This is a genomic window from Streptomyces sp. NPDC004126, from assembly GCF_050275515.1.
Lineage (GTDB): Bacteria > Actinomycetota > Actinomycetes > Streptomycetales > Streptomycetaceae > Streptomyces.
Genome location: NZ_JBNNPF010000002.1, coordinates 167423 through 223629, shown reverse-complemented (window position 1 = coordinate 223629; position 56207 = coordinate 167423). Strand labels below are relative to the sequence as shown.

Genomic DNA, 56207 nt, shown 5'->3' with positions numbered 1-56207 from the left:
CCTTGCACCAGATGTCCGGCCGGGCCCGCATGAAGTCCAGGAACGCGCCGAATTCCGGGCCGTACGGGTCCCGGGTGACATCGGGCCGGCCCATGTGGTCGACGACCAGCGGAACCGGCATCGACAGGAAGAAGTCGCGCAGGCCCGCCAGGTCGGCCGCTTCGAAGTAGACGACCACGTGCCACCCGTAGGGCGCGATCCGCCGGGCGACGTCCCGCAGCTCCTGCCGCGGAGCCGCGTCGACGAGCCGTTTGACGAAGTTGAACCGCACGCCCCGCACCCCGGCCTCGTGCAGCTCCCGCAGCTCGGCGTCCGAGACGTCCGGCCGCACCGTCGCCACGCCCCGGGCCAGTCCTCCCGAGGACCGCAGGGCATCGACCAGGGCGCTGTTGTCGGCGCCGTGACAGGTCGCCTGGACCACGACGTTGCGGGTGAAGCCCAGATGGTCGCGCAGCCCGAAGAGCTGGTCCTTGGACGCGTCGCACGGGGTGTACTTCCGTTCGGGCGCGAACGGGAACGCGGCTCCCGGGCCGAACACGTGGCAGTGCGCGTCGACGGCCCCCTCGGGCACCCGCCACCGCGGCCGGCTCGGGGCGGCGTACCAGTCCAGCCAGCCGGGGGTCTTCTCGTACCGTGTCGTCGCCATCGTCAGTCCTCGTAGCGCAGGCCGAGCCCGGCCAGCGGGCCGCGCATGCCGTACAGGTCCAGGCCGAGCTCGCCCGCGCGGAACCGTGCCCGCCTGCCCTCCTCGCCGGCCTCGCGCCGGGCCGCGGCCGCGGCGACCTCGGCGGCGCGCTCGCGCGGCACCACGACGACGCCGTCGCGGTCCGCCACGACCACGTCCCCGGGCCTGACCAGGGCGTTGGCGCAGACCACCGGGACGTTGACCGAACCGAGGGTGGCCTTGACGGTGCCCTTGGCGTTGACCGCCCGGGCGAAGACGGGGAAGTCCATCTCCTCCAGTTCGGCCACGTCGCGCACGCCGCCGTCGATGACCAGGCCCCGGCCGCCGCGGGCGCGGAACGAGGTGGCGAGCAGCTCGCCGAAGAACCCGTCCTCGCTCTCCGTCGTGCAGGCCGCGACGACCACGTCGCCCTCCTCGATCTGCTCGGCGGCGACGTGGAGCATCCAGTTGTCGCCGGGCTGCAGCAGCACGGTCACCGCCGTGCCGCAGAGCCGGGCCCGGGTGTAGGCGGGGCGCAGGTACGGGCGCATCAGCCCCACCCGGCCCATCGCCTCGTGGACGGTCGCGACGCCGAACGCCGAGAGCGCGGCGACGTCCTCCGGGTCGGCGCGGGTGATCGCGGTGTGAACGACACCGAGCCGCGTGTGTTCCATGGGTCCTTCTCCTGGGTCAGAGGCCGGAGGCGGTGAGCCGGGCGGCGAGGCGGGGGTAGACGCGCAGGGCGTTGCCGCAGTAGACGGCGGCCCGTTCGTCGTCGGTGAGGTGCGCGGCGGCATCGACGTACCGCCGCGTGTCGTCGAAGTGGTGGCCGGTGCGGGGGTCGACGGCGCGGACGGCGCCGATCATCTCGCTGGCGAAGAGCACGGACCGGCTGGGGACGACCTGCGTGAGCAGGTCGATGCCGGGCTGGTGGTACACGCAGGTGTCGAAGAAGACGTTGTCCAGGAGCGTCTCGGGGTCCGGCCGGCCCAGCGCCGTCGCCAGGCCGCGGAACCTGCCCCAGTGGTAGGGCACCGCGCCCCCGCCGTGGGGGATCACGAACCGCAGCGACGGGAAGTCGGCGAACAGGTCGCCCTGGAGCAGCTGCATGAACGCCGTGGTGTCCGCGTTCAGGTAGTGGGCGCCGGTCGTGTGGAAGGCCGGGTTGCACGAGGTGCTGACGTGGATCATCGCCGGGACGTCGTACTCCGCCATCGCCTCGTAGAGCGGGTACCAGCTCCGGTCCGTCAGCGGCGGCGCGCTCCAGCTGCCGCCCGACGGATCGGGGTTGAGGTTGACCGCGACCGCGCCGAGCTCCTCGACCGCACGGCGCAGTTCGGGCAGGCAGGTGGCGGGGTCGGCGTCCGGGGACTGCGGCAGCATGGCGGCCGTCGCGAAGCGGTCGGGGTAGAGCCCGGCGACGCGGTGCACGAGGTCGTTGCAGATCCGTGCCCAGGTCGCGGACACCCGGAAGTCGCCGATGTGGTGGGCCATGAAGCTGGCCCGGGGGGAGAAGACCGTCAGGTCGCTGCCGCGCTCGTCCATGAGGCGCAGCTGGTTGTCCTCGATCGCCCGGCGGAGGTCGTCGTCGGTGATGACGAGGTCGTCCGGGTCGGGGGCGTCCGCGGGGGATCCGGCGGCGGCGACCTGCCGGTCGCGCCACCGGGCCAGTTGCGGGGGCGCGGTGGTGAAGTGGCCGTGACAGTCGATGATCATGTCGGGATGTCTCCTGGGGTCTCGTCGGGTCAGCCGCGGGAGGCGGCGGGCCAGCCCGTGTACTGCTCGGCGAGATACGCACGGCCGGCGCGCGTGCCCACCACGTTGTCGAGTTCGCCGAGTTGGCGCCGCAGGTCGAACGGCGAGGCGCCGGGCGGGGTGTGCAGCAGCCGGGTCATCCAGTGGGAGAAGTTCTGCGCCCGCCAGATCCGCTGCAGCGCGTGCGGCCCGTACTCCGCCAGGGCGGCCTCGCCCCCGGTGCCGAGGGCCCGCAGGAGGACGCCGGCCAGGACCTTCACGTCGTGCAGTGCGAGGTTGAGCCCGCGGGCGCCGGTCGGCGGCACGGTGTGGGCGGCGTCTCCGGCGAGCAGCATCGAGCCCCAGCCCATCGGCTCCTGCACGAACGACCGGAACCGCAGGACCGTCTTGTCGAGGATCGGGCCCTCCTCGAGGCGGAAGCCGTCCTCCCCCGCCACCCGTGCCTGGAGCGTCTCCCAGACGCGGTCGTCCGGCCAGTCGTCGACGGGCTCGTCCGGGGCGCACTGGAAGTACATCCGCTGCACGGTCTCGGTCCGTTGGCTGATCAGCGCGAAGCCGTGCTCGGAATGGGCGTAGACCAGCTCGGGTGCGCTCGCCGGCGCCTCGGCCATGATGCCGAACCACGCGAACGGGTACTCCTTGCCGTACCGCACCCGCCGGTCCTCGGGGACCAGGCTGCGGCACATGCCGCGCGATCCGTCCGCGCCCACGACGTACCGCGCCCGGATCTCGTGCCGGGCACCGTCGGCCGCGGTGTACCGGACCCGCGGAGCAGCGGTGGTGACGTCGAGGACCTCGGTGTCGCTCACCCCGAAGTGGACCGTGCCGCCGTCGCGGTCGCGCGCGTCGGCCAGGTCGGTGAACACGTCGGTCTGCGGGTAGAGCCACACCGACGCGCCCACCAGCTCCTTGAAGTCGATCCGGTGCGGCCGCCCGCCGAAGCGGAGCTCGGTGCCCTCGTGTTCGTGGCCCTCGCGCAGGATCCGGTCGCCGACACCCGTCTCGATCAGGTCCCGGGCCGCGTCGGCCTCCAGGATGCCGGCGCGCTGCGTCGTCGCGATCTCGTGACGGGTGCGGGTGTCGATCACGATCGTGTCGACTCCGGCCCGCCCGAGCCGGTGAGCGAGCATCAGGCCGGCCGGACCGGCCCCGACGACTGCGACGGGAACCGAGGCAACGGTGTCGACGACGGCGTCTGCCATGGCATCTCCTGGGCAACGGTGGACGTGGGGAACACGTCGAACGTTGGCAGCCGGGACCGCGGCCGGTCTCCGGTCTTTCCGTCAGGCGGAAGCCCGCTCGGATCTCAGGAGGTGGAGCGGGTACGCCGGCCGAGCTCGCCGGAGATCGCGTGCGCGGCCCTCAGCAGCGGCTCACGCAGTCCGCGCGCCCGGCTCGCCCCACGTGCCGTGATCACGATCCCGAGGGCCGCGCCGACGGGCCCGTTCCGTCCGATCCGCACGGGCGCGGAGACCGCGACGGTGCTCTCGGAGAGCTGCCGGTCGCTGACGAAGACGTGTTCGCGGCGGATGCGGTCCAGTTGCGCGCGGAGCGTCTTCGGGTCGGTGACGGTGTGCGGGGTCCAGGCCCGCAGCGGGGATTCGAGGACCTCTGCCTGGATGTCCACCGGTGCGTGCGCGAGCAGGACGCGCCCCATCCCGGTGGAGCCGATGGGGAACCGGGCCCCCACCATCGTCAGCAGCTCCACCGACCGGTGCCCGGCGATCCGCTCGACGAACACGAGCTCCGTGCCCTCGCGCACCGCGAGCTGGACGTTCTCGTGGGTCGCCTCGTAGAGGTCCTGCATGAAGGGCAGCGCCACGTCGCGCAGGATCTGGGTGCGCGGGCATCCCGAGGCGATCTCCCAGAGCCTCAGGCCGATGTGCCAGGACCCGTCCTCCGCGCGCTCCAGAGCACCCCACGCCGCGAGTTCGGCGACGACCCGGTGCGTCGTGCTCAGGGCCAGGCCGGTGCGCTGGGCGATCTCCGACAGCGTCTGCGACGGGTGCTCGCGGTCGAAGGCCGAGAGGACGTCCAGGACCTTTCCAGCCGCCGTGCTCCGGGTTGTGCTCACGCGGCCAGTCTCGCAGACCGCCTGTGAGGCCCCGCACGGAGCGCCGTACGATCTGCCGCACACCAAGGGAGGCGACGTGAACCAAGTGATCTCCGGGCTGTCCTCGATGGCGACGCGGCCCCTGCTGGCCGAACTGTCCGAGCGGATCCGGCTCGTGCACGGGCTCTGCCTGCGCTTCGAGGCCGTCGGCGGGGTCGAGGTCGCACGGCGGGTGCGCGAGGGCGCCGAGGCCGACCTGCTCGTACTCGCCGACGGCGCCATGACCGCGCTGGAGCAGGAGGGCCACCTCGCGGCGGGCACGGTGCGCCCGCTGTGGATCTCCCAGGTCGTCGCCGCCGTGCCGGCGGGATCACCCGTTCCGGAGCTCGCCTCGGAATCCGGCCTGCGGGCCGCCCTGGAAGCGGCGCAGCGCATCGCCTACTCCACCGGTCCCAGCGGAACGGCCCTCGTCGAGCTGATCGGCCGGCTGGGCCTCGCCGGTGCGCTCGCCGACCGGCTCGTCCAGGCACCCCCGGGCGTGCCGGCCGGCAGTCTGCTGTCGTCCGGCCGGGCCGACCTGGCGTTCCAGCAGCACAGCGAGCTGATGGACCTGCCGGGCGTCGTCGTCGCCGGACCGCTGCCGGGCGACACCGCCATCAGCTCGACGTTCAGCGGAGGCGTACTGGCCTCGGCCTCCCGGCCGGGCCCCGCTCTCGAAGTCCTCGACTTCCTCGGCTCCGCCGCGGGGTCCGAGATCGCCCGCACCAGGGGCATGCGGGCGTCGAGGCGGCCGCCGTTCGTCGCGGACGACGGTGGAGTACGGCACGGCGGACGGGGAAGGGGCTTCCTCGGGGGACGCGAGCGTCAGACGGGCTGAGGTGATCGAGCATGGCGGACTCCGCTCCGACCCGCCCGGTGCGACGGCACTGTCAGTGCCAGGGAGACGGTGCACCGGCCCGGGCCCGTGAGGAGGTCCGCCACCTGGTGGACGAGGCGGGTGCCGCAGGGCGCCCGGTTCCCGTGGAGGTGCGGGACGCCGCGCTGCTCGTCGCCAGCGAGCTGGTGACCAACGCGGTGAAGTACGCCTCCGGCCCGTGCGGGTTCGCCCTCGGCTGGTCGGCCGACGGCCTGGACATCGACGTCACCGACTCCAGCCCCGCCCCGCCCCGCAGGCGCCCCGCCGACCCCGCCGGAGCGACCGGCGGGTACGGCTGGCCGCTCGTGCGGAGGCTCAGCTCGCAGGTGGACGTCCGGCCGACGCCGGAGGGCGGCAAAACCGTGCACGCCCGCATCCCCGGCTCGGGCTGAAGCTCAGGGGCGCGGGGGAACGGGTGGCGACCTCGGATTGTGGCGCTCCCACCACGGCGAGATCCTGTGGAGGTGGCCCTCGCCGGCCCGCACGCCGACCCCGTCGGGCCGTCCACCGGGACCTGGCGGACGCCGCCCCGCGCATGATGGAGGTGAACACGGCCGCGGAGGTCCGCGACGCCGCGGACGTGTACCCGTGACCGCGCCCCGCATGGCGGCACGGCCGACGTGCAGGTGCCGGGCACTCGGCAAGGAGGACCCGATGGACGTACTGACCATGGGGGTGGAAGAGGAGTTCCACCTCGTGGACCGCGACAGCAGGGCGCCGGTGAACCGGGCTCCGGAGGTGATCGGAGAGCTCGCGGCGGAGCTGGGCGATCAGGTCCAGGCCGAGTTCTACAACACCCAGGTGGAGGTCTGCACCCGGCCCGCCGGCGAGCGCGAGGACCTGCGCCGGCAGCTGCTGCGGCTGCGGTGCTCCGTCGCGGAGGCCGCCGAGCGGGCCCGCTGCCTCGCGGTGGCCTCGGGGAGCCCCGTCGTCCCGCCGCGGGAGCCGCTGACCATCACCGACAATCCCCGCTACCGGCTGATGGCGAGCCGGTTCGCCGGGCTCGTGGGGCCATCCCGCCTCGTCTGCGGCTGCCACGTGCACGTCGGCCGCCTCGACCGGGGGCGGGCCCTCGCGCTGGCGAACCAGATGCGGCCCTGGCTGCCGGTGCTCCAGTCGATCACCGGGAACTCCCCCTTCGTCTGCGGCCGCGACACCGGCCTCGACAGCTGGCGCACGGTCGCGTACTCCGGCTGGCCGACCGTGGGGCCGCCGCCCCTGGTCGACGAGCGCCAGTACGTCGAGTACGTGGACGGCCTGGTCGCCGCGGGGGTGCTGCTCGACCGCCGCATGCTCTACTGGCACGCCCGTCCCTCCGAGCACGTGCCGACGCTGGAGATCCGCATCGCCGACGTCAACGCCGACGTCGACACCGTCGTCCTGACCGCCGTCCTGGTACGAGGCCTCGCGTCGGTCCTGCTCGACGAGGCGGACGCGGGCGTACCGCCGCCCGAACCTCCCGAGCGGGTGCTGCGCGCCGCCCACCGGCTGGCCGCCCGGCACGGGATCGACGGACCCGGCCTGGACGTGTGGACCGGCGTGCGGGCGCCCGCCCGGCTGCTCGTCGACCGGCTGGTGGAGCGGGCGGCCCCGGGGCTGGAGCGGGCAGGCGACCTGGGTGCCGTGCGGGCCCTGTGGGCCGGGATGTGCCGCCGGGGCACCGGCGCCCACCGCCAGCGGGCCGTCTACGCGGCGACGGGCAGCCTGGCGGCGGTCGTCGACAGCCTGGACGCGGCCACCGGCAGCATGGCCGTCGAGGCCGCCTGAACCGGACCCGCCCCGTCCCGGTCGCGGGTACGCCGAAGGGGGCGTACCGGCCGGGGGAGGGGCCGGCACGCCCCCGTCGGGGGAGTGCGGTCAGCGGTCAGGACCGGGCCGCGGGCTCCAGCGCCTCGTCGGCCTCGCCCGCCGCACGCGCCGCGACCTGCGGGTTGCGCGACTTGAGCACGGCCCAGCCGATGGCCAGGCAGACCGCCCAGCCGGCGCCCACGTACAGGGAGACGCGGCTGTCCGGGTCGATGGCGATCATCACGGTGACCAGCAGCAGGAAGGCCACGGCGATCCAGCTGCAGATGGTGCCGCCCGGCGCCGGGAAGGAGGAGGCGGGCAGCTTGCCCGCGTCCACCGCGCGGCGGTAGCGGATGTGGCTGACCAGGATCATCAGCCAGGTCCAGATGCCGGCCGCCGTCGCCACCGAGGTGACGTAGCCGAAGGCCTTCTCCGGGACGACGTAGTTCAGGACCACGCCGATGCCCATGAGGGCGGTGGAGAGGGTGATGGCCACGGCCGGGGTCTTGGTGGAGCTGAGCTTGCCGAGCAGCTTGGGGGCCTCGGAGTTCGCGGCCAGGTCGCGCAGCATGCGGCCGGTGGAGTACATGCCGGAGTTGCAGGACGACAGGGCCGCGGTCAGCACCACGAAGTTGACGATCGCCGCACCGGCCGGGATGCCGATCTTGGCGAAGGCCGCCACGAATGGGCTGACGCCGGGCTGGAACTCGGTCCACTTGACGACCATCAGGATCACGCTGAGCGCACCGACGTAGAAGACGATGATGCGCCAGGGCAGGGTGTTGATCGCCTTGGGGAGGGTCTTCTCCGGGTTCTCGGACTCGCCCGCCGTGACGCCGACGAGCTCGACGGCCAGGTAGGCGAACATGACGCCCTGCAGGGTCATCAGGCTGGAGCCGACGCCCTTGGGGAAGATGCCGTCGAAGGCCCAGAGGTTGGACACGGCGGCGGTGTCACCGGCCTGGCTGAAGCCGAAGGTGACCACGCCGATGCCGATCACGATCATGCCGATCAGGGCCGTGACCTTGACCATCGAGAACCAGAACTCGATCTCGCCGAAGATCTTCACCGAGATGAGGTTGGCGACGTACAGGACCACCAGGAAGACGAGGGCGGTCACCCACTGGGGGACGTCCGGGAACCAGAAGTGCACGTAGATGGCCGCGGCGGTCAGCTCGGCCATGCCGGTGACCACCCACATGAGCCAGTACGTCCAGCCCGTGACGAACCCGAAGAACGGGCTCAGGAACTCGCGGGCGTACTCCGCGAAGGAACCCGAGACGGGGCGGTACAGGAGCAGCTCGCCGAGCGCTCGCATGATGAAGAAGACGATGACGCCGGCGAGGGCGTACATGAGGATGAGGCTGGGTCCGGCCTTGGCGATGTTCGCCCCGGCTCCCAGGAAGAGGCCGACGCCGATGGCGCCGCCGATGGCGATCATCTGGACCTGGCGGCTGCCGAGGCCGCGCTCGTAGCCCTCCTCGGGCGTGGTGCCCGTGGTGGCGTTGTCGTCGCCGTGGTGCTGTTCGACCTGCGTCGAGGTCATGCTCTGGTGCGCCTTTCCGCTCCATGCCGATCCGCCGCCGTGCTCGGCCGCGGATCGGGTTCCGATCCCCCGGATGCTGATGGAGTTGCATGCCGGCGGTCGGCCGACTTCAGCGCCCCTGTCCGGACGTGGGTGGTCCGGCAGGCGGTCGAGAAGATGTACCACGGTGCCCGGCGCCGGGCCGTGGCGAACATCACCGGCAAATCGGCCATTCGCCCGTGACCAGGCCCAAAGACCCTTGCGCAGTGATGTCATCGTTATCCGGATCTGAGCCTCCGCTGAGCGAACGCGGAATGACATCGAGGCAACGCGTGCCACCGCCGTCCCGCCCGGGACCCCGGCGGTCACGCAGCGTGCACGCCGAAGCCCCTCCGCGGGGGCGGAGGGGCAGGAAGCGGCTCTGACGGTCACCCGGCGTCGCGGTCGTACGCCGCCTTCGACCAGCGGTAGCCGAGGACGGTCAGGCCGAGGCACCAGAGCAGCGCGATCCACCAGTTGTTCCCGATCTCCGTGCCGAGGAGCAGCCCGCGCAGGGTCTCGATGGCCGGAGTGAAGGGCTGGTACTCGGCGACCGGCTGGAACCAGCCGGGCATCGCCTGGACGGGGACGAACGCGCTGGAGATCAGCGGCAGGAAGATCAGCGGCAGGGCGTTGTTGCTGGCCGCCTCGGCGTTGGGGCTGACCATGCCCATCCCGACTGCGATCCAGGTGAGCGCCAGGGCGAAGAGCACGAGCAGTCCGAACGCCGCGAGCCACTCCAGCACCGTGGCGTCCGTCGAGCGGAACCCGATGGCCACCCCGACGGCGCCGACGAGCACCACGCTGACGACCGCCTGGAGCACGCTGCCGACGACGTGCCCGACCAGGACGGAGCCCCGGTGGATCGCCATCGTGCGGAAGCGGGCGATGATCCCCTCGCTCATGTCGTTGGAGACGGACACCGCGGTGCCGATCGTGGTGCTGCCGATGGTCATCAGCAGCAGGCCCGGGACCAGGTACGCGATGTAGTCGGCTCGGTCGGCGCCGCCGCCCCCGATGCCCGCGCTCATCACGTCGCCGAAGACGTAGACGAAGAGCAGCAGCAGGACGACCGGGGTGAGCAGCAGGTTCAGGGTGAGGGACGGGTAGCGGCGGGCGTGCAGCAGGTTGCGCCGCAGCATCGTGGACGAGTCGCGCAGGGCGGGGGAGAGGGAGCTCATCGGACGTCCTCCTCGGCGGGGGCGGGCTGGGTTCCGGGGACGCGGCCGCCGGTCAGGGCGAAGAACACGTCGTCCAGGTCGGGCGTGTGCACGGTCAGTTCGTCCGCCTCGACGCCGACGGCGTCCAGCCAGTCGAGTACGGAGCGCAGCTCGCGCTGGCTGCCGTCGCTGGGGATCCGCAGCGACAGCGCCTCGTCGTCCCGCGCCGCCGCGTCCAGGGCGGCGGCCGCCGCGCGGTAGGCCGCCGGGTCGGAGAACCGGAGCCGGACGTGCCCGCCGGGGACCAGCCGCTTCAGCTCCTCGGGGGTGCCCTCGGCGACGATCCTGCCGCCGTTGAGCACGGCGACGCGGTCGGCGAGTTCGTCGGCCTCCTCCAGGTACTGGGTGGTGAGGAGGACGGTGACCCCGTCGGCGACCAGCTCGCGGACGATCTGCCACATGGCGTGGCGCGAGCGCGGGTCCAGGCCGGTGGTGGGCTCGTCGAGGAAGATGATCCGCGGGCCGCCGACCAGGGTCATGGCGATGTCGAGGCGGCGCTTCATGCCGCCGGAGTAGGTGGAGGCGGGCTTCTTCGCCGCCGCGGTCAGGTCGAAGCGCTCCAGCAGTTCCGCGGCCACGCGCCGCCCCTCCGGCCTGGGCAGGTGGTGGAGGTCCGCCATCAGGAGCATGTTCTCCTCGCCCGTGATCAGCCCGTCGACGGCGGAGAACTGACCGGTCACGCCGATCGCGGCACGCACCCGGTCCGGGGCGGAGGCGACGTCGTGGCCCGCGACCTGGGCCTGACCGCCGTCGGCGGTGACGAGGGTGGAGAGGATCTTCACGGCGGTGGTCTTGCCGGCGCCGTTCGGCCCGAGCAGCGCGAACACGCAGCCCGCGGGGATGTGCAGGTCGACCCCGTCGAGGACGGTCTTGTCGCCGTACGACTTGCGCAGGCCCGCGGCGCGGACCGCGGCCTGCTGCTCCCGGGCCGGGGAGGGGATTGATGTGGGCATGACAGAAGAAGGCATGGGGCCCTCCGATCGAAGGCTGGAGCGGCTGGAGCTGTGCGGGAGGGGCGGCCGGGCGGCCCGGACGGGGTCGCCCGGCGGCCGGGTCAGGCCTTGGCGCGCAGGACGTCGATGTTGCCGTGCCGGGTGCGGGCGCGGATCCGGACCGATTCCTCGGAGTCCTCCGGGGCGCCGCCGGCGGTGAGCGTGTTGCGGACCTGGCCGGAGCCGGAGTTGACGTCGAGCCAGGCGGCCGTGCCCTCGCGCACGCCGACCTCGATGGTTCCGTAGCCGGTCTCCAGGTCGACGGTGCCGCGCGCCACTTCGCCGATCCGCAGGGCGCCGTGGGCGGTGGTGGCGGTGACCGAGCCCTCGGCGCGCCGGACGTCGATGTCGCCGTGGGCGCCGCTCACGCGCAGGTCGCCGGTCGCCGCGCCGACGGTCGTGCTGCCGTGCGAGTTCTTGAGCACGCCGGGGCCGTCCACGAGGCCGACGCGCATGCTGCCGGAGCTGGTGGTGATCTCGGCCGGGCCCACCACGCGGTCCACGGTGATCGAGCCGTGCGACGCGGTCAGCCGCAGCGGCCCGGTCGCGTCGAGCCGGACGTCGCCGGTCGAGGTCTTCACCCGGACCTCGCCGAGCCGGCCCTCGCCGAGCACCTGGGCCCAGGCGCCGGTCAGGTCGACGTCCGACCCCGCGGGCAGCTCGACGGTCACGTCGACGATCCCCGGGCGGCGCAGCGAGTTGCGGTGCTTCGGCGTCCTGACGGTCAGGGTGCCGTTGGCGTACGAGACCTCGGTCTGCTCGGCGGCCCGCACGTCCCGGTCCTTCTCCGGGATGCGGGGGAGCACCTCGACGACCGTGTCGCGGCGCTCCCCCGCGGTGAAGCGGATGGAGCCGGCCTCGACGTGCGCCGTGACCGAGATCGGTTCGGGAGTGTCGAAAGAAGGCATGGCTGTCCCGTCCTCTTGGGTCTTGGGGTGGAGTGGTGCCGGTGTGGGGTGGTGCCGGTGCGGGGTGGTGCGTGCGGGCCCGGCTAGCGGACCCAGCCCGTGACGCTCTGGCCGATGGTCTGGATCCGGTCCGTCGGACGCGGCCGGGTGCCGCCCTCGACCGCCGCCGACACCGCCCGCACCAGCCAGGCGTTGACCGACGTCCCCTCGCGGTTGGCCGCCTCCTCGGCGCGGGCCTTGAGGTGGGCCGGCAGGCGCAGGTTGACGCGGGCGGTGCCGCCCTCGTCGCCCTCGGCCGGGGCCGGGGCGCCGAGCGGTTCGGCCGGCGCGCCCGGGAGGGGTGCCGGGGCGGCGCCGGTGGCCGGCAGCGTCACGACGAAGTCGGGGTCCAGCCCGCGCAGCCGTACGTCGACCGAGCCGGGGGCGAGCTCGCGGGTGATCTCGTCCATCGCGGCGGACAGCACGTTGAGCATGGTCAGCCGGGTCGCCGACTCCAGGGGAGCCGTGAGCCTCTCGGCCAGCTCGCGGGCGTCGTCCCCGCCGGCTTCGGCGGCCACCGCCAGTTCGCGGCGGAGGGTGTCGATATACGGCGTGAGGTCCATGACGCCATCATGGCACCACTGTGGCGCCTTGCGCAAGGGTCGATGGCGCCGAATGGTGCCGTGATGGACGTCATCGGGTCTGACCTGCGGAAACGTGCGGCGGGTCGACGGAAAGTCGAGGTCGGGCGGGGTATTGGGAGGGGACGAGTGGCGCGGGATGGCGCCACGTGGTGCCATCCGGTGTCATCGCCGAGCCGCCGGCCGCGCACCGGGCCGCCCGGGGGAAAACCCGCCGGGTTCCCCGAGAGTCCCGAGGAGTGCGGCGGCGCCGCATATAGCGTCGGGCCGGGGGAAGGCGTAGGGGGCAGCGGACGGAAGGTGATGCCGGATGGTCTCCGGAGCGGACGACAAGCGGTTCACCGTCGCGGTGCGGGCGGTGGACGGGGTGGTACTGCTCACCCTCGGCGGTGAGCTGGACCATGACACGGCGGGTCCCTTGAAGGAGGCCCTGGACGCGGCCGCCCACCGCGGCGGCCGGCTGCTGGTCGACATGGCGGGACTGCGGTTCTGCGACTCGACGGGTCTCAACGCCCTGCTCCACGGCCGCCTCGCCGTGCAGGAGGCCGGCGGCAGCCTGGAGCTGGCCGGGCTGACCGGGCCGGTCGCCAGGATGTTCCGCATCACCGGCGCGGACGGGGTCTTCCCGGTCCATGCCGATGTCGCGCAGGCGCTCGGTGCGAACCAGGGCCGATGAGAGGGGGCGGGAGCCGTGGAGCAGCGTGGCCGGGCCGAACGCAACTGGCTGCTGGTCCTCGAAGGGATGGCCGACCCGGTCCTGCACAGCCGTGACTTCACCCGGCGGGCGCTGACCGCGTGGCGGTGGCTGCCGGTGCGGAGTCCGGCGGCGCGCGAGGCGGTGGAGGACGTCCTGCTGCTGGTCTCGGAGGTGGTGGCCAACGCCTGTCTGCACGGCGGCGGCCCCGGGGTCCTGGTCCTGGACTGTACGGACGAGCGGCTGCGGATCGAGGTCACCGACGCGAACCCGGTGCCGCCCGTCCCGTCGGGGGACGGGAAGGACCCCCGGGAGCCGGGCGGGCACGGGCTGGTGATCGTGGACCGGCTGGCCCGGTCCTGGGGCGTGCGGCCCGGTGCGGCCGGCAAGTGCGTGTGGGTGGAGGTGGCGTGCCCCGCTGCCGTCAGCGGAGTGCGTCCAGGGCCGCGATGATCTCGCGGGTGGAGCTGACCCGGCCGATCCGGGGGAAGATCTTGCCGAAGGCGTGGGCGTGCGAGTCGGCGTCCAGGTCGGCGGTCGCGTCCTCCGCGAAGACCAGGCCGTAGCTGTGCTCCCAGGCGGCGCGGGCGGTGGACTCGACGCCGATGCTCGTCGAGATGCCCGCCAGGACGATCTTGTGGATCCCGCGGCGGCGCAGCTGGAGGTCCAGCTCGGTGCCGGTGAAGGCGCCCCAGTGGCGTTTGGTGACCCTCACGTCCCCCAGGGCGGCCAGCTCGGCGGGGATCTCGGAGAAGGCGGCCGGCGGGGCCGCGGCCGGGCCGGGGCGGTCGACGTCGGTGGTGGGCAGGTCGCAGCCGTCGGGCGACCAGGCGACGTTCACCAGGACGACCGGCAGCTTGTGCGCGCGGAAGGCCTCGGCGAGCGCGATGCCGTTGCGCAGGATCTCGTCGCCGGGCCGGGCGGTGGGCAGGGCCAGGATGCCCTGCTGGAGGTCGATGAGCACGAGCGCGGTGCCGGCGTCGAGGGCCGGGGCGGAAGCGGGGGAGTCCATGGGGACGACCGTAGGAAACCGCGGGCGCGGTTGCACGCGTGTCCCGGGGCGGGCCGGCCGTGTCGCCACCCCTAGGATGGGAACATGAGTGCGAATCGCGTGGCGGAGAGCCGGCCCGAACCGACCCCGGAGCTGTCCGGCGCCGAGCTGCTGCGCTGGTACTGGACGCTGGAGGAGCTGACCGGGCTCGCCCGGCGGAAGGGCGTCCCCGCCGGCGGAGGCAAGGCCGCCCTCACGCAGCGGCTCGCCGCCGCGCTGGACGGCCGCGCCCTCCCGGCCCCCGTTCCGGCCGCCCGGCGCGGCGGGCGCCAGCTGAAGGCGCCCGTCGACGGGGCCAGCGTGATCCCCGAGGGGCAGCGGTGCAGCCAGGTGCTCCGGGAGTTCTTCCTCCGGGAGATCGGGCCGGGCTTCCACTTCGACGCCTTCATGCGGGAGTACGTCGCCCAGGGCGCGGGCCGTACGCTCGCCGAGGCCGTCGCCCACTGGCACGCCACCCGGCAGCGGGCCGCCGAACCCCAGGAGGTCGGCGCCCAGTTCGAGTTCAACCGCTTCCTGCGCGACTGGCACGCCCGCCACCCGGACGGCACCCGTGAGCAGGCCCTCGCCGCCTGGCGCGAACACCGGGCCCGCCCCCGTGACTGACGCCCGCCCGGGCGGTGCACCGCCGCGGTCCCGCTCACCCCTGGTACAGACCTGGTTCATCCCGAATCCGGTCAGACTTGACAAGTCCACCAGAAACGATCTTCATGGGGCGGGGGAGGAGACATACTGACGGACGTGACCGACGACACCGTTCTGACCGAGACCGACGGCTGCACGGGGCTGATCACCCTCAACCGCCCCCAGGCCCTCAACGCCCTCACCCATCCCATGGTGCTGCGGATCGGGGAAGCCCTGACGGCCTGGGAGGACGATCCCGCCGTGAGCCAGGTCCTCCTGCGCGGCGCCGGGGAGCGCGGCCTGTGCGCGGGCGGGGACATCCGGGCGATCCACGCCGACGCGAAGGCGGGCACCACCGGCTCCCTCGACTTCTGGCGGGACGAGTACCGGCTCAACGCCCGCATCGCCCGCTACCCCAAGCCGTACGTGGCCCTCATGGACGGGATCGTGATGGGCGGCGGCGTCGGGCTCTCGGCCCACGGCGGCGTCCGCATCGTCACCGAGCGGTCCCGGGTGGCCATGCCCGAGACCGGGATCGGCTTCGTCCCCGACGTCGGCGGCACCTACCTGCTCTCCCGCGCCCCGGGCGAGCTCGGCACCCATCTGGCCCTCACCGGCACGGCGGTCGGCGCGGGCGACGCCCTGCTGTGCGGCCTCGCCGACCACTACCTGCCCTCCGGCTGGCTGGAGGAGTTCACCTGGGAGCTCACCAGGGCGCCCGTCGCCGAGGTGCTGCCCAAGTTCCACGGCACCACCCCCGAGGCCCCGCTCGCCGCCGACCGGGAGTGGATCGACCACTGTTACGCCGCCGACACCGTGGAGGAGATCCACAAGCGGCTGCTGGAGTCGGGCCTGGCGGCCGCGCGGGAGGCCTCCCAGCTCCTGCACGCCAAGTCGCCGACCTCCCTCAAGGTCACCCTCGCCGCGCTGCGCCGCGCCCGCGGACTGGACTCGCTGGAGCGGGTGCTGGAGCAGGAGTACCGGGTCTCCGCCGCCGCGCTGTCGACTCCCGACCTGGTGGAGGGCATCCGGGCCCAGGTGATCGACAAGGACCGCCGCCCGCGCTGGTCCCCGGCCGCCCTCTTCCAGGTCCGCCAGGCCTCGGTGGAGCGGCACTTCGCCCCGCTCGGCGAGGACCGCGAGCTGACCTTCCCGCCGTCCGGGGCCGGCCGCGGCTGATCCGGGTCGCCGGGCGGCCCGGACCGCTCCCCGCGGCCCGGGCCGCCCGGCCTCCCGCGTCAGTCCCGGCCGAGCCGGACCGAGAGGCCGTCGAGGACCCGCTGGAGCCCGTAGTCGAAGTTCTCGTCCCGCAGCCGCGCCGGGTCCTGGTTGTGCCGGGAGTACGCGTGGTCCTTCACCACGGGGTGGTCCTCCAGGGCCGCCTCGGCGGCGGGCAGCAGCGACTCCAGCCACTCCCTCTCGGTCTTCCCGCTGCGCGCGAGGAGCGAGAGGTAGGAGGCCTCGCTGGTGGTGGCGCCGATGACGTAGGAGATGACGGCCTTCACCGCGAGGTCGGCCTCGCCCGCCGGGAACCCCGCCGCCACGGACAGCCCCAGCAGCCGCTCCGACATCCGGATCAGGTTCGGGCCCAGGTGCGCCAGCCCGACCTGGCCCAGGACCGAGGCCACCCAGGGGTGGCGCAGCACCATCGCGCGCAGGCTGTGGCCGCACTGCGCCAGGGCCTCGCGCCACTTCTCCCCCGGGCTGTCGGCCGCGGGGAGTTCCAGCTCGCCGTAGACCTCGTCCACGACCAGCTCGATCAGCTCGTCCTTGTTGGTCACGTGCCGGTAGAGCGAGGTGGCGGCGGTGCCCATCTCCGCGCCGAGCTTGCGCATGCTGAGCGCCTCGATGCCCTCGGCGTCCAGGAGCCGCACCGCGGCCGCGACGATCTGCTCCTGGCTGAGCGCGGGCTGTTCCTTCTGTCGCCGCGGCCTGGTCCACACGGAGGCCACCGGGGCGAGGGTCTGCTGCTCTGAAGAGGACATGCCCCCAGCCTAACCCGATGCGAACAGTGTACGCATCATGCGTACACCCATGCGTACACCCATGCGTGGACCCCGTCGGACTCCGTTGGAACCCGTTCGGAGCCCGTTCGGAACTCGTTCGGAAAGCGGGCCCGGCCCGCCCCGGGACGGCCCCGGGACGGCCCTCGGGGGGCGCTGTGGCGGCCGCGCGCCCCGCCCGTGACGGGCGGGGAGGCCTCCCTCCCCGCAGGCCCGCACGCGTCCGCCCGCACCCCTCTCGCACCGCCTCCGACCTGCGGCGATGTGCCCTGCCGGACTATGATCATCCCCTGACCGAAGGGGAGTTGATGGACCGCACCATACGCTCGACGGAAGATGTACTGGCCCTCCTGGACGGGCTGTTCGCCCAGGACGCCGACCGCTGGACCGACGGCGGCGCCTCCTGGTGGGACGGCTTCTACGCCGACCGCTCCAAGCCCGTTCCCTTCTTCGTGGCGAAGCCGGACGAGAACCTCGTCTCGTACGCGGAGCGGGGCCTGATCCGCCCCGGCCGCGCCCTCGACCTCGGCTGCGGACCCGGACGCAACGCCCTCCACCTCGCCTCCCTCGGCTTCGAGGTCGACGCCGTCGACCTGTCGCCGACGGCCGTCGCCTGGGCCGAGGAGCGCGCCCGCGAAACCGGCGCCACCGGCGTCCGCTTCCACCGGGGCGACGCCTTCCAGCTCACCGCCACCGAACTGACCGGCCCCTACGACCTGGTGTACGACTCCGGCTGCTTCCACCACCTGCCGCCCCACCGGCGCGTCAGCTACCTGGCCCTCCTGGACCGCGTCCTCGCCCCCGGCGGCCACTTCGCCCTCACCTGTTTCGCCTCCGGCGCCATGGGCAGCGAACTCCCCGACGCCGAGCTCTACCGGCAGGGCAGCCTCGGCGGCGGTCTCGCCTACACCCCCGAGTCGCTGCGCCTGATCTTCTCCGGCCTGGAGGAGGTCGAACTGCGCCGGATGCGCGACGAGGGCGCCGCGTCACCGCTCTTCGGCGAACCCTTCCTCTGGACGGCCCTGTTCCGGCGTCCGGAGCAGGCCCGGAGGTAGCGCCCCGGCGCGGTCCGCGGACCGGGAAATGAGGCGGCCGGGCTTGTAGAACACCCCCTTCAGGCCGCACTGTTGGCCGGGATCCGCCCGTCCGGCCAGCCTCAGGAGAGCCCGCTTGTCACCCGACCGCGCCCCCGCGCACCCCCAGGCCCACGTCATCGACCCCGCCGGCGGCTGCCCCCACGCCCTCAACGCCCGGCTGCGCGCCCGCGGCGCGGTGGCCGAGGTGGTCCTCCCGGGAGGCGTACCCGGCGCGGTCGTCCTGGGGCACGAGGAGCTGAAGGAGTTCCTGTCCCACCCCGACGTGGCCAAGGACGCCCGCCACTTCCCCGGCCTGCACGACGGCACGGTCCCCGCCGACTGGCCGCTGCGGGTCTTCGCCAACGCCCAGGGCATGCACACCGCCGACGACGCCGACCACCGCCGCCTGCGCTCCCTCGTCGGCAACGCCTTCACCGCCCGCCAGGTGGAACGGCTGCGCCCGCGCGTCGAGGAGCTCGCCGACGAGCTCCTCGACGGCCTCGCCCGCGCCGCCGGGGACTCCGCCGACGGGACCGCCGACCTGCGCACGCACTTCGCACTGCCGCTGCCGATGAGCGTCATCTGCGAACTGCTCGGCGTCGACCCCGAGCACCGCGGCAGGCTGCACCACCTCTCCAACACCGTGATCATCTCCACCGACGTCCCGCCCGCCGAGGTCATGGCCGCCGTACGGGAACTCGTCGAGCTGATCGCCACCATCGCCGCGGCCCGCCGCGCCGCACCCGGCGAGGACCTGACCAGCGCCCTGATCGCGGCCCGCGACGACGACGGCGACCGGCTCAGCGAGGCCGAACTCATCGGCACCATGCGGCTGATGCTCGTCGCCGGCCACGAGACCACCCTCAACCTGATCAGCAACGCCGTCCGCGCCCTGTGCACCCACCGCGACCAGCTCGCCCTGGTCCAGGGCGGCAAGGCGAGCTGGTCGGACGTGGTCGACGAGACCCTGCGCTGGGACGGGCCGGTCAGCTGGTTCCCCTTCCGCTACCCCACCCGCGACCTGCCCCTCGGCGGCACCGTGATCCCCAAGGGCACGCCCGTCCTGGCCGGCTACACGGCGGCCGGCCGCGACGGCGCCGTCCACGGCCCCGACGCGGACCGGTTCGACGTCACCCGCCCCGGTGCCGGCCGCAACCTCTCCTTCGGGCACGGCGCGCACTACTGCGTCGGCGCCCCGCTCGCCCGGCTGGAGGCCACCATCGCCCTGGAACGGCTCTTCACCCGCTTCCCCGGCCTCGACCTCGCCGTCCCGGAGGCGGAACTCCCGCACCAGCGCAGCTTCATAGGCAACAGCGTCGAGGCCCTGCCGGTCCGCCTGGCCTGATCCGGAAGGCACGCCGTAGGACACGGCCTAAGACAGGGCCTGAGGCGCGGCCGGCGCGGCCAGCTCCGTGCTCAGCCAGCCCAGCGCGTCCGGGTACATCCCGCTCCAGGTCTGGAAGTTGTGGCCCCCGGACGGCCGTACCAGCGTCTTCACCCGGATCCCGGTGCCCCGCGCCGCCCGGGTGAAGTCCGCCAGCTGCCGCGGCGGGCTGTCCTTGTCCTGCGCGGAGGTGGCCAGGAACAGCCCGACGTCCGCCCCCTTCGCGTGCCCGGCCAGCCACATCGGGCTGTTGCGCTCCCGCAGCACCGGATCGGCCAGCACCTCCGGGTCCCCGGTCAGCGGGTCCGGGTCCAGGGCCGCGCCCGCCCGGAACACCCCCGGGTACTGCAGCGGCAGCTTCACCGCGCAGAACGCCCCCGTCGACACGCCCATCAGCCCCCATCCCTCCGGCCGGGGCAGCGTACGGAAGTTCCGCGCGACCAGCTCGGGCACGTCCCGAGCGAGCCAGGTGGCGACCTTGCGCGAGGGGGTGTCGCTGCAGTCGGTGTTCACCCCGCCGGGATAGATCTCCGGCACCACCAGCACGAACGGCCGCACCGCCCCGAGCTGCACCAGCTGATCCAGCGCGTCCGGCATCGAGCCGAGGTCGAACCAGGAGCCCGGCGAGCCCGGATACCCGTGGAGCAGCACCAGCACCGGGAACCGGGTCCGGTCCGCGCCCGGGGCGTCGTACTCCGGCGGGGTCCACACGATCACCTGGCCGGCGAGCTTCGAGCGGCTGCCCCGGAAGTACGTGCTGCGGGTGCCGTTCGCGCCCGGTGTGAACTTCGCCCGGCCCACCGGCGGCCCGGTCATCGAAGAGGCGCCGCGCCCGCCGGTGCCCAGCAGGTCGTCCCAGGAGGCGTACAGCCCGAAGCCCGCGTTGGTCCAGGCGGCCACCACGCAGACCGCCGTCAGCTGGCACAGCCCGAGCAACACCACCCGGACGGCCCAGCGCACCGCGCCCGGGCCCGGCACCCGGTTCCAGGCCAGGAGCGCGAGGAGCATGGCCAGCACGGTGGCCGCGATCAGTGTGACGAGGAACGACGTGCTGGTCAGCTCCACGGCGTCGGCTCCTGGGGTGCGGGACGGGGTACGGGGCGGTACGGGATGCGGGGCGGGGCGCCCCCCTCACCATGCCCGGTCGCGCCACGCTACGCGCGCACGTCCACCGTGACGGAGTGCCAGCCCGTCGCCCCGTCGGGCAGGGTGCCCGTACGCCGCTCCGGCTGGACCTCGCCCCGGCCGTCGGTGGCCCGGACCTCCAGGGTGTGGCGCCCGGGCGCCGCCTCCCACGGCCACACCCACTGCCGCCAGGTGTCCACCCCGTCGGCCGCGCCGAGCCGGGCGTCCCGCCAGGGCCCGCCGTCGGCCCGCACCTCCACCCGGGCGATCCCCCGGTGCTGCGCCCACGCCACCCCCGCCACCGCGACCGGGCCCGCCGGGCGCTGCGAGAAGGGGCGCGGGGTGTCGATCCGCGACTGCGTCTTGACCGGCGCCTCCCGCGCCCACGAGCGCCGCACCCAGTACGCGTCGTACGCGTCGAACGTGGTCAGCCGCAGCTCGCGCAGCCACTTGCAGGCGGAGACGTACCCGTAGAGGCCCGGGACGACCATCCGGACGGGGAAACCGTGCGCGAACGGCAGCGGCGCCCCGTTCATCCCGACCGCCAGCAGCGCCTCCCGGCCGTCCATCACCGCCTCTACGGGGGTGCCGATCGTCATCCCGTCCACCGACCGGGCCACCAGCTGGTCGGCGGGCCCGCCCCGCGACGGCGGCCGCACCCCGGCCTCGCGCAGCAGGTCGGCGAGGCGCACGCCGAGCCAGCGGGCGTTGCCGACGTAGGGGCCGCCGACCTCGTTGGAGACGCAGCACAGGGTGATGTCGTGCTCGACGAGCGGCCGGGCGAGCAGCTCCGGCAGGGTCAGGGTCAGGGGTCGGGCGACGCCCTCCCCGCGGATGTCCAGCCGCCAGGCGTCCGCGTCGACCCGGGGCACCACCAGGGCCGTGTCCACGCGGTAGAAGTCCCGGGCGGGGGTGAGGAACGGCCCCAGGCCCGGTACGCCGAGGTCCGCCCCGGCCGGTACCGCCGGCGCGGGGACGGCGGGCGGCGGCAGGGCCAGGTCCGCCCGGGAGGCGGTGGCCCCGGCCGCGCCGTGGGCGCCGAGGCGCCGGCCCGCGTACCCGGCCGCGGCGGAGCCCGCCACGGTGGCCGCCAGCAGCCGGCCGAAGGCGCGCCGGTCCAGCGGCCAGGTGCCGCCGGAGCGGCCGGGCGCGGCGCGGGGCCGGCGCAGGGCCGAGGCCAGCACGTACAGCACCCCGGCGGCCACCGCGCCCCCCGCCAGCGAGGGCAGCGCGTCCCGCCAGCCCGCCCCCGGCCGGCCCAGGGCCGCGACCGCCCCGAGGATCCCCACCGAGGCGGCGAGCGCGCAGCCCGCGCGGGGGCGGCGCGTGGCGAGGATCCCGGCCGCCGCGGCGAGCACGGCCAGCAGCAGCACCGTTCCCAGGGTCAGGACGGGCTTGTCGGCGGTGCCGAAGGCCCGTACGGCCCACTCCTTGACGGCCGCCGGGGTGCGGTCCACCACGGCCCCGCCGACCGCCGTGAGCGGGGCCGCCTCGGGGCGTACGAACGCAGCCGCGAGCTCCGCGACGGCCAGGCCCGCGAACGCCGCGGCCAGGCCGGCGACGGCGCCCGCCGGGCGCGTCCCCCGGTCCCCCCGCACTCGGGTCATCCGGAGCCACCTCCGCCCTGTCACGGTAGCCCCGGAGCCCTCACCGGCGCGCCGCTCCCGGCGGCTGCGCCCGCACCGCCTCGCAGCCGCAGCCCCCGCCCGCGGCACGTCCCTCGGGGGCGGGACCGGCCGGGCGGCGTTTGCGCAGCTCCACGACGCCGTCGGTGATGCCGGCGCCGGGCGCGGGGGGCTGGGTGCGCTCGTGCGCGGTCTCGGACATGTCGGTGCACTCCTGTCGCCTCGTGGCCCACACCGGGAAGGGGCGGCCGCCGAATCGTTCCGGCGGCCGCCCCTCCGGTCCGGGCCAGTGAACCCGGCACCCGCTCCGGGCGGGGGTCCGCCCGGAGCCGATTCCCCCGGAAGTGTGACGGCGCGGGGCGGCTTCCCGCCGGAGACGGCCTAAACGGGGAGCGACCAGGCCTGGTCCACCTGGTGGTCGCCGCAGGCCGCCAGCCGCAGCCGCTCGGCCGGGGCGTCGGGGGTCGCGGGCGCCGCCGGGGCGGTCAGGCACTGCCCGCCCGTCTCCTCGACCAGGGTCCCGTCGCGCCGGTGGCTCCAGCTCTGGCCCGCCTGCCGGCCCGGGGCGCAGTCCGCCAGCTCCACCAGGCCGCCCGCGCGGGCCGTCAGGCACTCGCCGGCCAGCTTCAGCCGTCCGCCGCCGCCCAGGGTCCAGCGCTGGTCGGCCCCGGCGGTGCAGGTGCCGAGGACCACCGAGCCGGCCCCGCTGGTGCTGGCCCCGTCGGCGCACTTGGCCCCGAGCCCGTTGATCTGCCCGGTGGGCACCGCCTCGGCGCAGCCGCGCGGGGTGAGCCGCCACACGGCCGTGTCGTGGGCGCCGAGCCGGCCGGTCAGCGCGTCCACCACCTCGGTGCGGCGCCCGGTCCACAGGTCCTCGGCGTCCGCCACGCACGCGGGCGGCAGTCCGACGTCGGCCAGCGGCACGGAGACGTCCCGGGCGCTGCCGGAGCGGTTGAGGACGGCCACCGCGCGGTCGCCGTTCGCGAGCGGCCGGGCCAGCACCTCGAAGGTGGCGTTGGAGGAGACCACGGCGCCCTGCCGGCCCAGCGGGTCCTGGTCCAGCCCGATCAGGCGGGTGTTGCCGAGCGCGGCGAGCCCGCCCGGGGTGAGGGCGGACACGTCGGAGGACAGGATGAAGGGGGCCGCCATCATCGCCCACAGCCCGACCTGGCTGCGGCTCTCCGCGTCCGTGAGGCCGGGGGCGCCCGCGATCAGGAAGTCGGGGTCGTTCCAGTTGCCGGGGGCCGCGTACCGGCCGAGCCAGCGGTTGTAGCCGTAGTTGCCGAGCACCGAGCTCCAGCGGGAGGTGGCGGGGGCGTTCGGGGCGTACACCTTGATGTCCCGGCCCTCGCGCCACAACTGGCCCGTCTCGCCGACCCAGTCGAGGACCTTGTGCCAGTCGGAGCCGCCCCATTCGCCCTGCTGGAAGTAGGCGGGCGCGGAGGCGGACAGCACCATCGGGCGGCCGCTGTCGCGCAGCGCCCGGGCGACGGAGTTGTAGGCGTCGCGGTAGGCCTGCTCCTTGGTCTTCCCGGGCGGCACCCACAGGTTGCAGCCGTCCATCTTGACGTAGTCCACCTTCCACGACGCGAACTGCCGCGCGTCGCGGGCGTAGTGGTCCGGGCCGCCGCCGTCGGGGGAGCCGCTGCCCGGGTAGCGCTCGCAGGTGAGGGAGCCGGCGTCCTCGTAGATGCCGAACTTCAGCCCCTTGGCGTGCAGGTACTCGCCGAGCCAGGCCATGCCGTGCGGGAACTTGACGGGGTCGGTGACCAGGTTCCCCTCCGCGTCGCGCTCCTTGAGCATCCAGCAGTCGTCCACGGTCACCGTGTCGTAGCCCTTGGCGGCGAGACCGCCGGCGACCAGGGCGTCGGCGTTGGCGACCACCTTGGCCTCGTCGATGTCGCACATGTAGTGCGCCCAGTTGTTCCACCCCATGGGCGGGGTGAGGGCCAGCGGGGTGTCCCAGGTCGCGGTCGGCTCGGCCGCCGCGGGGGCGGGGACGAGCGCGAGGGCGAGCAGGGCGGCCGCGGTGAGACAGGGGAGCGCGGCGCGCGGGCGAGGCGGCACGGGGCCTCCTTGGCGTGGGGGAGTACCGGCGGACGGTCGTGCCTCAGTGCAGCGGTGTGACTACCCGCTGTCAACGGGAGTCGGTGGTTATGGCTCGATGACCAGCAATTTGGCCGCAGTCGATGTCACACGTCCGTGGCGGACGGGATGAAGATCCGGCGTATGTTACGTCGGCTGATACGCTGTATCTCATGCCGAGGACATCACCCGCCCTGGACCGCGCCACCCCGGAGGCCATCGCACTCACCGCCCTGCGCATCCTCGACGAGGAAGGGCCCGGGGCCCTCAGCTTCCGCGCCCTCGCCGAACGGCTCGGCGTCTCCCACGCCACCGTCCAGCGCCGCTGCACCGACCTCGCCGGCCTGCTGGACCTGTGCACCGACCACCTCGCCGGACAGCTCCCCGAAGTCCCCGCCGGCACCGGCTGGGCCGAAGCCTGCGAACAGCGCTTCGGCGCCCTCTACCGGCTGCTCACCGCCCACCCCGGACTGCTCGTCCTGCGCGGCGGCCGCCCCTGGCTCGGCCGGCAGCTGCTGGCCCGCCTCGTCGAACCCGCACTCGCCGACGGCGTCGCCGCCGGGATGACCCCGGCCGAGGCCATGACCGCCTACCGCCGGATGTACCTGCTCACCCTGGGCAGCGCCGCCTTCGTCGACCACCGCGACCCGGCCGGGGCCACCGCCGCCTCCCGGGCGGCCATCGCCGCGCTCGACCCGGACGAGTTCCCGGTCCTCACCGGCGCACTGGCCGACGTACTGCCCCCGCTGACCGACCACGAGGTCTACCACGGCGCCCTGCGCCAGCTCATCGAGGCGGCCCGGCCCGCCGGCCGGCGCCCCGCGCCCTGACACCGCCGCGCCCTGACACCGCCCGCGTCCTGACACCGAGAAAGGCAGACCGGCCATGGAACAGCAGCTCGACTACACCGCCGTCCGCGCCGCCGCAGCCCGCACCGCCGGCGCCGTCCGGCCCGCCGCGGTCGTACCCGCCTCCGAAGGCGTCTGGTACGCCCTGGAGTACCTCCAGCACACCGGCTCCTTCAAGGCGCGCGGCGCGCACAACTTCCTCGCCGCGCACCGCGAGGCCGGCCGCCTCCCCGCCGCCGGCGTCACCATCGCCTCCGGCGGCAACGCCGGCCTGGCCTGCGCCTGGGCGGCCCGCGCCCACGGCATCCCCGCCACCGTGTTCCTCCCCGGCAACGCCCCGCGCGTCAAGGTCGACCGGCTGCGCGGCTACGGGGCCGACGTACGGCTCGTCGGCGACCGGTACGGCCAGGCCCTCGCCGCCTGCCGGGAGTTCGCCGCCGACAGCGGCGCCCTGAGCAGCCACGCCTACGACCACCCGCTCGTCGCCGCGGGCGCCGGCACCCTGCTCGACGAGGTACGGGCCGCCCTGCCCGGCCTGGACACCGTCGTCGTCGCGGTCGGCGGCGGCGGGCTGTTCGCCGGCGTCGCCACCGCCGCCCGCGAGCACGGCGTCCGCGTGGTCGCCGCCGAGCCCGAGCACTGCCGGGCCCTGAACGCCGCCCTGGAGGCGGGCGAGCCCGTCGACGTCCCGGTGGCCTCCGTCGCCGCGGACTCCCTCGGCGCCCCCCGCGTCTCGGCCGACGCCCTCGCCGCCGCCCGGCAGGCGAACGCCGTGTCGGTGCTCGTCCCCGACGAGGCGATCACCGCCGCCCGCAGGACGCTCTGGGACGAGCACCGGATCGTCGTCGAGAACGGCGCGGCCACCGCACTGGCGGCCCTGCGCACCGCCCCGGACCCGCTGGGCGAGCGGGTCGCCGTCGTCCTGTGCGGGGCCAACACCGACCCCGGAGACCTCTGAACGACGATCGTCGCCCCGGCCCGAGACTTTCGAGTACGGCACCGGCCCCCGCACCCCTGCGAGGCTCCGGCAGGAAGGTGCGGACCGCACCGGAACGTCGAGGGCACGGAGGAACGGGGCCATGGCTCAGCGCAAGGGTTGTCTCATCGGGTGCGGTATCGCGCTGGTGCTGGGGGTGGGGCTCCTCGTGGCGCTGTTCTTCGGGGCGGCCAAGGTCCTCGACATAGCCGACAAGACCCTGCTCGACCCCAAGGTCTACGAGGCGGTGAAGGTCGGCGACGCCGAGGGCGAGGTCCGCGCCAAGCTCCCCTCGGGCGACACCTTCGTCAAGGAAGCCCTCAAGGAGGGCGGCCCCGCCGAGCCCGCCGGCAGCGTCTGCGCCTGGTACCTCTCCGCCGCCGACGGGCAGACCGAGGACGTGCTCCGCTTCTGCTTCAAGGACGGCAAGCTCGCGGACAAGGCCCAGTACCGCATGAAGTAGCGGCGGGACCGGGCCCCACCCCGCCCCGGGACCTACCCCCGGCCGTCCAGCCGGGCCGCGGAGCGCGACAGCCCGTCCGCGGCCGTGGCGCACCGCCGGGCCAGCTCCTCGACCCGGGCCCGGAAGGCATCGGCCTGCGGGCCCCGCCAGTCCAGGCCGTCACAGGCCCCGCGCAGCCGGTCCGCCCGCTCGCGCAGGGCGGCGGCGTGGCCGCGCAGTCCGTCGGCGGGGTGCCCGCTCATGACCGCTCCTTCCAGGGCGCGAAGGCGTTGCTCACGCCGGCCAGCGCCGGGGCCAGTTCGGGGTGGTGCCGCAGCAGCACCGTCACCATCGAGTTCCGGTCGATCCAGCGCAGCCCCTCGGCCGTGTACACCTCAGGCCGGTAGTCGGTGGTGAAGAACCGGTCGCTCTTGATGCGGCGGGTGGCCATCAGCGCGAACACCCGGAAGAGGGTGTCGCTGAACCCGAAGCCCGCCGGACGGGGCTCGGCCAGGTTCCCGACCAGGGTGTCGACCCGGTCGAGCCGGCCGTCGTACAGCTCCCGCAGCAGCGGGGTGTCCCCCGGATGCCCGCCGGTCAGCTCCTCGAAGGAGGTGACGGGCCGCTTGCGCAGCATCCGCCGCTGGGCGTTGTAGCGGGGGATGCCCCGCTCGCGGTCGCGCAGGACGTCCACCGTGCCGAGGTCGATGTGCTCGCCGGACAGCCGCTTCAGGTTGCGCAGCGCGTCCGGGTGGTTGTGCAGGACCAGCGCCCCCGGGTTCGAGACGCCGAAGGTGTAGAACAGGTCGCTCATCCCGTACGCGTCGACCGCGGTGCGCGTGGTCGCGCCCTGCATGTCGTCGAAGCCGACGGTCTCGCGCGGCGCCCCGCGCCGGTGGTCCCGGACGGTGATCTCGTCGGGGATCAGCGGGTGCAGCCGGTACGCCGAGACGAACTCCTCCGTCATGGAGAAGGGCGCGGCATGGTGGTCGGTGCCCGAGCCCCGGGAGCCGCTGAGGACCTCGCCGCCGATCCGGCCGAAGGTCTTGGTGACCCAGCGGGGCAGCAGCCCGTACCAGTTGGCGCGCATCGCCTGGTGCACCACCGGGTGGTCGAGGACGCCCGGGGTCCACTCCACCGTGTGGATCTTCGCCATGAGGGCGGTGTTCACCAGCCGCGCCGTGTGGAAGATCCGCTCGTCGTCCCAGGTGGGATGGTGCGAACGGACCAGGTCGCAGATGGAGTTGTGCTCCTTGGCGAAGAGCGTGTGCAGCAGCGACAGGCCGCTCCAGTAGTCGCTGTTCATGCCCGTGGCGTCCAGGCAGTCCATCCCGGGCCGCGGATCGGCGGGCAGCCGTCCGCCGTCGACGATCAGCCGCCCGTGCTCCCCGGTGCGCAGCGAGCGGCAGCGGGCCTCGTCCGACCCGTAGATCTGCGAGCCGTCCCACCAGTGGCTGACGGTGTTCTCGTACGTAGGCGGGACGTCCGGGGTGGTGTGCGCGACCGGGTCGGGGCGGGTGCGGTTCACCCGCATCGGGCAGCCGCCGCCCTGCTCGGCCCAGTCGTCGTCGGCGGCGAGCGGGACGGTGAACGGCTCGGCCTCCTCGTTGTCCCCGTGGTTGGCCCAGCCGTGGTTCTGGAACTGGATCCACGCGGCGGCCAGCAGGTTCAGGGAGGGCGCGGGGACGAAGCCGCGCCGGGCCAGCAGCTGCCGGCTCACCTCGCGGGGACTCGGCGTCATCAGCGCCTCGTCCTCGTCCGGATACGCCATGTGCAGCGGGGAGTTGCGGTCCAGGCGGGTGCCCACCCGGCCCATGTCCTCGTCGTACGGGTCGTAGCCCGAGCCGTCGTACGAGCGGTACGGCGCGAGGTGCTTCGTGGGCCGGCGGTCGCGCTCGCCGCCCGCGCCGAAGGTGTCGTGCAGGTTGTGGCGGCGCAGGTCCTCCCGGATCACGGCCAGGTTCAACAGGCCTAGCGGGGCGGGCAGTTCGTACCACTCGCGGGTCTGGTTGACGCGGGCGAACGCCGCCGACTCCAGCCGCTCCAGCAGCCCGGGCGGGCCGTACGGCTGCGGCGGTGCGGGCGGCGGCTGGTGCCGGTGGGAGCTCTGGGCCGGCAGCTCCGGAGCGGCCGGCGCCGTATCCGTCGGGGGAGTGTGCGAGTCGGTGTCGGTCATGCGGGGTCCTCAGCGGTCGTGGAGGGTGAAGAGGTGCGTGCCGGTGACCCGGCCGCGGAAGGCGGCGAGTTCGGAGTCGACGTGCGAGCGCGCGTGCGGGACGTCGTGCTCCAGGTTGTGCGCGTACCGCTCCGCGGCATGGCACAGCGGGAAGGCCTGGGTGTCGTCGGTCCAGGTGAACTCCGTGAACTGCTTGGGCAGTGCGTACGGGGAAACCGACGAGCGGCCCTCCAGGCTCGGCACGATGTCGTGCTCGTTGACGAGCGAGACCACCCGGGTGCGCGGATCGGCGGCCCGCTTCTGGTCGATGGGCGAACCGACCGCGACCACGTGCGTCACCGTGTACAGCGCGTTGAAGTCCCGGCTCGCCGCCAGGTTCATCGCGGTGATCCCGCCCTGGCTGTGGCCCACCAGCGCGACCTGCGCCCCGGAGGGCACGAGCCGGCGCAGGGCCCTGACCACCGCACGGGTATAGGTGGTGTCGATGGAGCCCACCGCGTCGATGCCGCCCAGCAGGTCCTGGGGGCTCTCCTGGTTGAAACTCGGCCCCATCCCGGCCAGTTGCACGACGTAGCGGCTCTCCCCGTCCGGCCCGTCGACCTGCTGGACGAGCAGCAGCCCCCGGGTGCCGATCCGGCCGATGTTGCGGACGTAGCCGACGATCGTGCCCGAGGTGTCGATGCTGCCCAGCAGGGCGGCCGAGGGGGTGTGCGGTTCGGCGCGGCCCTTCCCCCGGTTGAGGAACGCCCACACCGAACTGCTGATCCCGACGAAGTAGTCGGAGGTCAGCGGCCGCCCGGTGGCGATCTGCCAGCCGGCGGTGTCGTTGAACGGGTTCTCGTCGGTCAGCGCGTTCCAGGCCATGATGTCCGTGAAGGACGGAGCCAGCAGCGCGAGGGCGTACTCCGCGCCCTTCTCCGTCAGCAGCCCCCGGAACAGCCGCACCGCCTCGGCCTGGCGGTCCTCGTCGATGGCGCGCAGCACCCGCGAGGTGGTCGGGTTGTCGAGCAGCTCCGGGTGGCGCACGGCCGCCGCCCGGATCCGCGCCTTGAGGCCGGCGACGGCGAGGCTGACCGCGAGGCTCTCCCGGCTGGTCAGCACCCCGGCCAGCCAGAGCGCCCCGGCGAGCGGGGCGCCGCCCTGCGGGGCCCAGCCCAGGCCCTTGGGGTCCATCAGGGTCCGCAGCAGCCCGCGCTGCGCGGCACGGGCCCGGCGCGGCCCGGCCGCCGCCAGCGGCAGCCGGGAGCCGAGGGCGACGCCGGAGGCGTACCGGGCGGCGTCGCGCACCGCGTCGGCCGCGTCGGCGAGCTCGCGGCAGACGTGGTGCAGGGAGGCGATGTCCGGCTGGGTGACGGACGCTGCGGAACCGGTGGCTTCGGTCATGGCGGCCTCCCCCTACACCCGGCCGAGGCGCAGCCGGATGCCGGCCGTGTCGAGGATCCCCGGCAGCGGGCGCCCCGGGTCGAGCACCGGACGGGCCCCGGTGAGGCGGTGGCCGCGCAGCACCTCGGCGCAGACCAGGGAGGTGAGCAGCAGGGCGACGTACTCGCCCGGGCAGCGGGCGCCGCCGTGGCTGAACGGGGCCACCCGGGTGTCCCGGTGCACGTCCGGCGCCAGCCAGCGGCCCGGCGCGAACAGGTTCCCGCCGTCGACCCGCTCGGGGTCGCGCTGGTGGAAGCCCATCGGCACCAGCACGTTGGTGCCGGCCGGGTAGCGCACCCCGCCCCACTCGGTCTCGGTGCGGGTGACCCGGACCAGGTCGGGCACGATCGGGTACAGCCGCACCGACTCCTCCAGGCAGGCCCGCAGCCTCGGCAGCCCGGGGACGCGGCCGGCCGCCTCGGCGTGGGCGGCGTCCTGCTCGGCCGGGTGGTGGGCGAGCAGCAGCAGGGTGCGGGCGACGACGGGCGCGGCGAGGTCGATGCCGAGCAGCCAGTGGTGGGTCTGGCCGAGCGGGTCGGTGCCCTCCGGGCAGGGCTCGGCCAGGGCGCGGGCGGCCAGGGTGTGGGCGGGGGCGTCGGCGGCGTACCGGGTGATCCGGGCCTCGATCTTGGAGTAGAGCGCCTTCGCGGCCTCCGGCTTGCTGCGGCCCATCCAGTTGGCCTGGCCGCGCAGGGTGGCGAGCCAGTCGGACAGCTCCTGGTCGTCGGAGGCCTGGTCGCCGAGGACCACGCGCCGGGAGATGCGGGTCAGCGTCTTCCACAGCAGCGGGAAGTCCACGACGGAGCGGGAGGTGAGCCTGCGGCACTCGTCCTCGACCACGGCCCCGAACTCCTCGCAGGAGGGGTGCACCGGCCGGTCGGCGGCGAGGGCGTGGTCGTTGACCCGGCGCCGGTCCTCGCGCACCTGGCCGTGCGAGCAGATCACCCCCGTCGGCTCGAAGACCGACAGGCTGGCGTACTTGTCGTCGGCGTCCATGGCGAGGTCCGACACCGGCTCCTCGAAGAACCGCCGGATGTCGCCCTGGTCGAACAGGACGAGCATCTCGCCGGAGAGCGCGCGCACCATCACCGGCGCGCCCCGGTGCCGGGCCCGCATCGCGCGCAGCGTCGCGTTCGACCAGGCGGGCTGGTTGACGCGGGAGTACAGCGCCATGACCGGGAAGCGGGGGTTGGCGACACCGCGTACGAAGACGGGCAGGGTGTGCGTGGCGACGAAGCGGACGGTCTCCGCCAGGCCGGCCCGGACGGGCGGCAGGCCCGGGTTGCCGCCCCGGGCGGCCTCCGGGGCCTCGGTCGACTGGGTCATGCCGTGACCACCTTGCCGGGGTTGAGGAGGTTCTTCGGGTCGAAGAGCCGCTTGAGGCCGCGCTGGAGCTCCAGCGAGACCGGTCCCAGCTCGCGTTCCAGCCACTCCCGCTTCAGGGTGCCGATGCCGTGCTCGCCGGTGGTGGTGCCGCCCAGTTCGAGGCCGGCGGCCATGATGGCGTCGTACGCCTCCCGGGCGCGGCGGAACTCGTCCGCGTCGGACTCGTCGAAGACGACGGTGGGGTGCAGGTTGCCGTCGCCGGCGTGGCCGAGGGTGAAGATCTGCAGGCCGTACCGCTCGGCGATCTCCTCGATCCGCCCGACCAGCACGGGCAGCGCGCTCCTCGGCACCGCGACGTCCTCGATGAACGCGGTGAGCCCGCCGCCCCGGGACGCCATGTACGCGGCGAGGGCCGGGCTGACCAGCCGGCGCGCCTCGATGATCTCGTACGCCTCCTCGCCGGTCGCGGACGTGGCGATGTGCTCGGCGCCGGCCTCCTTGCAGAGGATCTCCATCGCGGACAGCTCCGAGGAGGGGTCGGCGCAGTCGCTCTCGACGATCAGGGTGGCGGCGCTGCCGGGGCGCAGCAGCGGGTGGGTGCCGAGGTCCACGATCGCCCGGGTCGTGGCCCGGTCCAGGAGTTCGAGCGCGGACGGGGTGTGCCCGGCGGCGGTGATGGCGGCGACGGCGTCCCCGGCGGAGGTCAGGGTCGGGAACTGGGCCAGCAGCGACAGCGCCGGGGGCCGGGCGGGCCGCAGCGCGAGGGTGGCGCCGACCACCACCGCCAGGGTCCCCTCGGAGCCGACGACCAGGCGCGTCAGGTCGTACCCGGCGACGCCCTTGGCGGTGTCCCGGCCGGTGCGCATCCGCCGCCCGTCCGGCAGGACGAGGTCGAGTCCGAGGACGTAGTCGGCGGTCACCCCGTACTTCACGCAGCAGATGCCGCCCGCGCCGGTGGCGATGTTCCCGCCGATGGTGCAGCGGTCCCAGGAGGCCGGGTCCGGCGGGTACGTCAGCCCGTGCTCGGCCACGGCTTCCGCGAGGCGCCGGGTGGTGACCCCGGGCTCGCAGCGCACCAGCCGGTTGGCGGGGTCCACGGACAGGATCCGGTCCATCGCGGCGGTGGACAGCACCACGCAGCCGTCGACGGCGTTGGCGGCGCCGGCCAGGCCGGTGCGGGCGCCCTGCGGGACGACGGGGACGTCCAGTTCGTAGGCGGTGCGCATGACGTGCTCGACCTGCTCGGCCGTGCGGGGGACGGCGACGACGGCCGGGGTGCCGCATGCGGAGAAGGGGGCGGAGTCCCGTGCGTGGGCGGCGAGTTCCGCGGGGTCGGTGAGCAGGGCCTGCGCGGGCAGCGCGGAGCGGAGCCGTTCGAGCAGCAGGGAGGTGGTGTCGCTGGTGGGGGGCATGCCGGCCTTCCGGGGCAGGGCGGGGCGGGGCGGTGGAACGACGGGAAGGGGCTACAGGGTGGGGAGTTCGGTGGTGACGGGTACGTCGATCAGCGCCGGGCCGTCCTGCTGGAGGGCCGACTCCCGGACCAGCTTGGTCAGTTCGCCGAAGCCGGTCGCCCGGTGGGCGGGGACCCCGTAGCCGGTGGCGACGGCCGTGATGTCCAGGCCGGGGATGTCGAGGCCGGGGGCGCCCTGGGCGCGTTCCACCTCGGCGAACCACTGGAGGATCGCGTAGCGCTGGTTGCTCAGGACGACGAAGGTGACCGGGACCTTGTACGCGGCCGCGGTCCACAGCGCCTGCACGGCGTAGTGGGTGGAGCCGTCGCCGATGACGCAGACCACGGGCCGGTCGGGGGCGCCGAGCTGGGCGCCCACCGCCGCGGCCAGGCCGAAGCCGAGGCCGCCGCCCGCCGTGAAGAGGAACGAGCCGGGGGTGTCGATCCGGGTCGCGTCGTGGAACTGCCCCAGGTTGGACGGGGATTCGTTGACCCAGAGGGTGTTCGCCGGGGCTCCCTGGGCGATGGCCGTCATCGCGGCGAGCGGGGTGAGCACCCCGTCCACCTCGGCCGTGGACTCGGCCCGCGCGATCCGCGCTGCCGGGGCGGCGGCCTCCCGCTCGGGCAGCTCCGCGAGCAGGGCCCGTACCGTCAGGGCGATGTCGGCGACGAGCGCGTCCCCGACGGGGGCGCGGGCAGCTTCGTCCGCGTCCCGGGTCAGGTGTACCAGCTCGGTGCCCTCGGGCAGGTAGGCGCCGGGGACGTAGGGGTAGTAGCAGAACACCGGGGCGCCGATCACCAGGACCAGGTCGTGCTCCTCCAGGCAGCGGGACAGCGGCGCGATGGCGGGGGGCAGCATCCCCCGGTACTGCGGGTGGGACTTGGGGAAGGCGACCCGGCCCTCCGTGGGCGCCGACCAGACGGGCAGGCCGGTCCGCTCGGCCAGTTCCACGACGGCGTCCCAGGCCCCCGAGGCGTCCACGTCGTTGCCGGCGACGAGGACGGCGCTGCGGGCGCCGGCCAGGCGGGCGGCGAGCCGCCGGACCACTTCGGCGGAGGGCGCGGCGGCGTGCGTCACGGTGCGGGCCGCGGTCCGCCGGGCCGCGTGGTCCTCGTCCTCGTCGAGGACCACGTCGAAGTCGTCCATCGGCAGCGAGAGGAACACCGGCCCCTGCGGCGGGGTTTCGGCGACCTGCACGGCCCGGGCCAGGGCGGGGGCGACGTCCGCCGCGCGCGGGGGCTCGTACGCCCACTTGACGGCGGGCTGCGGCAGCAGGGTGGACTGCGGGTTGGTGAGCAGGGCCTCCATGGTGAGCATGGCGCGGACCTGCTGGCCGGCGGTGACCACCATGGGGGTGCGGTTGGCGCGGGCGTTCAGGATGGCGCCCATCGCGTTGCCCGTGCCCGGGCCGGTGTGCAGGTTGACCAGGCCGGTGGTGCCGGAGGCGAGGGCGAAGCCGTCGGCCATCCCGACGACCACGGCCTCCTGGAGCCCCAGTACGTAGCGGAAGTCGTCGGGGAACTGCTTGAGCATGGGCAGTTCGGTGGAGCCTGGATTGCCGAAGACCGTGGTCATCCCGCGGGCTCGCAGGACGTCGAGGGCCGACTCGCGGACCGTGCGCATGGGGTTCCTTCGCGGAGCGGATGGATGCGGTGGGTGATCAATGCATCACATTGCGTTGATCAAGGCAAAATCCATGATCCGTTCGGGTCGGACGCCGAAGAACCCCTGGCGGCCGCCCGCCCCACGTGTTATCGGCCCGTCCGGGCAGTGGCGGCGCGGGCCGTGCGCGCGAGCACGACGAACGCCCCCCACCCGTTCGGGCAGGGGGCGTTCACGAGGCTTTCACCCGGAGGCGTTCACGTGCGGGGGCGCCCTGCGGAGCCCCGTGCGTGCCGGGCCCTGCCGTGCCGGGGCCGGACGGGGCGGCTACCGGCCCCCGTCAACGTCAACGCCCGGCCAGGGCTACCGCATCCAGTGGCCGTCCGTGCTCCAGCCCAGCAGCCGGCGCGCCCGCCCGCCCTCGGCCGTGCCCTCCGCGTCGAAGGACCCGCCCCGGGCCACCAGGCGCAACCCCGCGAGCGCGGGGGCCAGCCGGGCCCGCACGTGCGCCGGGCGCAGCGCCGACTCCGCCTCGATCCAGGCCAGTACGTCCGCCCGCTCGACCGGACCGCACAGCGACAGGTGGAACAGCATCTGCCGCCACGCGTACGCCGCGTCCTTGACCGCCGGCAGCGGCCGCGGGTTCCCCTCCACCCGGGCCACCAGCCGGCACACGGTCTCGAAGCACTCCCGGGCGGGCCGCGCCCAGCCGCCCGGCACGGTGACCCCGGCCCGCCCGACCAGGGTGGCCAGGTTGTGCGTGGTGAGGACCTGGGCCTGCTCGATCACCTTGCCGTTCGCCGCGACCGACCAGGCCCGGTCCCGGCCGGCCCGCTCCGCGCACAGCGCCGCGAACTCCGGCGCGGTGCGCACCGGACGGCCGCCGCGCGCCGACTCGGCGGCCTGCGCCACCGCCATCCGGCGCACCGCCGCGTAGTCGATGCCGTAGTAGCGGGCGTACAGGCTCTCCTCCAGCAGCTCCCCGGCGACGCGGGCGGCGACGAGGAACTTCGGGCCGAAGGTGCCCATGAAGATGTCGGCGGCCAGCTCCTCCGTGAACGGCGCGCCCAGTTCCGCCTGCCGGGCCAGCTGGCCCAGCTCGCGCACCAGCGGGTTGGGCAGCACCGTGCCCGGGAAGGCGCGCACCGCCAGCCCGCCGAGCCGGCGCAGCGCCTCCGCGGCCGGCCCGGTGTCCGCGCCGTCGGCGTGCAGGTGGCCGGAGACCGCCCGCAGCCAGGGGAGTTCCTCGATCCGCACCTGGGACTCCAGGTTCAGCAGGAGCAGCGAACGGCGGCCCCGGAAGGCGCGGTACGTCGCCGCCATCAGGTTCCGCAGCGGCCCGTCCGCGTACCGCTCGGCGGTGACCGCCGCGACGAGCTGCGGCACCAGCTCGGCCAGCACCTCCGCCGACGGCACCACCCCGCGCTCCACCAGCACCTCCAGCGGTGCGCTCAGCGCCGCCCGGACGCTGCCGGCCACGCCCGCCGGCACCTGCGCACCGGCGGGCAGCCCGGTCTCGCGGGCCTCCTCGGCGCTCACCGGAGCCACCGGGGTGTCCGTGTCCGGGGTCCCGGCGCGCTGGTCGAGCCCGGAGATCCGGCGCAGCACCAGCCCGGCCAGCGCGTGGTGCGAGGGCAGCGCCGCCTGGCGGGCCTGGACGGCCCGGAGCCGGGCGTGCCCGGGGGAGCCGGGCGCGCCGCGCTTGGCCAGCATCGACTCGACGGCGACCCGCAGCAGTCCGGCCAGCCGGGGCGCGGGCGCGCGGCCGGCGACCTCCTCCTCAAGGGCCCGGCGCAGGATCGCCGCGTTCGACTTCGGGTCCAGGTGCTTCGTGCAGAGGGTGTGCGCGGCGGCCAGCGCCCGGTAGCGCGCCAGCAGTCCGGCGCCCCGGGCGTGCCAGTCCGGGCCGGGCGCGCGCCCGTGGGCCAGCAGCCGGTGCGCGAGCAGCTCGTCCTCGAAGGGGCGCCAGACGGCGAGCGCCTCCCGCTGGGTCTCCACGGCCGTGTTGGGTCCGCGCCGGGCCAGCGCCGCCGAGGCCTCGCCGACGGTACGGCGGTGCACGGAGTCCACCCCGGGCGCGGGGCGGTCGGCGGGGCGCGGGGAGAAGCGCAGCCGGCCGGCGAAGGGCCGCAGCACCGTGACGAGTTCCGCGGCGGCGTCGAAGTCCCCGGCGCGCACCAGCCACGCCACGGTCGCGAGCGCCGCCTCCTCGGGCACGCGCACCTCGTAGCGGCCGCTGTCGAGCAGCGACCACAGGTACGCCAGGCCGTCCTCGGTGAGGAAGTGCGCGAACAGCTCCGCACGGTCCGCCCGTACGCCCGCCAGCCGGGCGGCCTCCTCCTCGTACGGCAGCAGCGGCCCGCCGGCCGAGGCGGTGCCGGTGGCGAAGCCGCCGGTGACCACCTCGGGGGTGACCCAGGCGGGCAGTGCGGCGACGGGAGTGCGGGAGCCGATGGCCAGGGAGCCGTCCGCGATGCCCGCCAGGACGCTCTGCCACTTGCTCGCGCGGGACTCGGCGCGTTCGCGGGTGGCGGCGTCGCCGTGGCTCCGCGCGGTCCGCAGGGCGCGGGCCAGCCGCTCGGCCGCGTACGACGGGGAGACGGACACGGCCGCCGGCACGGGGCCGGCGACGGGTGTCGGGGCGGGTCCCGGGACGGGCGCGGGGCCGGTCCGGGGCGGGTTCGGAGGCTGCTTGTCAGCGTGTGCGTCCATGGCCGACGTGGCAGGTTCCGCCCCTGCGCCCCCCGGGAAGCAAGCCCGGTGCTCTGCTGCTGAGCTACACGTCGTGGTAGGCCGTCAACCTAGGCGCCGGCCCGCCGGCCGCGCAAAGGTTTTTGCGGGGGCGGGGAGCCGGGCCGTACGCCCGCCCGTGCGCCCGCCCGTACGCCGCGGGAGATAAACCGCTTCAGGCCATCGGGGCGGGGGCCTCGTTGACGGCCCCCCGCCCCGGGGTCAGCGTGGGCACCGCCCTCCGGCAGCGAAGCCGGAACCTCCCCCGAAGGCGGCGACGATGACTCGTTCCCCCCTGACCCGCACGGCCCTCGCCACGCTGGTGGCCGCGGGCCTCCTGGCCGCGTCCGGATGCGGCCTGAGCGGAGGCGGCGCCGGTGCCGAAGAAGCCCGCAGAACCGGCGAGGTGTCCGGCGAGATCACCTTCCGCACCCTCCAGCTCAAACCGAAGTTCACCGGCTACGTCCAGGGCGTCATCGACGCCTTCGAGGCCGAGCACCCCAAGGTGAAGGTGAAGTGGGAGGACGTCCCCGGCGACGGCTACAACGAGAAGCTCGTCGCCGACGCCCAGGCCGGGGCCCTGCCCGACGTGGTCAACCTCTCCACCGACTCCTTCCAGCTCCTCGGGGACCGCGGCATGCTCGCCGACGTGGCCCGGCTCGACGGCGCGGTCGCCGCGGAGTACGTCCCGGGAGCCTGGGAGCAGTTCAGACTGCCCGGCAAGGGCGACGGCGTGTACGCCTACCCCTGGTACGTCACCCCCGAGATCCTCACCTACAACAAGGACCTCTTCGCCAAGGCCGGCCTGGACCCGGACCGGCCGCCCACCACCGTCGAGCAGTTCTTCGACTACGCGGAACGGATCGCCGCCCGCTCCGGCGGGCAGTACGCCGCGTTCATGGCCGACCCCAAGGGCCGCCTGCCCGGCGACTGGCAGAAGATGGGCGTCCCCCTGCTGAACGGCGCACGGGACCGCTTCACCTTCGACACGGACCGGGCCGTCGCCTGGGTCGAGCGGATGAAGGACCTCTACGCCAAGGGCGCCATGCCCAAGGAGTCCCTCCTGAAGGCCGACGACATCAACCAGCTCTACGGCGCCGGCAAACTCGTCTTCGGCCCCGGCTCCCCGGGCTTCGTCCGCGACATCAGGCAGAACGCCCCGCAGGTCTACGAACGCACCGGCGTCGCCGGCGCCGTCACCGGCACGCTCGGCCACATCGGCATCTACGCCCAGTGCCTCGGCATCCGCAAGGACACCAGGCACCCGGACGCGGCGGCCGAGTTCGCCAAATGGGTCACCAACGGCCCCAACCAGGTGGAGTTCTCCAGGAACGCCACCATCTACCCCTCCAACGCCAAGGGCCTGGCCGACCCGCGCTTCGCCGACCGGGGCGACGGCAAGGACGCCGAGACCCTGGCCCGGGCCATCGGCGCGGAGCAGCTGAAGACGGCGGCCCTCGACGCCAACACCCCCGTCCAGTGGACCAACCAGGTCGGCGACGCGGTGGTGCGGGAGGTGCAGCGGGCCATCCAGGGCGAGCAGGACGCCCGGACCGCGGTGCGCAGGGCCCAGGAGGAGGCCAACCGGCTGCTGGCCGCCGGGACGCGCAAGTGACCGCTCCCGCCCCGGCGGCCGCCGCACCGGTGCGGGACCGGCACGACGGGCGGCGCCGGCGCCGGCGCCGCGGGGACCGCGTCACGGGGGCCGACCCGGGCCTCGTCCACCGCAGGTGGTGGACCCCCTACCTGTTCCTCGCCCCGGGCCTGCTGATGGTGTCCCTGTTCAGCCTCTGGCCGTTCCTCAACACGGTCGTGCTGTCCTTCACCGACGCCCGCATCCTGAGCGGCGGCTCCTTCACCGGCTTCGACAACTACACCCGGGCCCTCGCCGATCCCGACTTCTGGACCGCCACCGGCAACAGCGTGCTGTACCTGCTGGTCGTCGTCCCCTGCCTGGTCCTGCTGCCGCTGGCCCTCGCGGTCCTCGTCCAGACGAAGGTCCCCGGCATCGGCCTCTTCCGCTCCGCCTTCTACACCCCGGTGATCGCCTCGGCCGTCGTCGTCGGCCTGATCTGGCAGTGGGTGCTGCGCAGCGACGGACTGGTCAACACCGTCTTCGAGGCGCTCGGCGTCGTCTCCGAGCCGGTCCCCTTCCTCACCGACAGCACCCTGCTGCTGTTCTCCGCCATGCTCGTGACCGTCTGGAAGGGCCTCGGCTACTACATGGTCTTCTACCTGGCAGCCCTCGGGAACGTCCCCGCCTCCCTCCACGAGGCGGCCGCCCTCGACGGCGCCGGCCCCGTACGCCGCTTCTTCAGCATCACGATCCCCCAGGTGAAGCCGATGATGCTGCTCGTCGGCACCCTCTCCGCGGTCTCCGCGCTGCGCGTCTTCACCGAGATCTACATCCTCGGCGGCGAGAGCGGCGGCCCCGGCGGCGGCGCCCGCACCCTGCCCTTCCTCATCCGGCAGGTCGGCCTCGGCTTCGCCGGGGAGACCGGCTACGCCTGCGCCATCTCCCTGCTGCTGTTCCTGCTGACCCTGGCCTTCAGCCTGCTGGGCTACCGCCTGTCGAAGGGGGACGAGGAGTGAGCGCCCCCGGCGCCGGTCCCCGGCGCCGCCGGGGCGGCCGGGGCGGCCTGGCCGTCCGCTACGCCGTCCTCACGCTCGTGCTCGTGCTGATGCTCGGGCCGATCGTCTGGCAGTTCCTGACCTCGGTCCGCGGCCGCACCGAGAACGTGTACGACGGACTGCTGCCCTCGCACCCCACCTTCGACAACTACCTGCGCGTCGCCGAGTCCTTCCCGCTCCTCCAGTACGTGGGCAACACCCTGGTGGTGGCGCTCCTCGCGGTGGCCTCCAACACCCTGTTCGCGGCCATGGGCGGCTACGCCCTGTCCCGGGCCGGCTGGAAGGGGCGCAAGGCCGTCTTCACCGTCCTCGTGGCGACCCTGATGTTCCCCTTCGAGTCCGTGATGATCTCGATGTTCCTCACGGTCCGCGGGATGGGCCTGGTCGACACCCTCGTCGGGGTGTGGCTGCCCGGGGCCGTGTCCGTCCTCAACGTCATGATCATGCGGGCGGCGTTCCTCGCCGTCCCCCGGGAGATCGAGGAGGCCGCCGTCCTGGACGGCGCGGGGGAGTGGACCCGCTTCACCCGGGTGTTCCTCCCGGGCGCCCGGGGCGCCCTGGCCGTCGTCTGCGTCACCAGCTTCATGGGCGCCTGGGACGACTTCCTGTGGCCCCTGCTGGTCCTCACCGACAGCGACCACTACACCCTCCAGCTCGGCCTGAAGACCCTGGCCGGGGCCACCACGACCAGCGACCAGCGGATCGTCGCGGCGGGCGCGATGACCGCGCTCGTCCCGATGGTGCTGCTCTTCCTCCTCCTCCAGCGTTTCTTCTTCAAGGGAGTGGGCGAGGGAGCCGTCAAGACCTGACCGCCCGCCCGTTCCCCGCCCGCCCCCGCCCGTTCCCCGCCCCGCCCCGTCCGCGAACGACCTCCTGGAGCCGCCTCGTGCACGACGACCGCAGCATCACCGAACACCGCCTCCGCCGGGTCCTGGGCGAGCGCATCCGGCCCGCCGTCCACTCCCGCCCCGTCCCCCTCGCCGTCGAGCGCTGGGAGGCCCCGGGCGAGCCGGTCCCGGTCGCCGAGGCGCTGGCCGCGCCCTACCGGCCCTGCGCGGCCGGCGACGCCTGGGGGCCGGCCTGGGGCACCACCTGGTTCAGGGTCACCGGCGAAGTCCCCGCCGACTGGGCGGGCCGTACCGTCGAGGCCGTCCTCGACCTGGGCTTCGACCGGATGATGCCCGGCTTCCAGTGCGAGGGACTGGTCCACCGGGCCGACGGCAGCGAGGTCAAGGGCCTCAACCCGTACAACGACTGGGTGCGGGTGGCCGACGCCGCGACGGGCGGCGAGCGGGTCGAGTGGTACGTCGAGGCCGCCTCCAACCCCGTCCTGGTCGAGCACGCCCCCACCTCCGAGGGCGACCGGCTGACCAGCGGCGACCGGCCGCTCTACCGGCTGGCCCGGATGGACCTCACCGTCTTCGAGGCCGAGGTCTGGGAACTCGTGCAGGACCTCGACGTCCTCGCCGAGCTGATGCCCCAGCTCGGCGAGGACGACGCACGGCGCTACGAGATCCTGCGCGCCGTCGACTCCGCCCTCGACGAGGTCGACCTCGACGACGTCGCCGGGACGGCCGCCGCCGCCCGCGCACGCCTCGCCGGGGTGCTGGCCGCCCCGGCGAACGCCTCCGCGCACCGGATCAGCGCGGTCGGCCACTCCCACATCGACTCGGCCTGGCTCTGGCCGCTGCGCGAGACCGTGCGCAAGGTGTCGCGCACCACCTCCAACATGGTCGCCCTGATGGACGAGCACCCCGAGTTCGTCTTCGCCATGTCGCAGGCCCAGCAGCTCGACTGGGTCAAGACCCACCGGCCCGGACTCTTCGAGCGGGTCAAGAAGAAGATCGCCGACGGGCAGTTCGTCCCCGTCGGAGGCATGTGGGTGGAGTCCGACACGAACATGGTCGGCGGCGAGGCCATGGCCCGCCAGTTCCTCTACGGCAAGAAGTTCTTCCTGGACGAGTTCGGCATCGAGACCCGCAACGTCTGGCTGCCCGACTCCTTCGGCTACACCGCGGCGATGCCGCAGCTGGTCAGGCTCTCCGGGGCGCAGTGGTTCCTGACCCAGAAGATCTGCTGGTCCCAGGTGAACAGGTTCCCGCACCACACCTTCTGGTGGGAGGGCATCGACGGCACCCGCGTCTTCACGCACTTCCCGCCCGTCGACACCTACAACAGCGACCTCGGCGGCGCCCAGCTGGCCCACGCCGCCCGCAACTACCGAGAGAAGGGCCGGGGTTCGCGCTCCCTGGTGCCCTTCGGCTGGGGCGACGGCGGGGGCGGCCCCACCCGCGAGATGCTGGCCCGGGCCAGGCGCCAGCGCGACCTCGAAGGCTCCCCGCGCGTGGAGATCGAGCGGCCCGACGCCTTCTTCGAGAAGGCCCGCGCCGAGTACGGGGACGCCCCCGTCTGGGCCGGCGAACTGTACCTGGAGCTCCACCGCGGCACCTACACCTCGCAGGCCCGTACCAAGCAGGGCAACCGGCGCAGCGAGTCCCTGCTGCGCGAGGCCGAGCTGTGGGCGGCGACGGCCGCCGTCCGCGTACCGGGCCACGGCTACCCGTACGAGGACCTGGAACGCGTCTGGAAGACCGTCCTGCTGCACCAGTTCCACGACATCCTGCCCGGCTCCTCCATCGCCTGGGTGCACCGCGAGGCCCGCGCCGCCTACGAGGCGGTGCGCGAGGAGCTGACCGCGATCACCCTCGCGGCGCAGACCGCCCTCGCGGGCACGGGCGAGGAGGAACTCGTCTTCAACTGCGCCCCGCACGAGCGGCGCGGCGTCCCGGCCGGCGGCGCGGGCCGCCCGCGCCCGGCCGAGCAGCCGGTCACGGTGGAGGAGCGGCACGGCGGCGGGCACGTCCTGGCCAACGGGCGGCTGCTGGTGGAGGTCGACGGGCGGGGCCTGATCGTCTCCGCGTACGACCTGGAGGAGGGCCGCGAGGCGCTCGCCCCCGGCAGTGCCGCGAACCTGCTCCAGATCCACCCCGACTTCCCGAACATGTGGGACGCCTGGGACGTCGACGCCTTCTACCGCAACAGGGTCACCGACCTCACCGCCGTCGACTCCCTGGAGGCCACCGGGACGGGCCCGGACTCCTGCACGGTCACGGTCACCCGCTCCTTCGGCTCCTCCACCGTCACCCAGGCCGTCACCCTGCGGGCCGGGGCCAAGACCGTGGACATCACCACCGACGTGGACTGGCACGAGACGGAGAAGTTCCTGAAGGCGGCCTTCCCGCTCGACGTCAAGGCCGAACGGACCGCTTCCGAGACCCAGTTCGGGCACGTGTACCGGGCCACCCACACCAACACCTCCTGGGAGGCCGCCAAGTTCGAGATCTGCGCCCACCGCTGGATCCACGCGGAGGAACCCGGCTGGGGCGTGGCGCTGCTCAACGACTCCACGTACGGGCACGACGTCACCCGCCACATCAGGGAGGACGGCGGCCAGACCACCACCGTCCGGCTCTCCCTGCTGCGGGCCCCCCGCTACCCGGACCCGGAGACCGACCAGGGGCGGCACACCCTGCGCTTCTCCCTCGCGCCCGGCGCCGGCATCGGGGACGCGGTGCGCGAGGGGCACGCGTTCAACCTGCCCGAGCGGACCCTCGTGGGCGCGGGTCCGGTGGCCCCGCTGCTGGCCGTCGACCACGACGCGGTGGTGGTGGAGGCGGTCAAGCTCGCGGAGGACCGCTCCGGGGACGTGGTCGTCCGGCTGTACGAGTCCCGGGGCGGCCGGGCGAAGGCCGTGCTGAGGCCCGGCTTCGCGGTCGCGGAGGCGGTCGGGACCGACCTCCTGGAGCGGCCCCTGCCGGGCTCGGCGGTCGGCGCCCCGGCCGCGGACGGCGGGATCCCCCTCGCCCTGCGGCCGTTCCAGATCGTCACGGTCCGCCTCAGGCGCGGGTGAGCCCCCTGGAGCCGGGCCGGGTGCCGGTCCGGCTCCGCCGCGTTCATCCGGTCGGCCGAGCAGCGCAGGCCGCCCGGGCTCCGGCGGGCAAGGCTGTGGGGAGGACCACCACCGCACAGACGAGGACCGCCCCATGTCCCACAGCCGACGGATCAGCACCATCGTGGGGGTCGCGGCACTGCTGCTGACCGCCTCCGCCTGCTCCGGCCTGGGCCGGAGCACCGTGGGCATGCTCACGTTCCGGGGCCACGACTCACCGGTCGAGCTGAGCTACTCCAACACCCTGGTCAAGGGCTGCCACAAGATCCGCATCCCGAAGGGGGCCACCCACGTCGAGAACAACACCCTCGTCGACATCGTCCTGTACCGGACGGAGGACTGCGCCGAGACCGGGGCCGCGAAGGCCGGGGGCGCCGAGGGCGTCTACGTGGCCACGACGCTCTCGAACGTGACCGCCCCGCGCAGCCTGCCCTGGCGCAGCTTCCGGGTCATCCACTGACGGCTGCCGTCCCGGGGCGCGGCGTGAACTCCGCCACACCCGCGGCGATACGCGCCCCAGGGCCGGGGATTCCCGGACCGGGGGCGCGCAGCCGGTTATGCACTTAGTTGCAAAACCCGGCCCTCCTCGCTAGAACAGGTTCATCACCCCCGCGCGAGGAGGCGCCCCCTCATGAGTTCCCAGAGCCGGTACCCGCACCTGCTGAGCCCCCTGGACCTCGGCTTCACCACCCTGCCGAACCGCGTGATCATGGGGTCGATGCACACCGGCCTCGAAGAGCACGCGCACGGCTTCGAGCGCCTGGCCGCCTTCTACGCCGAGCGCGCCCGCGGCGGCGCCGGCCTGATCGTCACCGGCGGCATATCGCCCAACGACGCCGGACGCCCCTTCGAGGGCGGCTCCCGCCTCACCACCGAGGAGGAGGCCGCCGAGCACCGGGTGATCACCGACGCGGTGCACGCCGAAGGCGGGAAGATCGCGATGCAGATCCTCCACTTCGGCCGCTACGCCTACCACAAGGACCTCGTCGCCCCCAGCGCGATCCAGGCCCCCATCAGCCCCTTCGTCCCCAACGAGCTCACCGACGCCGAGGTCGAGGGCACCATCGAGGACTTCGTCCGCGCCGCCCGCCTCGCCAAGCTCGCCGGCTACGACGGCGTCGAGATCATGGGCTCCGAGGGCTACCTGGTCAACGAGTTCATCGCCGCCGCCACCAACAAGCGCACCGACCGCTGGGGCGGCGCGTACGAGAACCGCGTGCGCTTCCCGCTGGAGATCGTCCGGCGCACCCGCGCCGCCGTCGGCGACGACTTCATCCTGATCTACCGGCTCTCCATGCTGGACCTCATCCCCGGCGGCTCCACCCTCGACGAGGTCGTCCACCTCGCCAAGGAGATCGAGGCGGCCGGCGCCACCATCATCAACACCGGCATCGGCTGGCACGAGGCCCGCATCCCCACCATCGCCACCTCCGTCCCGCGCGGCGCCTACACCTGGGTCACCAAGCGGCTGATGGGCGCGGTCGGCGTGCCGCTCGTCACCAGCAACCGCATCAACACCCCGGAGAAGGCCGAGGAGATCCTCGCCGACGGCCGCGCCGACCTGGTCTCGCTCGCCCGCCCCTTCCTCGCCGACGCCGACTTCGTCGCCAAGGCCGCCGCCGGGCGCTCCGAGACCATCAACACCTGCATCGGCTGCAACCAGGCCTGCCTCGACCACACCTTCAGCGGCAAGATCACCAGCTGCCTGGTCAACCCGCGCGCCTGCCACGAGACCGAGCTCGTGCTCTCGCCCACCCGCACGAAGAAGCGCGTCGCCGTCGTCGGCGCCGGACCGGCCGGCCTCGCCTGCGCGGTCACCGCCGCCGAACGCGGCCACGCCGTCACCCTCTTCGAGGCCTCCGGCCACATCGGCGGCCAGCTCGACGTGGCCCGCCGCATCCCGGGCAAGGAGGAGTTCGAGGAGACCATCCGCTACTTCGGCACCCAGCTCGCCGCCCGCGACATCGACGTCCGCCTCGGCACCCGCGCCGACGTGGACACCCTGCGCGGCTACGACGAGGTCGTCGTCGCCACCGGTGTCACCCCCCGCACCCCCGCCATCGAGGGCGTGGACCGGGACAACGTCGTCAGCTACCTCGACGTACTGCGCGACGGCGCCCCCGTCGGGCAGCGGGTGGCCGTCGTCGGCGCCGGCGGCATCGGCTTCGACGTCGCCGAGTACCTCACCGACAGCGGCGAGGGCGCCTCCCAGGACCCCGAGGTCTACTTCCGGCACTGGGGCGTCGACACCGCGTACGCCGGCCCGGGCGGCCTCACCGCCCCCGAGCGTCCCGCGGCCCCCCGGCAGGTCACCCTGCTCCAGCGCAAGACCACCAAGGTCGGCGCCGGCCTCGGCACCACCACCGGCTGGATCCACCGCGCCGAGCTCAAGCACCGCGGGGTCGTCTCCGTCGCCGGGGCCACGTACGAGCGGATCGACGACGAGGGCCTGCACATCACCGTGGGCGGCGAACCGCACCTCGTGCCCGCCGACACGGTCGTCCTGTGCACCGGCCAGGAACCGCGCCGCGACCTGTACGAGGCCCTGCGCGCCGAGGGCATCGGGGCGCACCTGATCGGCGGCGCCGACGTCGCCGCCGAACTCGACGCCAAGCGCGCCATCCGCCAGGGCACGGAAATCGCGGCCTCCCTCTAGGAGCCGCGGCTTGTGGCGGCCCGCTCCGGGCCGCCACAATCACCGGGTGACGTTGACACCGGCAGACGCGGACAAGATCCTCTCCGACAACTTCGCCCCCTGGGTGCTGGCCCTCGGCCTCACCGTCGAGGAGACCGGCGAGCGGCACGCCGTCCTGCGGCTGCCCTGGTCGGACTCACTGGCCCGCGACGGCGGCGGCCTGTCGGGCCAGGCCCTGATGGCCGCCGCGGACACCGCCACCGTCATCGCGATCTCCGCCGCGCGCGGGGCGTACGGGCCGATGACCACCGTCCAGCAGTCGACGAGCTTCCAGCGTCCGGTCGTCGCCGCCGACGTGCTGATCGACGTACGCGTCACCAAACTGGGCAAGCGCATGGCCTTCGCCGACGTCGCCATGACCCCCGAAGGGGCCGTGGAGCCGGCGGCGAAGGCCTCCACGGTCTACGCCCTGCTCGGCTGAACCGGCTGCGACCGGCCCGGCGGCGTCAGAACCGCCGCGGGCCGGCCGGGAGCGGCAGCGGCTTCGGCGCAGGCAGCACGTCCTGCCGCTGGGCCGGGGCCGGAGCCGCCGTGCAGGTCACGTCGCGGTCGGGCAGCCGGCCCGTGGCCAGGTAGGAGTTGACCGGGGCGTTGGCGCAGGAGTTCGGGTCGGCCAGGTACACGCCGTGGCCCTCCCCGCCCAGCGCGAGCACCATCCGCGAGCCCTTCAGGGACCGGTGCAGGCCCTGCCCGCTCACCAGAGGGGTCTGCGAGTCCCACTCGTTCTGCACGGTCAGCACGTCCGCCCGGGTCTTCATCGGGGTGGCCGCCTCGACGGGCCGCTGCCAGAAGGCGCAGGGCTTGATGTTGGAGGCGATGTCCCCGTACAGCGGGTAGCGCGCCTTGTCCCGCGCCGCGTCCCGCGCGTACTGGCCGGGATCGCGCGGCCAGGCGCCGGTGTCCCCGCACACCACGGACCAGAACACGGCCGTGCCGTTGTCGGAGGCCGGCGCCGGGGCGCGCAGCAGCTCCTTCAGGTCCGGCAGGGCCGCGCCCGCGGGCTGCGGAGTGCCCTCGGCGGCCGCCTTTAGCGCGGCGACGAGCGGCGCGGCCTGCTGCGGGTAGAAGAACAGGGCGCGCGCGGAGCGGATGTCATCGCCCGTCAGCTTCGTCCCCTGGAACTCGATCGGCTCGCGGTCGGCCCGGGCAACCAGCCCCCAGAACGTCGCCGACACCGCCTGCGGCGTCGCACCGAGCCGGTACTCGCCGTCGCGCTCCGCCGTCCACCGCGTCCACCGGGCGAAGGCCGGCTCGGCCTCCGTGGCCCACACCTGGATCATCCCGCGCCAGAGCCGCTGCGGGTCGACCCCGCTGTCGAGCACGAAGCGGTCGGTACGGGACGGGAACATCTGGGTGTAGACCGCGCCGAGGTAGGTCCCGTACGAGTAGCCCACGTAGGAGATCTTCCGCTCGCCCAGGGCCGCGCGGATCGAGTCCATGTCGCGGGCCGTGTTGCGGGTGGTGATGTGGGGGAGGACCGCGCCGGCCTTCTCCCGGCACTTGTCCGCGACGGTGCGCGCCCAGGCGACGTCGGAGGGGAAGGTCTCGGGGCGGTACGCGCGGTCGAAGTTCTGCTCCGCCTCGGTCAGTCCGCAGCTGATCGGGCTGCTGCCCCCGACGCCGCGCGGATCGAAGCCGATCAGGTCGTACCGCTCCCTGACCTCCTTCGGCATGGCCCCGTCCATCATCAGCGGCAGGTCCAGCCCCGAGCCGCCGGGCCCGCCCGGGTTGAGCAGCATGACCCCGTGCCGCTTGGCCGGGTCCGGGCTCTTGATCCGGGATATGGCGAGGTCGATGCTCCTGCCGCGGGGGCGCTGGTAGTCGAGCGGCACCTTGACCGTCGCGCACTCGTACGCGGCCGGCTGGTCCGGGCTGCAGCGGTGCCAGGCGGGCTGCTGCGGCTGGTAGTCGGAGGGAGCCGGGGCGGCCGCCGCCTGGGTGGCGGCGAGCAGGGGGAGGGAGGTCGCGAGGAGTCCGGCGGTGGCGAGCAGGGGCACGAGGCGTTTCATGCGCACGGAGAGCCGTTCCTTTCGGAGAGGGGCGGTCCGTGCCACCTTGGAGCACGCGGGCGGTGGGGCGAATCATCCCTCAGGGCGGCTCCCGCACTCTTCCGTGCAACTCGCGAATGAGGAAAATCCGGACAACTGGCCGACGCGCCGCGCCTGTTGCGGAAGCCCGCGAGCCGTCGCGGAGTCAGTGCCCGCCGTGCTCCTCGCCCGACTCCAAGGTGCCGCCGAGGCGTTCGCGGAGCGCGGTCAGGGCCTCGGGCGACGGGGCGGTGACCACCCACCGGTTCCCCACCAGGTAGACCCCGCCGTACACCCGGGTCTCCGCCAGCCAGGAACGCAGGCCCTCCTCGGCGGCGAAGGTGGTCAGGCGGTAGGCGCCCTGTCCGGTCGTGCACGCCCCCTGGCGCAGTTCGTCGGCCTCGGTGATCGACTCGGCGGTGCAGCCCAGGGCGGAGGCGAGCTCCTCCACCGTGGCGGTCCCGGCGGCCGGGCCCCGGCCCGCGTGGGCCGCGTGGGCCGCCGCCGCGGGCTGCGCGGACGGTTCCGCGGCACAGCCGCCGGCCAGCAGCGCACCGCACAGCGCGGCACCGGCCGCGAGGAGGCGGCGGGTCGGGCGGTCGGACGGGGGCATGGCGACCTCACTGGAAGCGATCGGAGGGAGAAGGGGGTGTGGTGCCCGGCGGGGAGGGGAGGGGGACCGGGCACCACGGCTCATGGGTGGTGCGGCCGGGTCAGCCGGCCGCCTTCTTCCCCTTGTCGGTGACGGCCCACCAGAGGTTCTGCTTGCCCTGCCCGTTGACGTCACCGGGGGCCTTGTCACCGGTGAACGTGTAGACCGGCCAGCAGTCGATGGTCAGCTGCTCGCTGCCGTCGGGCCTTTTCACCGAGCCGATCAGTTTGGGGTCGATTCCCGACACCTGGGTCTTGTCGACGAGCGGGGCGGGCTTCCAGGTGTCCGTGCAGGAATCCACGCAGCCGATCTTCATCGGCCAGGCGCTGTCCTTGTCGAAGCGGTAGAGGGTCCAGCCCTCCGCGTTCTGGACGATGTTTCCGAGCCTGGCGTCCTTCCTCACCGAAAGCGCGACCTTCGCCGCCTCCTGCTTCCCTTCCTTCGCTCCGCCCCCCTGTTCCATTCCGCCGCCCTGCATTTCCGTTCCCGTTCCCGGCGCCGCTCCCTTTCCGGCGCCGGCCGGTTTCCCGTCGGGTCCCAGGACGTGCCAGGTGCCGCCGACGCCCTCGCCGAGGGCGTCGCCCGCCTTGGTGTCCTTGGCGTAGCGGTACACCGGCCAGCCCCCGACCGTCAGCTGCTTGCTGCCGTCGGCCCGGGTGACCGAACCGAGCAGGGCCGCGTCGACGCCGGCCCCCGCCGAGGCGTCGTCCGCCGGGACCACCGGCCACGCCTTGGCGCAGTCGCCCTCGCAGTTGGACTTGGGCGGCTTCGCGGTGTCCTTGTCGAAGCGGTAGAGCGTGAACCCGTCGCCGTCGGCGACCCCGGAGCCCACGTTCGCCATCTCCCGCACCTGGAGCTTTCCGGCCGGCCCGCTCTGCCCCCCGCCGCCGGCCGGATTCGCGCCGGAGCCCTCGCCGTAACCCGATCCGGATCCCGCCCCGTATCCCGAACCCCCGTCCGAGCCGTATGCGCCGAGCTGCTTCCCGGAGCCCGCCGGCTGGACCGCGTCCGCCTTCGAGGAGGGTTTTTCGGCGGCACCGCAACCGGCCGTCAGCAGCAATACCGCGACCGCCGACCCGGCGATTATCTCCCGGCGCATTGTCTTCACGATCTCTCCTTGGGATTCGGTGCCGTCGTGCTCTTTGCCTGTGTTCATTGATACGGCGGGAACGACGGCCGGAGCGGATATCCACGGGAATTTGTCAGATCGCGCCAAGAATGAACTCGCAGGCGTCCCGCACTCGTGCGCCCGCTCATTCCCGTCATTCCTGGATGCGCAGCGCCAGGGCCGGGCAGCGGCGCACCGCGCGCAGCGCCTTGGGCCGCAGGTGGCCCGGCACCGGCATGGACGCCTGCGCCGGGAAGCCGTCCGCGTCGAGCCGTACGACGTCGGGCAGGACGTCCACGCACAGCCCGTGCCCCTTGCACAGGGTCCAGTCCACCACCAGCCGCTCCGGCGGGCTCTCGTCCTGCGGCAGCGGCAGCGCCCCCACGATCCGCCGCCCGCAGCCGCTGCCGAGGGCGTGGTCGCGGAACTCCTCGGGGAACGCGGCGAGCGCGGAGGCCACGAAGTGCGAGGTGCCGTCGGGATGGCTGCACGCACCCCGCCCCCGGACGGCCCGCAGCCGTGCCTCCACCGCGTCGAGGGCGCCGCGGCCGCCTCCCCGGACGGCGTCCTCCAGTACGTCGGCCAGTCCGGGCAGGCCCCGTACGCAGGGTCCGCACTGCCCGGCCGACTCCTTCGCCATCCACCGCGTCACCCGCGCGACCTCGCCGGCCGGACAGGTGTCCTCGGGCAGCGGCAGCACCGCCCCCGCCCCCAGCACCGCGCCGAAGGCGGACAGCGACCCCCGGGACACGTCCGCCGAGCGGGCCGCCCCCGGATCCAGCCAGCGGCCGTGGTACCCGCCGACGAGTACGCCCTGACCGGTACGCGTGCCGCACAGGTCGAGGATGTACGCCAGCGAGGTCCCCGTCGGGGTCTCGACCACCGTCTGCCCGGCGACGGTCAGCAGCACCGTGCCCGGCTCGGAGGGCAGGCCCGCCGCCCGGTAGTCGGGGGCGCCCATCCGGGCGGCGACGGCGAGCTGCGCGTAGGTCTCGGTGTTCGACAGCAGCGTCGGCACCCCGCCCAGCCCCCGTTCGCTGGTCCGCACCCGCCGGCCGGACGGCAGCGCCGCGCCCCCGTTCAGCCCGCCCACCATGGCGGTCCCCTCGCCGGTCACGAAGCGCTCGGGCAGCCGTGCCACGCGCACCCGGCGGCCGCCCGGCCCCCGTTCCGCCACGGCGTCCCGTACCGAGCGCTCCACGTCCGCCCGGGTGACGGCCACCACCACCTCCTCCGCGCCGACCGCGGCGGCGGCCAGCAGGGCGCCGTCGAGCACCAGGTGCGGGGCGTGCAGCAGCAGCGCCTTGTCCTTGAGGCAACTCGGCTCCCCCTCACTGCCGTTGACCACCACGGCCGTCGGTCCCTCGCGCTCCCGGGCGGAGGCGATGACGGCCCGCAGCTTCCGGGCGAAGGGGAAACCGGCGCCGCCGCGTCCCCGCAGGTCGATGTCGGCCGCCAGGTCCACGAGTTCCTCGGAGGCGTAGCGCGGCAGCGGGCCGTGCGCCGCCAGATGGGCCTCGCGGTCGAGCCGCGGGTCCCGGTCGAGCCCGGCCAGCAGCCGGGGGGTGCCCACGCAGCCGAGGCCGGGGCGCGCGGGTCCGCTCACGGCCACCGCTCCCCGTCGCCGAGCGGCCCGGACCGCCGGTCGGCGCCCGGGCCCGCGGAGGCGGCCGCGTAGGGCGCGCGGCCGGCCCGCGGCGGCCCTGCCGCGGGCCCGGGGGGCGCGCTCCTGCGGGGCCGCACCAGCAGGTCCGCCAGCGGCACGTCCTGGATGAAGAACGGCCGTACGCGCGCGGGTTGGGCGGGCGCGTCCCCGGCGCCGGTGCTCTGCGGGAGGGACGGCTGCGGGGCGGCGCCCAGCCCGCGGGCCCGGAGCCGGAAGGCGAGCAGGGCGATGACCCCGGCCAGGCACAGCCCGTAGGCCGCCGTCACCCAGGTGTCGGCGGCGCGGCCGGCCTTCAGCCCGTGCAGCAGCGACGCGCCCCACGCCGGGTAGGCGCCGATGTGCAGGGCCCGCCACCACAGGGAGCGGCTTTTGGTGGCGAACACACTACGCAGGGCTCCCGAGGCCGCCACGGCCACGAAGAGATATCCGGCCAGGGTGCCCAGGCCGATGACGACGGGTCGGCCGGTGTCCGCGAACGGCACCGCGGCGGCAGCGGCGTCGGCCTGTTTCCCGGCCACCTTGACCCAGATGTGCAGGCCGAGGAAGCCCAGCCCGGCCACGGCGAGGCCCCGGTGCACGCCCTGGGCCAGCAGGCGGTGGCCCGACCCGAGCAGCACCCGGTCGGTGGCCACCAGCCCCCACAGGACGGTGGAGGTCAGGCAGACGAGCGAGAGCACGCCCGCGCCGAAGTCGAGGAACTCCCACAGGCGGGTCAGGGCGCCCGCGCGGGCCGCCACGAGGAGCGAGACGAGGGCCGCGCCGGCGGCGCACAGGGCGCTGGGGCGCAGCCTTCCCGTCGAGGGCAGCAGTGAGGGCCGCCGGACGGCCCGCCGCCCGGCGGCCGGAGCCGCGGCGGCCTCGGCCGCGTGGCGACTCCTGCGTCGTGCCCTGTGGGAGCGGGGTATGTGCGGCTGGGGCAGGGGCATGCGGTTCTCCTGAGCACCCGGGCTCCGAGCGGTCCACCTCGCGCTCGGCACCCGGGGGTTGGGGGACGGTGACGGCCGGCAGCGCTGCGAATTCCCGCGCCGGCCGAGGGGCTCGGGGGCCGGAGTGCAGCAGCATCGTGGAGCTACGCAGCATCTCCACAGGATTTATCGAAACGTGATAATTTCTCGCACCGCGTCTACAGCGCATCGAACAACCCCGGAAGATTCCCCTCCAGTGGAGGTTGCGACAGGCCACCGCCTCGTCGGCCATCCATGCGTCCCCGGCGGCAAAAACAAGGCAAACCCGCGGGACCGAAAGTGGCCGGAACCCTCCAGAAGGGGACGCGATGGCTGCAACTCTCTTGGCAGACAGGGCTGTTGGCCAAACCGGCAACCCTGGCGGGCCTGTCACCCCTGCACCGGACAGGCCTCACCCCGGCAAGAACGAGGAAACGATGTGCGAACTTCTGAACCGCATCTGGTCCCGCCCCCGCGGAGAGTGGACCCGCGTCCTGCGCAGGGAACTCCCCGCGCTCGCCGCGGAGATAGTGGAGGAGCTTCTGCATGGAATTCCGGAATTTTCCGCCCTTGTCGATGACAACGATGCCATCGATGACGATCTGCTCAGGCTGAGGGTGGAAGAGGCCCTTCTCTCCGCCCTCGGCTACCACGACGAAGGCGACCGCGACCCGCGGTGCGCCGACCCCGGTCCGGACCCCGTGGACGACCCCGCACAGGACCCCGCGGACGGCCTCGGCCCGGACCTCGGGGAGGACCCGGACCACGAACCCGCCGACCGCCACGACGGCCGCGTCGAGGAACCGCGCGGCTCGTTGCGGGAATTCGTACGCGAACCCGCGCGCGAGCACGAGCGCACCGAATCCGGCCACGCCCCCGGCCACCCGCTCCGGCAGGTGCCCGCCGCCCCGCCGGACCGTGCCAGGCAGGAGCTCTTCAGGGCCCTCACCGACGACCGGACCGCCTGTGACGGCTCCCTCGCCGAACTCGCCGAAGCCGCCCGCTGGCCCCTCCCGCCCGCGGTGCGGGCCGTCGCCCTCGCCACCCCCGGCGAGACGCAGCAACTGGCGGCCGTCCTCGACGACGCCCTCGCCGGGATGTTCGCCGGCCGGCCCTGCCTGCTGCTCCCCAGCCCCGACCCCGACGCCCGCGCCGCCCTCGAAGTCCCCCTCCGCGGCCGGTTCGCGGCCGTCGGCCACGCCGTCGCCCCCCGCGACACGGCCTCCTCGCTGCGCTGGGCGCTGCGCCTGCTGACCCTGACGCCCCACCGCGGCGGCCTGGACACCCGGGCCGTCTTCGTCGACGACCACCTCTCGACCCTCCTGCTGCTGCAGGACGAACCCCTCGCCCACGCCCTGGCCGCCCGCTGGCTGGGGCCCCTCGCCGACCTCACGCCCCGCCAGAGCGAACGGCTGGAGGTCACCCTGCTCGCCTGGCTGGAGGGCGGCGGCGCCCCGGAGGCGGCCAAGGCCCTGAGCGTGCACCCGCAGACCGTGCGCTACCGGATGCGCCAGCTGGAGAAGCTCTTCGGGCCCGGACTGCGCGACCCCCGGACCCGCTTCGAACTGGAGATGGCCCTGCGCAGCCGCCGGCTGATGGCCCAGGTCCGGCGCCAGAACTCGCGTACCGGCCGCAGGAACGGACGGGTGGTCACGGCCGACTTCACCCCCCTGGTCGTCGGACGGATGGCCCGCGTCAACGGCCTGTGAGCCGCGCGCTCCCCGTCCCGGCGAGCACACGAAGGCGGTGGCCCGGAGCCCTCAGGCTCCGGGCCACCGCCCCGTCCGTCCGTCCCGTCAGCGGCAGGTGCGCCCGCTGTTGATGCAGCCCACGGCCTTGGCCATCAGCCCGTTCGACATCACGTTGATGAAGTCCCCGTGGTCGGTCACCGGCTTGTGCAACTGCTCGGGGAAGCTGTCCACCGCGATGCGCGACCCCGGAGCGACCCCGTATGTGATCCGCTGCACCAGCTGCGGAACGGCCGTGAAGCCCTTCTTGCAGCGGCCGTTCCTGTCCGCGAAGTCCACGTGGGTGCGGTGGTTGGCGCTGTCGGTGTTGCGGCCGTCCCAGCAGCTCTGGAAGGTGAAGGTGCGCACCACGTCGCTGCCCTTCGGGCACACCGGGTACTTGTCCTTCAACTGGCGGTCCTCGAAGCCGGTGCAGCTCCAGGAGGCGTTGGCGTTGGCCGTGCCGTTGCTGAAGGCCTTGGCGTCACCCGTGATGATCCGCAGGAACCGGGGCATCGCCTTGACCTGGCTCACGGGGCTGCCCTTGAAGCTGATCGTCACCTGCTTGGGCTTCAGGATCGTGCCCACGTTGGCGTCCTGACCGCCGCCGGGGGCCTTGGCGTCCTTCTCCGCCCGGCCGTCGCGCAGCCGCAGCACCGGCCAGTAGTACGTGGACTGGTCGCCGTTGCCGCAGGTCGTCCCCGAGGCGGCGAGGCTGTCGTTGGTGGAGAAGGCGTCGGTGGTCTTGTTGCCCACGTAGTCGTGCATGTGGTGCGCGCCGTTGGAGACGCCCGGCGCGACGATGACGTTGTCGGGGTTGAAGTGGCCGTTCTCGTTGCGGCCGCACTCGGAGCTGAAGGAGCCCTTGGACGCGCCCCCCGAGGGCGCGGGGGTCCGTACGTTCGGCTTCACCCTGGTGATGTCGACGAAGTCGCTCCTGGCCGGCCCGCTCTTCTGCCCGATGCTCCGGGCCGCGGCCTCCGGACCCGAGGCCGCGGCCGCCACGGCGTCGGGCGCCGCCTCGTCCTGCGCCGCCGGCGCCTCCTTCATCTCGCAGCCGCTGAGCTTGTCCAGACCCTCCGGGCGCCCGGAGGAGCGGCCTATCGCGTCGGACACCTTGCTGATCGTCGTCGCGCGCTGGTCCCGCAGCCGGCCGAGGAGGGCGTCCTTCTGCGACTTGCCCTGCACCTGCCCGGAGGCGAGCTGCCGGTAGGCGTCGGCCACCTGTCCGTCCAGCTGGGCGAGGTTCTCGTCGACCTCGCCCCTGGCCTGGTCGGGGACCGAGGTGAGCCGGTCGCCCACGTCCGGGCAGTCGATGGTGGCGGTCACCTGTCCCGTACGGCCGTCCTGGCCGGCACTCGCGTTGCCGGCGACGACGGCGACCCCGCCACCGCCCAGCACCAGGGCGGAAACCACCGCGAGGAGCTTGAACCGGGGGCGCCTGTGGCCCTTGTGACTCATGCGATCACTTCACTTCGTTTCGTCGGTCGGACATCTGAGGGGGCGCGGCCCCCTGGCGGACCGGGGTGGGGGAGGCGGGCGCCGGGCCCGCGTCGGAGACGGAGTCGAAGTCGACCAGCCCGCTCTCCTCCAGGACCGTGATGTGGTCCAGCACGGTGGCGTTGGCCGAGGTCGCCAGGGACCGCACCATCGAGTTGCGGGTCTGCGCCCGGATCTGCGCCAGCAGCGCG

50 protein-coding genes and 1 tRNA gene (2 of these 51 running past the window's edge) are annotated in these 56207 nt (G+C 74.1%); 20 read left to right on the top strand and 31 right to left on the bottom strand.

What is annotated here, in order from left to right; translation table 11 throughout:
- The 5 genes from ACQKM2_RS03525 to ACQKM2_RS03505 form a co-directional block, all read right to left on the bottom strand.
- Positions 1-646 carry the 5' portion of an amidohydrolase family protein gene (locus tag ACQKM2_RS03525; protein ID WP_427706100.1) on the bottom strand. The gene continues 278 nt to the left of window position 1, outside the view, so the window shows 646 of its 924 coding nt (coding positions 1-646); its start codon is at positions 644-646; its stop codon lies beyond the left edge, outside the window.
- 2 nt (positions 647-648) lie between these two features.
- On the bottom strand, positions 649-1338 hold the full coding sequence (gene ligK / locus ACQKM2_RS03520) for a 4-carboxy-4-hydroxy-2-oxoadipate aldolase/oxaloacetate decarboxylase (RefSeq protein ID WP_427706098.1): 690 nt from the start codon (positions 1336-1338) through the stop codon (positions 649-651).
- Between the two features lie 16 nt (positions 1339-1354).
- The gene (locus ACQKM2_RS03515; RefSeq protein ID WP_427706096.1) at positions 1355-2380 is read right to left on the bottom strand and encodes an amidohydrolase family protein; all 1026 of its coding nucleotides are present in this window, start codon (positions 2378-2380) and stop codon (positions 1355-1357) included.
- 29 nt (positions 2381-2409) lie between these two features.
- Complete coding sequence (locus ACQKM2_RS03510; RefSeq protein WP_427706094.1) at positions 2410-3621, bottom strand: 4-hydroxybenzoate 3-monooxygenase; 1212 nt, start codon at positions 3619-3621, stop codon at positions 2410-2412.
- Positions 3622-3725: 104 nt separating this feature from the next.
- Complete coding sequence (locus ACQKM2_RS03505; RefSeq protein WP_427706092.1) at positions 3726-4493, bottom strand: IclR family transcriptional regulator; 768 nt, start codon at positions 4491-4493, stop codon at positions 3726-3728.
- Between the two features lie 76 nt (positions 4494-4569).
- Here ACQKM2_RS03505 and ACQKM2_RS03500 point away from each other — a divergent pair, with 76 nt between their 5' ends.
- The 3 genes from ACQKM2_RS03500 to ACQKM2_RS03490 all read left to right on the top strand — a co-directional run bounded on the left by ACQKM2_RS03500 (position 4570) and on the right by ACQKM2_RS03490 (position 7155).
- On the top strand, positions 4570-5349 hold the full coding sequence (locus ACQKM2_RS03500; RefSeq protein WP_427706090.1) for a substrate-binding domain-containing protein: 780 nt from the start codon (positions 4570-4572) through the stop codon (positions 5347-5349).
- A gap of 11 nt (positions 5350-5360) precedes the next feature.
- The gene (locus ACQKM2_RS03495) at positions 5361-5780 is read left to right on the top strand and encodes an ATP-binding protein (protein ID WP_427706088.1); all 420 of its coding nucleotides are present in this window, start codon (positions 5361-5363) and stop codon (positions 5778-5780) included.
- Positions 5781-6042: 262 nt separating this feature from the next.
- Entirely contained in the window at positions 6043-7155 is a 1113-nt protein-coding gene (locus tag ACQKM2_RS03490; RefSeq protein ID WP_427706086.1) for a carboxylate-amine ligase, read from the top strand.
- 97 nt (positions 7156-7252) lie between these two features.
- Here the strand turns inward: ACQKM2_RS03490 and ACQKM2_RS03485 are convergent, their stop codons facing one another.
- The 5 genes from ACQKM2_RS03485 to ACQKM2_RS03465 all read right to left on the bottom strand — a co-directional run bounded on the left by ACQKM2_RS03485 (position 7253) and on the right by ACQKM2_RS03465 (position 12462).
- Positions 7253-8722 (bottom strand): amino acid permease, encoded by a 1470-nt coding sequence (locus ACQKM2_RS03485; RefSeq protein WP_362467316.1) that lies wholly within the window; start codon positions 8720-8722, stop codon positions 7253-7255.
- Between the two features lie 407 nt (positions 8723-9129).
- The gene (locus ACQKM2_RS03480) at positions 9130-9921 is read right to left on the bottom strand and encodes an ABC transporter permease (protein ID WP_427706084.1); all 792 of its coding nucleotides are present in this window, start codon (positions 9919-9921) and stop codon (positions 9130-9132) included.
- Positions 9918-10913, bottom strand: coding sequence for an ATP-binding cassette domain-containing protein (locus ACQKM2_RS03475; protein ID WP_427706082.1), 996 nt, complete (start codon positions 10911-10913; stop codon positions 9918-9920). The genes ACQKM2_RS03480 and ACQKM2_RS03475 overlap by 4 nt, the downstream gene beginning before the upstream one ends.
- A gap of 101 nt (positions 10914-11014) precedes the next feature.
- On the bottom strand, positions 11015-11860 hold the full coding sequence (locus ACQKM2_RS03470) for a DUF4097 family beta strand repeat-containing protein (RefSeq protein WP_427706080.1): 846 nt from the start codon (positions 11858-11860) through the stop codon (positions 11015-11017).
- 83 nt (positions 11861-11943) lie between these two features.
- A complete protein-coding gene (locus ACQKM2_RS03465; RefSeq protein ID WP_427706078.1) occupies positions 11944-12462 on the bottom strand; it encodes a hypothetical protein in 519 nt (172 codons plus the stop codon).
- Between the two features lie 328 nt (positions 12463-12790).
- On the opposite strand from ACQKM2_RS03465, the gene ACQKM2_RS03460 reads away from it, so the two are divergent.
- Both ACQKM2_RS03460 and ACQKM2_RS03455 read left to right on the top strand, forming a co-directional pair.
- Positions 12791-13156, top strand: coding sequence for an STAS domain-containing protein (locus ACQKM2_RS03460; protein ID WP_427706076.1), 366 nt, complete (start codon positions 12791-12793; stop codon positions 13154-13156).
- Between the two features lie 15 nt (positions 13157-13171).
- Positions 13172-13627, top strand: a complete 456-nt coding sequence (locus ACQKM2_RS03455) for an ATP-binding protein (protein ID WP_427706074.1) — start codon at positions 13172-13174, stop codon at positions 13625-13627.
- Here ACQKM2_RS03455 and ACQKM2_RS03450 read toward each other — a convergent pair.
- Complete coding sequence (locus ACQKM2_RS03450) at positions 13599-14186, bottom strand: hydrolase (RefSeq protein ID WP_427706072.1); 588 nt, start codon at positions 14184-14186, stop codon at positions 13599-13601. The two genes, ACQKM2_RS03455 and ACQKM2_RS03450, sit on opposite strands and share 29 nt — an antisense overlap.
- Positions 14187-14270: 84 nt before the next feature.
- Here ACQKM2_RS03450 and ACQKM2_RS03445 point away from each other — a divergent pair, with 84 nt between their 5' ends.
- Both ACQKM2_RS03445 and ACQKM2_RS03440 read left to right on the top strand, forming a co-directional pair.
- Positions 14271-14828: a DUF6434 domain-containing protein gene (locus tag ACQKM2_RS03445; protein WP_427706070.1), complete on the top strand. Its 558-nt coding sequence runs from the start codon at positions 14271-14273 to the stop codon at positions 14826-14828.
- Positions 14829-14963: 135 nt separating this feature from the next.
- Positions 14964-16025, top strand: coding sequence for an enoyl-CoA hydratase/isomerase family protein (locus ACQKM2_RS03440; RefSeq protein ID WP_427706068.1), 1062 nt, complete (start codon positions 14964-14966; stop codon positions 16023-16025).
- Between the two features lie 59 nt (positions 16026-16084).
- Here the strand turns inward: ACQKM2_RS03440 and ACQKM2_RS03435 are convergent, their stop codons facing one another.
- Positions 16085-16831 carry a TetR/AcrR family transcriptional regulator gene (locus ACQKM2_RS03435; RefSeq protein ID WP_427706066.1) on the bottom strand — a complete coding sequence of 249 codons (747 nt, stop codon included), beginning with the start codon at positions 16829-16831 and terminating at the stop codon, positions 16085-16087.
- Between the two features lie 326 nt (positions 16832-17157).
- Here ACQKM2_RS03435 and ACQKM2_RS03430 point away from each other — a divergent pair, with 326 nt between their 5' ends.
- Together ACQKM2_RS03430 and ACQKM2_RS03425 are read left to right on the top strand one after the other, a co-directional pair.
- Complete coding sequence (locus tag ACQKM2_RS03430) at positions 17158-17904, top strand: class I SAM-dependent methyltransferase (RefSeq protein WP_427706064.1); 747 nt, start codon at positions 17158-17160, stop codon at positions 17902-17904.
- 115 nt (positions 17905-18019) lie between these two features.
- Positions 18020-19270 carry a cytochrome P450 family protein gene (locus ACQKM2_RS03425; protein WP_427706062.1) on the top strand — a complete coding sequence of 417 codons (1251 nt, stop codon included), beginning with the start codon at positions 18020-18022 and terminating at the stop codon, positions 19268-19270.
- Positions 19271-19297: 27 nt separating this feature from the next.
- Here the strand turns inward: ACQKM2_RS03425 and ACQKM2_RS03420 are convergent, their stop codons facing one another.
- The 4 genes from ACQKM2_RS03420 to ACQKM2_RS03405 all read right to left on the bottom strand — a co-directional run bounded on the left by ACQKM2_RS03420 (position 19298) and on the right by ACQKM2_RS03405 (position 24126).
- Entirely contained in the window at positions 19298-20374 is a 1077-nt protein-coding gene (locus ACQKM2_RS03420; protein WP_427706060.1) for an alpha/beta hydrolase, read from the bottom strand.
- A gap of 89 nt (positions 20375-20463) precedes the next feature.
- Positions 20464-22041: a molybdopterin-dependent oxidoreductase gene (locus ACQKM2_RS03415; RefSeq protein ID WP_427706058.1), complete on the bottom strand. Its 1578-nt coding sequence runs from the start codon at positions 22039-22041 to the stop codon at positions 20464-20466.
- A 40-nt stretch (positions 22042-22081) separates the two neighbouring features.
- Positions 22082-22261 (bottom strand): hypothetical protein, encoded by a 180-nt coding sequence (locus ACQKM2_RS03410; protein WP_427706056.1) that lies wholly within the window; start codon positions 22259-22261, stop codon positions 22082-22084.
- Between the two features lie 179 nt (positions 22262-22440).
- Positions 22441-24126 (bottom strand): ricin-type beta-trefoil lectin domain protein, encoded by a 1686-nt coding sequence (locus ACQKM2_RS03405; RefSeq protein ID WP_427706054.1) that lies wholly within the window; start codon positions 24124-24126, stop codon positions 22441-22443.
- Between the two features lie 191 nt (positions 24127-24317).
- On the opposite strand from ACQKM2_RS03405, the gene ACQKM2_RS03400 reads away from it, so the two are divergent.
- The 3 genes from ACQKM2_RS03400 to ACQKM2_RS03390 all read left to right on the top strand — a co-directional run bounded on the left by ACQKM2_RS03400 (position 24318) and on the right by ACQKM2_RS03390 (position 26431).
- On the top strand, positions 24318-24974 hold the full coding sequence (locus ACQKM2_RS03400) for a TetR/AcrR family transcriptional regulator (protein ID WP_427706052.1): 657 nt from the start codon (positions 24318-24320) through the stop codon (positions 24972-24974).
- 55 nt (positions 24975-25029) lie between these two features.
- Positions 25030-25950, top strand: coding sequence for a serine/threonine dehydratase (locus ACQKM2_RS03395; RefSeq protein ID WP_427706050.1), 921 nt, complete (start codon positions 25030-25032; stop codon positions 25948-25950).
- A gap of 121 nt (positions 25951-26071) precedes the next feature.
- Positions 26072-26431 carry a hypothetical protein gene (locus tag ACQKM2_RS03390; RefSeq protein WP_427706048.1) on the top strand — a complete coding sequence of 120 codons (360 nt, stop codon included), beginning with the start codon at positions 26072-26074 and terminating at the stop codon, positions 26429-26431.
- A gap of 32 nt (positions 26432-26463) precedes the next feature.
- On the opposite strand, the gene ACQKM2_RS03385 is transcribed toward ACQKM2_RS03390, so the two are convergent.
- The 8 genes from ACQKM2_RS03385 to ACQKM2_RS03350 form a co-directional block, all read right to left on the bottom strand.
- Entirely contained in the window at positions 26464-26673 is a 210-nt protein-coding gene (locus ACQKM2_RS03385; protein WP_427706046.1) for a hypothetical protein, read from the bottom strand.
- Complete coding sequence (locus tag ACQKM2_RS03380) at positions 26670-28586, bottom strand: peroxidase family protein (RefSeq protein ID WP_427706044.1); 1917 nt, start codon at positions 28584-28586, stop codon at positions 26670-26672. Before ACQKM2_RS03380 ends, ACQKM2_RS03385 begins: the two co-directional genes overlap by 4 nt.
- Positions 28587-28595: 9 nt before the next feature.
- Positions 28596-29969 carry an alpha/beta fold hydrolase gene (locus ACQKM2_RS03375; RefSeq protein WP_427706042.1) on the bottom strand — a complete coding sequence of 458 codons (1374 nt, stop codon included), beginning with the start codon at positions 29967-29969 and terminating at the stop codon, positions 28596-28598.
- Between the two features lie 12 nt (positions 29970-29981).
- Positions 29982-31334 (bottom strand): cytochrome P450, encoded by a 1353-nt coding sequence (locus tag ACQKM2_RS03370; RefSeq protein ID WP_427706040.1) that lies wholly within the window; start codon positions 31332-31334, stop codon positions 29982-29984.
- Positions 31331-32746, bottom strand: coding sequence for an FAD-binding oxidoreductase (locus ACQKM2_RS03365; protein ID WP_427706038.1), 1416 nt, complete (start codon positions 32744-32746; stop codon positions 31331-31333). Before ACQKM2_RS03365 ends, ACQKM2_RS03370 begins: the two co-directional genes overlap by 4 nt.
- 51 nt (positions 32747-32797) lie before the next feature.
- Entirely contained in the window at positions 32798-34408 is a 1611-nt protein-coding gene (gene mdlC, locus ACQKM2_RS03360) for a benzoylformate decarboxylase (RefSeq protein WP_427706036.1), read from the bottom strand.
- Between the two features lie 342 nt (positions 34409-34750).
- A complete protein-coding gene (locus ACQKM2_RS03355) occupies positions 34751-37099 on the bottom strand; it encodes a hypothetical protein (RefSeq protein ID WP_427706034.1) in 2349 nt (782 codons plus the stop codon).
- Positions 37099-37173, bottom strand: a tRNA-Ala gene (locus tag ACQKM2_RS03350). Before ACQKM2_RS03350 ends, ACQKM2_RS03355 begins: the two co-directional genes overlap by 1 nt.
- Before the next feature lie 224 nt (positions 37174-37397).
- On the opposite strand from ACQKM2_RS03350, the gene ACQKM2_RS03345 reads away from it, so the two are divergent.
- From ACQKM2_RS03345 to ACQKM2_RS03315, 7 genes are all read left to right on the top strand, one after another.
- Positions 37398-38732 (top strand): ABC transporter substrate-binding protein, encoded by a 1335-nt coding sequence (locus tag ACQKM2_RS03345; RefSeq protein WP_427706032.1) that lies wholly within the window; start codon positions 37398-37400, stop codon positions 38730-38732.
- 155 nt (positions 38733-38887) lie between these two features.
- Positions 38888-39709: a carbohydrate ABC transporter permease gene (locus ACQKM2_RS03340; protein WP_427706293.1), complete on the top strand. Its 822-nt coding sequence runs from the start codon at positions 38888-38890 to the stop codon at positions 39707-39709.
- The gene (locus ACQKM2_RS03335) at positions 39706-40557 is read left to right on the top strand and encodes a carbohydrate ABC transporter permease (RefSeq protein WP_427706030.1); all 852 of its coding nucleotides are present in this window, start codon (positions 39706-39708) and stop codon (positions 40555-40557) included. Before ACQKM2_RS03340 ends, ACQKM2_RS03335 begins: the two co-directional genes overlap by 4 nt.
- A gap of 77 nt (positions 40558-40634) precedes the next feature.
- Positions 40635-43658: an alpha-mannosidase gene (locus tag ACQKM2_RS03330; protein ID WP_427706028.1), complete on the top strand. Its 3024-nt coding sequence runs from the start codon at positions 40635-40637 to the stop codon at positions 43656-43658.
- A gap of 133 nt (positions 43659-43791) precedes the next feature.
- A complete protein-coding gene (locus tag ACQKM2_RS03325; RefSeq protein ID WP_427706026.1) occupies positions 43792-44157 on the top strand; it encodes a hypothetical protein in 366 nt (121 codons plus the stop codon).
- Between the two features lie 171 nt (positions 44158-44328).
- The gene (locus ACQKM2_RS03320) at positions 44329-46353 is read left to right on the top strand and encodes an FAD-dependent oxidoreductase (RefSeq protein WP_427706024.1); all 2025 of its coding nucleotides are present in this window, start codon (positions 44329-44331) and stop codon (positions 46351-46353) included.
- A 46-nt stretch (positions 46354-46399) separates the two neighbouring features.
- Positions 46400-46813, top strand: a complete 414-nt coding sequence (locus tag ACQKM2_RS03315; RefSeq protein ID WP_427706022.1) for a PaaI family thioesterase — start codon at positions 46400-46402, stop codon at positions 46811-46813.
- A gap of 25 nt (positions 46814-46838) precedes the next feature.
- On the opposite strand, the gene ACQKM2_RS03310 is transcribed toward ACQKM2_RS03315, so the two are convergent.
- From ACQKM2_RS03310 to ACQKM2_RS03290, 5 genes are all read right to left on the bottom strand, one after another.
- On the bottom strand, positions 46839-48407 hold the full coding sequence (locus tag ACQKM2_RS03310) for an alpha/beta hydrolase (RefSeq protein ID WP_427706020.1): 1569 nt from the start codon (positions 48405-48407) through the stop codon (positions 46839-46841).
- Positions 48408-48585: 178 nt separating this feature from the next.
- Complete coding sequence (locus tag ACQKM2_RS03305; RefSeq protein WP_427706018.1) at positions 48586-49032, bottom strand: hypothetical protein; 447 nt, start codon at positions 49030-49032, stop codon at positions 48586-48588.
- A gap of 100 nt (positions 49033-49132) precedes the next feature.
- Positions 49133-50170, bottom strand: coding sequence for an SCO0930 family lipoprotein (locus tag ACQKM2_RS03300; RefSeq protein WP_427706291.1), 1038 nt, complete (start codon positions 50168-50170; stop codon positions 49133-49135).
- A 163-nt stretch (positions 50171-50333) separates the two neighbouring features.
- Positions 50334-51785 carry an NADH-ubiquinone oxidoreductase-F iron-sulfur binding region domain-containing protein gene (locus ACQKM2_RS03295; RefSeq protein WP_427706016.1) on the bottom strand — a complete coding sequence of 484 codons (1452 nt, stop codon included), beginning with the start codon at positions 51783-51785 and terminating at the stop codon, positions 50334-50336.
- Positions 51782-52771 carry a hypothetical protein gene (locus ACQKM2_RS03290; RefSeq protein ID WP_427706014.1) on the bottom strand — a complete coding sequence of 330 codons (990 nt, stop codon included), beginning with the start codon at positions 52769-52771 and terminating at the stop codon, positions 51782-51784. Before ACQKM2_RS03290 ends, ACQKM2_RS03295 begins: the two co-directional genes overlap by 4 nt.
- Before the next feature lie 455 nt (positions 52772-53226).
- Here ACQKM2_RS03290 and ACQKM2_RS03285 point away from each other — a divergent pair, with 455 nt between their 5' ends.
- Positions 53227-54498: a PucR family transcriptional regulator gene (locus ACQKM2_RS03285; RefSeq protein ID WP_427706012.1), complete on the top strand. Its 1272-nt coding sequence runs from the start codon at positions 53227-53229 to the stop codon at positions 54496-54498.
- Positions 54499-54585: 87 nt separating this feature from the next.
- On the opposite strand, the gene ACQKM2_RS03280 is transcribed toward ACQKM2_RS03285, so the two are convergent.
- Both ACQKM2_RS03280 and ACQKM2_RS03275 read right to left on the bottom strand, forming a co-directional pair.
- Positions 54586-55977, bottom strand: coding sequence for a DUF1996 domain-containing protein (locus tag ACQKM2_RS03280; RefSeq protein ID WP_427706010.1), 1392 nt, complete (start codon positions 55975-55977; stop codon positions 54586-54588).
- Between the two features lie 4 nt (positions 55978-55981).
- Positions 55982-56207: the 3' portion of a DUF4142 domain-containing protein gene (locus tag ACQKM2_RS03275; RefSeq protein WP_427706008.1), read on the bottom strand. It continues 497 nt past the right edge of the window; only the last 226 of its 723 coding nucleotides appear in the window; the start codon falls outside the window, past its right edge — the gene reads right to left on this strand; it ends in the stop codon at positions 55982-55984.

Excerpts from the sequence above, each read along its gene's own strand:
- ligK (WP_427706098.1), bottom strand. The coding sequence starts at position 1,338 with ATGGAACACACGCGGCTCGGTGTCGTTCACACCGCGATCACCCGCGCC.
- ACQKM2_RS03515 (WP_427706096.1), bottom strand. The coding sequence starts at position 2,380 with ATGATCATCGACTGTCACGGCCACTTCACCACCGCGCCCCCGCAACTG.
- ACQKM2_RS03510 (WP_427706094.1), bottom strand. The coding sequence starts at position 3,621 with ATGGCAGACGCCGTCGTCGACACCGTTGCCTCGGTTCCCGTCGCAGTC.
- ACQKM2_RS03495 (WP_427706088.1), top strand. The coding sequence starts at position 5,361 with ATGGCGGACTCCGCTCCGACCCGCCCGGTGCGACGGCACTGTCAGTGC.
- ACQKM2_RS03490 (WP_427706086.1), top strand. The coding sequence starts at position 6,043 with ATGGACGTACTGACCATGGGGGTGGAAGAGGAGTTCCACCTCGTGGAC.
- ACQKM2_RS03485 (WP_362467316.1), bottom strand. The coding sequence starts at position 8,722 with ATGACCTCGACGCAGGTCGAACAGCACCACGGCGACGACAACGCCACC.
- ACQKM2_RS03480 (WP_427706084.1), bottom strand. The coding sequence starts at position 9,921 with ATGAGCTCCCTCTCCCCCGCCCTGCGCGACTCGTCCACGATGCTGCGG.
- ACQKM2_RS03475 (WP_427706082.1), bottom strand. The coding sequence starts at position 10,913 with ATGCCCACATCAATCCCCTCCCCGGCCCGGGAGCAGCAGGCCGCGGTC.
- ACQKM2_RS03470 (WP_427706080.1), bottom strand. The coding sequence starts at position 11,860 with ATGCCTTCTTTCGACACTCCCGAACCGATCTCGGTCACGGCGCACGTC.
- ACQKM2_RS03465 (WP_427706078.1), bottom strand. The coding sequence starts at position 12,462 with ATGGACCTCACGCCGTATATCGACACCCTCCGCCGCGAACTGGCGGTG.
- ACQKM2_RS03460 (WP_427706076.1), top strand. The coding sequence starts at position 12,791 with ATGGTCTCCGGAGCGGACGACAAGCGGTTCACCGTCGCGGTGCGGGCG.
- ACQKM2_RS03450 (WP_427706072.1), bottom strand. The coding sequence starts at position 14,186 with ATGGACTCCCCCGCTTCCGCCCCGGCCCTCGACGCCGGCACCGCGCTC.
- ACQKM2_RS03445 (WP_427706070.1), top strand. The coding sequence starts at position 14,271 with ATGAGTGCGAATCGCGTGGCGGAGAGCCGGCCCGAACCGACCCCGGAG.
- ACQKM2_RS03435 (WP_427706066.1), bottom strand. The coding sequence starts at position 16,831 with ATGTCCTCTTCAGAGCAGCAGACCCTCGCCCCGGTGGCCTCCGTGTGG.
- ACQKM2_RS03430 (WP_427706064.1), top strand. The coding sequence starts at position 17,158 with ATGGACCGCACCATACGCTCGACGGAAGATGTACTGGCCCTCCTGGAC.
- ACQKM2_RS03415 (WP_427706058.1), bottom strand. The coding sequence starts at position 22,041 with ATGACCCGAGTGCGGGGGGACCGGGGGACGCGCCCGGCGGGCGCCGTC.
- ACQKM2_RS03410 (WP_427706056.1), bottom strand. The coding sequence starts at position 22,261 with ATGTCCGAGACCGCGCACGAGCGCACCCAGCCCCCCGCGCCCGGCGCC.
- ACQKM2_RS03400 (WP_427706052.1), top strand. The coding sequence starts at position 24,318 with ATGCCGAGGACATCACCCGCCCTGGACCGCGCCACCCCGGAGGCCATC.
- ACQKM2_RS03395 (WP_427706050.1), top strand. The coding sequence starts at position 25,030 with ATGGAACAGCAGCTCGACTACACCGCCGTCCGCGCCGCCGCAGCCCGC.
- ACQKM2_RS03390 (WP_427706048.1), top strand. The coding sequence starts at position 26,072 with ATGGCTCAGCGCAAGGGTTGTCTCATCGGGTGCGGTATCGCGCTGGTG.
- ACQKM2_RS03385 (WP_427706046.1), bottom strand. The coding sequence starts at position 26,673 with ATGAGCGGGCACCCCGCCGACGGACTGCGCGGCCACGCCGCCGCCCTG.
- ACQKM2_RS03380 (WP_427706044.1), bottom strand. The coding sequence starts at position 28,586 with ATGACCGACACCGACTCGCACACTCCCCCGACGGATACGGCGCCGGCC.
- ACQKM2_RS03375 (WP_427706042.1), bottom strand. The coding sequence starts at position 29,969 with ATGACCGAAGCCACCGGTTCCGCAGCGTCCGTCACCCAGCCGGACATC.
- ACQKM2_RS03370 (WP_427706040.1), bottom strand. The coding sequence starts at position 31,334 with ATGACCCAGTCGACCGAGGCCCCGGAGGCCGCCCGGGGCGGCAACCCG.
- ACQKM2_RS03365 (WP_427706038.1), bottom strand. The coding sequence starts at position 32,746 with ATGCCCCCCACCAGCGACACCACCTCCCTGCTGCTCGAACGGCTCCGC.
- mdlC (WP_427706036.1), bottom strand. The coding sequence starts at position 34,408 with ATGCGCACGGTCCGCGAGTCGGCCCTCGACGTCCTGCGAGCCCGCGGG.
- ACQKM2_RS03355 (WP_427706034.1), bottom strand. The coding sequence starts at position 37,099 with ATGGACGCACACGCTGACAAGCAGCCTCCGAACCCGCCCCGGACCGGC.
- ACQKM2_RS03345 (WP_427706032.1), top strand. The coding sequence starts at position 37,398 with ATGACTCGTTCCCCCCTGACCCGCACGGCCCTCGCCACGCTGGTGGCC.
- ACQKM2_RS03340 (WP_427706293.1), top strand. The coding sequence starts at position 38,888 with ATGGTGTCCCTGTTCAGCCTCTGGCCGTTCCTCAACACGGTCGTGCTG.
- ACQKM2_RS03325 (WP_427706026.1), top strand. The coding sequence starts at position 43,792 with ATGTCCCACAGCCGACGGATCAGCACCATCGTGGGGGTCGCGGCACTG.
- ACQKM2_RS03320 (WP_427706024.1), top strand. The coding sequence starts at position 44,329 with ATGAGTTCCCAGAGCCGGTACCCGCACCTGCTGAGCCCCCTGGACCTC.
- ACQKM2_RS03305 (WP_427706018.1), bottom strand. The coding sequence starts at position 49,032 with ATGCCCCCGTCCGACCGCCCGACCCGCCGCCTCCTCGCGGCCGGTGCC.
- ACQKM2_RS03300 (WP_427706291.1), bottom strand. The coding sequence starts at position 50,170 with ATGCGCCGGGAGATAATCGCCGGGTCGGCGGTCGCGGTATTGCTGCTG.
- ACQKM2_RS03290 (WP_427706014.1), bottom strand. The coding sequence starts at position 52,771 with ATGCCCCTGCCCCAGCCGCACATACCCCGCTCCCACAGGGCACGACGC.
- ACQKM2_RS03285 (WP_427706012.1), top strand. The coding sequence starts at position 53,227 with ATGTGCGAACTTCTGAACCGCATCTGGTCCCGCCCCCGCGGAGAGTGG.
- ACQKM2_RS03280 (WP_427706010.1), bottom strand. The coding sequence starts at position 55,977 with ATGAGTCACAAGGGCCACAGGCGCCCCCGGTTCAAGCTCCTCGCGGTG.